This is a genomic window from Nitrospirillum pindoramense, assembly GCF_007827955.1.
GTDB classification, from domain to species: Bacteria; Pseudomonadota; Alphaproteobacteria; order Azospirillales; family Azospirillaceae; genus Nitrospirillum; species Nitrospirillum amazonense_B.
On the sequence record NZ_VITR01000007.1, the window covers coordinates 277,231 to 329,539 of the forward strand.

The following is a 52,309-nucleotide window of genomic DNA, read 5'->3' on the forward strand; positions in this document are numbered from 1 at the left end:
GGCCCTGCTGCTGCACCGGGTGTTGCTGCGCGCCCTGGCGGTCGATGCGCGCAAGACACGCGACCTCGCCCTTAGCGAGGCGCGGTACAGCGCCCTGGCGGAGATGGCCCCCGTCGGCATCTTCCATGTCGATGCCGACGGCCAGATCACCTACCGCAACCCCCGCCTGCGCGAAATTTCCGGCCTGCCGGCGGAACTGGACCCGGGGGGCAGCTGGGAATGGTGGCTGATCCACCCCGAAGACCATAAACGGGCGCAGTCCCGCTGGCTGGCCGCGACCCAGGCCGGCGAACGCTTCGCTGAGGAATTCCGCATCCGCCGGCACGATGGCCGCGTCGTCTGGGTCCTGTGCGAGGCGGTGCCGGTCACCGCCCGCGAGGGGGAGCGGATGGGCTATGTCGGCATGGCCCTGGACCTGACGGCCCAACACTTGGCGGCCGAGGCGGTGCGCCTGGAAAAGGAACGGTATGAGCTGGCCACCGCCGGCTCCGCCGTCGGCATCTGGGATTGGCACCTGGGCAACAGCAGCCTGCATCTGTCCGGCCAAGCCCTGACCCTGCTGCGCCTGCCGACGGGAGAGGTCGCCCCCCGGCGCGTGCTGGGCATGGTCCCCAAGACGGAACGGGCGCGGGCCTTTGCCCATGTGCGTGGCGCCCTGCGCCTGCGCCGCCCTTTCGACCTGGAGCTTCCCATGGTCTGCGCGGATGGCGTGACCCGGTGGTTCCATGTGCGCGGCCAGGGCGTCTGGCCCGCGGCCGTACTGGCCGAAGACCCCAGCCGGCCAATCCGGCTTCTGGGGTCGCTGATGGACATCACCACGCGCAAGGAAACGGAAGGCCAGCTGGCCCGGGCGCGGCACGACGCGGAAATGGCCAGCCGCAGCAAGACGGCCTTCCTGGCCAGCATGAGCCATGAGTTGCGCACCCCCCTTAACGCCATCATCGGCTTCAGCGAGCTGATCACCCAGCAGACCTACGGCCCGGTGGGCGATCCGCGCTATGCCGACTATGCCGAGGACATCCGGGTCAGCGGCCTGCATCTGCTGGAACTGGTGAACGACATCCTGGACGTGGCCCGCATGGAGGCCGGCCGGTTCGAGCTGGAGGACAAGGTGGTGGACATCGCGGCGGAAGTCGCGGTGGCCGTGCGTCAAATCCAGGCCGGCAACCTTCAGCGCCATCTGGACATCACCGTGGCCCCCGGCACCGAGGGGCTGCACGCCATGCTGGATCCGACCGCCCTGCGGCAGGTGCTGCTGAACCTGGTGGGCAACGCGGTGAAGTTCACGCCCGATGGCGGGCGGGTGACCGTGGCGGGGGAGATCCGGCGCGACGGCTTGGCCCTGTCGGTGACGGACACCGGCCCCGGCATCTCGCGCTATGTGCTGGAAAACCTGGGCACCCAGCCATTCCTGCAGGCCGAGCCCTCGCTGCGGCGGCGCCATGGCGGCAGCGGCCTGGGCCTGTTCATCGTCCGGCGGCTGATGGACCTGCACGGCGGCGCCCTGCACGTCGAATGCCCCGCGGACGGGGGCACCCGCGTCACCGTCGTCTTCCCACCCGACCGCCAGGTGCCGCCGGGCCCGTCGCTGGCGATATCGCCCTGATCAGGGCATGATGGGTCCACACGGTTCCCGCGAAAGGGCACACCCCAATGCCCCCCTTCAAAGCCAAAACAGCCAAACCATCCAAGACACCGCCCCCGGATGGGGAGCTACCCTCCAGCCTGGATGCGGTGCTGGCGGCCGGCGCCCGTGACAGCCTGCGGCGCGACCAGGGCTATGCCCGGTTCCGCGCCCAGGCGGACAAGGCCGCCGCCGCCGCCGACAAGGGCGACGACCGCGCCTACCGCCTGCTGGCCGAAGCCATCCGCCAATTGCTGAACGATCGCCGCTGAAAATCCCGCCTTGGCATGGCCGCCCCCTCGCTCAGACAGGACTCGGCCCCTGTCGCAGTCCGCTCCACCGCCCCATCTAGACCTGATGACCCAGACAACCGCCACCGTGACATCCGCCCCCGGCGCCCCCGAGCCCCGCCCCACCCGCCCGCAGATGGGGGAGGCCAAGGCGCTGGCCACGCTGCTGCCCTATATCTGGCCGGCGGGCGACTGGGGCACGCGCGGCCGGGTGGTCATCTCCATGCTGCTGCTGCTAGGCGCCAAGGCGGCCAGCGTCACCATCCCGGTGTTCTACAAGCACGCGGTGGACCAGTTGGGCGAGGGCATCAAGGCCAACGCCGCGGTGGTGCCGGTGCTGGCCATCCTGTCCTATGGCCTGGCCCGAGTGCTGTCGCTGGCCTTTGGCGAATTGCGCGACAGCGTGTTCGAGCGGGTGGCCCAGCGCGCCATGCGCAAGGCGGCGCTGACCGTGTTCCGCCACCTGCACGGCCTGTCGCTGCGTTTCCACCTGGAACGGCAGACGGGCGGCCTGTCCCGCTCCATCGAGCGGGGCACCAAGGCCATCGAGACCCTGCTGTCCACCGCCCTGTTCAACATCCTGCCCACGGTGCTGGAAATCCTGCTGGTCACCGGCATCCTGTGGCGCCTGTTCAATATCTGGTTCGCCCTGGTCACCTTCGCGGCGGTGGCGGGCTACATCACCTTCACCGTCATCGTCTCCAACTGGCGCACCCGCATCCGCCGCCAGATGGTGGACAGCGACACCAAGGCCAGCGCCCGCGCCATCGACACGCTGCTGAATTATGAGACGGTGAAGTACTTCGGCAATGAGGAGCATGAGGCCCAGCGCTACGACCGCGCGCTGAAGGTCTATGAGCAGGCGGCGGTGCGCACCCAGACCTCGCTATCGGTGCTGAACGTCGGGCAAAGCTTCATCATCGCCTCTGGCCTGGTGGCCGTCATGTGGATGGCGGCGGCCGGCATCCAGGCCGGCACCCTGACCCTGGGCGACTTCGTGCTGGTCAACACCTACCTGCTGCAACTGTATCAGCCGCTGAACATCTTCGGCTTCGTCTATCGCGGGGTGAAGGAAGCCCTGATCGACATGGAGAAGATGTTCGTCCTGCTGGCCGTGGACCGCGAGGTGGCGGACGCCCCCGGCGCGCGACCCCTGGCCGTCAGCGGCGGCGAGGTGCGGTTCGAGGACGTGTCCTTCGGCTATGACCCGCGCCGGCCCATCCTGAAGGGCGTCAGCTTCACCGTGCCCGCCGGCCGCACCGTGGCCATCGTCGGCCCCAGCGGCGCCGGCAAGTCCACGCTGTCACGCCTGCTGTTCCGCTTCTACGACGCCAACGGCGGCCGCATCCTGATCGACGGACAGGATATATCCCAGGTCACCCAGGCCAGCCTGCGCGCCACCATCGGCATCGTCCCGCAGGATACGGTGCTGTTCAACGACACCATCCGCTACAACGTCGCCTATGGCCGCACCAGCGCCAGTCAGGCGGAGGTGGAGCACGCGGCGGTCCTGGCCCACATTGACGGCTTTATCGCCGGGTTGCCCGACGGCTGGGAAACCATGGTGGGCGAACGTGGCCTGAAGCTGTCCGGCGGCGAGAAGCAGCGCGTGGCCATCGCCCGCACCATCCTGAAGGACCCGCCCATCCTGATGTTCGATGAGGCGACCAGCGCCCTGGACACCCATACCGAACGCGAAATCCAGCGCAACCTGCGCGAGGTCAGCCGCGGCCGCACCACCCTGGTCATCGCCCATCGCCTGTCCACCGTGGTGGAGGCGGACGAGATCATCGTGCTGGAGGAGGGCCGGGTGCGCGAGCGCGGCCGCCACGCCGACCTGCTGGCCCTGGGCGGCGCCTATGCCGAGCTGTGGGCGCGGCAGCAAACGGCGGACCCGGTGCCGGAGGGTGCTGTGGGCGCCGCTACCGTCGAACCTGTCATGGGGTGATGGCGGCGTGTTACAGTGTACATGCGCTGTAACACATGAGCTCCGCGATGACCGAAACGACCTTCACTTTCCGGGTGGACGAAACTCTGAAAGCCGCGTTCGCGGAAGCCGCCAAGGCCAATGACCGCACCGGCGCGCAATTGCTCCGGGATTACATGCGCGACTTCGTGCGAAAGCAGCAGGAAGCCACCGACTACGATGCTTGGTTCCAGGCTGAGGTCCGGGCAGGTATTGATGAAGCCAATGCCGGTGACACGGTATCGGCGGAAGAGGTAGAGGCCGAAGCGGAAGCATGGCGGGCCGAAGCCCGGCGCAAGCTGGCCGGTTTTGCCTCGTGAAGCTGATTTGGACGCGTTCCGCGACCGTCAACCGGAAGCATATTCGGGAGTATATCGCCCAGGAAAACTTGGCGGCGGCTTTGGCTTTGGACGATCTTTTCTCTAAACGGGCCATCCTCTTGGCCAAGCATCATGGCGCCGGACGGCCGGGCCGCGTCGCTGGAACTCGTGAATTGGTCATCCACTCCAATTACATCATGATCTATCAAGTGGCCGGCGACACGGTGCGGATACTGCGTCTGCTGCATGCCGCACGCCAATGGCCACCAAGGCGATAGCCAACTGATCGACCGTTTTTGACATCGGCAATCGCCCGAACCAAAGTTCTGGAGTATGGACCGTCGAAGGACCCTTTGCCTGAGGCCGGTTGCGTCATGAACGCCGACATCCCCCTGCACCCCGAGTCGCCCGCTGATCCAACTGGCTTGGCGGAACCGCTGCTGGCGGGGGATCGACGGGCCCTGGCGCGGGCCATCACCCTGATCGAATCGACCCGCGCCGATCACCGCGCCCAGGCCGACGCCCTGCTGGCCCGCCTGCTGCCCCATGCCGGGCGGTCGGTGCGGGTGGGCATCACCGGCGTGCCGGGCGTGGGCAAGTCCACCTTCATCGAGGCCTTCGGCCTGCACGTCATCGACCGCGGGCACAAGGTCGCCGTGCTGGCCATCGATCCGTCCAGCCAACGCACCGGCGGGTCCATCCTGGGTGACAAGACCCGCATGGAACAGCTGTCGCGCGACCCGGCGGCCTTCATCCGCCCCTCTCCCGCCGGCAGCACCCTGGGCGGGGTCGCCCGGCGCACGCGCGAGGCCATGCTGTTGTGCGAGGCCGCCGGCTTCGACGTCATCGTGGTGGAGACGGTGGGCGTGGGCCAGTCGGAGACGGCGGTGGCCGACATGGTGGATCTGTTCCTGCTGCTGCTGCTGCCGGCGGGCGGCGATGAACTGCAGGGACTGAAGAAAGGCATCGTGGAGCTGGCCGACCTGGTGGTGGTGAACAAGGCCGATGGCGACTTGGTGGCCCAGGCCCGCCACGCGGTGGCGGAGTACCGCCACGCCCTGGCCCTGCTGCGCCCGGCGGTGCCCGACTGGACCGTGCCGGTGCTGAGCTGCTCCGCCCTGACCAACCAGGGGGTGGACGGGGTGTGGGAAACCATCGTGCGGTTCCGCGACGCCCAGGCCGCCAGCGGCCGGCTGGACGGCCGCCGGGCCGACCAGGCGCGCGCCTGGATGTGGAATGAGATCCGCGAAAGCCTGCTGGCCGCCTTCACCGGCGATGCCGCCGTGCGCGGTCGCCTGCCCGAAGCCGAATCGGCGGTAACGGCCGGAACCCAGACACCGGCCATGGCGGCGCGCGACCTGCTGGCGCGGTTCCGGGGGAAAAATTAGGAGCGACGTCCCGAGGAAAGACGTTGCCAGGCGCCGTTGCGCATATCGAAGATGACTTTGGACAATGCCATGTTCATACCGAACCGCATCGCCATGGGCGCTTCCATGAGAACCGGAGTGCTTCTGGCTCTGGCAATGCTTGCGCTGGCAGTCGGTGCTGATGCCGCCGAGTCAAGGACAGAGGGCTATAGTCAGAAAGATCTTCTGAAAAACTGGGCGTTCAGCGCCTGCCTGGCAGCCGTCGCGAAAGATCCAGCGGATCGGGATGACGCGAACGCAACAGCCAGCGCTTACATGGAATTCGGCCACCAAGGCACCGAAGCGTATGACCAACTACGGGCGCTGGCGGAACGTTACGCCACCAGGAAATATGGCGGATCAGTTCCTAGTGATTTCAATACGATGAAGTGCATCGATCTCTTCCATAGCTCAGAGCTAGAGAACCTCGCCAGAAAATTGGCCCGTGCCCATTGAGCCATGGAGCGCACGCATTGCCGTCGAGGACCCTGCCCCCATCCCTCATAGGCGGATGGATTTTCCCCTGCATGGGCTTGACTGATGGCTGCCCCCCGCCAACCGCCGTTCGGGGTGCCCTTGACTCTCTCCGGTCCCTTCGGTTATATCGCCGCTTCCCTCCGGAGCGGTGTGCGCCGGGGTTGTCATTCTTGTTATTCCGTGAAGGTGCTCCAATGGCCCGCAAGTGCGATGTGACCGGCAAAGGTCTGCAGTTCGGCAACAACGTTAGCCATGCCAACAACAAGACCCGTCGGCGTTTCCTGCCCAACCTCCAGGAGACCTCGCTGCTGAGCGACGCGCTGGGCACCATGGTCCGTTTGCGCCTGTCCACCAAGGGCATCCGCACGATCGAGCACAAGGGCGGCCTGGACAGCGCCCTGCTGGATATGAAGGACAGCGAGCTGTCGCTGGATGCGCGCCGCGTGAAGCGCCGCATCGCCAAGGTCCTGGCCGCCAAGGCCGCCGCCTAAGCATCGCACGCCTTCCGGGAATGGGGCGGCCCCACCGGGTGCCGCCCCGATCCTTGTGACGAATGCCATCCGACAGGCCCGCCTGCGGCTTACCGGCATTCCCGCGTGACGATCGCCTTGCCCGCGGGCTGGGGCCTCACATCCATGACGCTCTCGCCTGCCGCTCTCGTCGATTTCCTGAACGGCATGCCGCCAGCCCTGTTGCTGGTAGGGCAGATGCTGTTCTGTTTCAGCGCCATTTTGGCGCTCGCCCGGCTGTTCGGACAGTCCGGTCTCTATATCTACATTATCGTCGCCATCATCGGCGCCAACGTCGAGGTGTTGAAGGCGGTTCAATTCCCCTTCTACGAACACCCCGTGGCCATGGGCACGATCCTGTTCAGCTCCACCTATCTCGCCACCGACATCCTGACCGAGCATTACGGGCGGGAGGCGGCACGGCGCGGCATCTATCTCAGCTTCGCGGGCTATCTGCTGTTCACGCTGATGATGCTGATCACCCTGGGTTTCCGCCCCATGACGGCGGACCAGGCGGGGGAGGACATGGCCTGGGCGCTGTCGACGCAAGACCATCTGTCGGCCCTGTTCCTGCCGGCCCCGGCCCTGTTCCTGTCCGGCATGGCCTCCTACCTGGCCAGCCAGCTGTGCGACGTCTGGATCTATCAGAAGATCCGGGGGGCGACGGGGCAGCGGCACCTGTGGCTGCGCAACAACGGCTCCACCATGGTGTCGGCGCTGATCGACAACACCGTCTTCAGCCTGCTGGCCTGGCGCGTGTTCGCCGAGACGCCGGTGGACTGGCACGCCCTGGTGTTCACCTACATCCTCGGCACCTATCTGATGCGGGTGGCCGCCAGCCTGCTGGACACCCCCTTCATGTACCTGTCGCGCCGGGCCCTCGCACCGCATCTGGCCCAGACCCGCGCCTGACCCCTTTTCGTTTCCTTGGCCTCAGAGTCCGTCCCCATGTCCGATCTGCCCACCGCCTACCCCGGGTTCTCGTTCGAGATCACCCACAAGGCCCCCGACAGCCGGGCGCGCCTGGGCCGGCTGACCACGCCGCACGGCACCATCTCCACCCCCAACTTCATCTTCTGCGGCACCAAGGCGTCGATCAAAGGTGTCACCCCGGCGCAGATGCGGGCGGAGAAGACGGACATCATCCTGTCCAACACCTATCACCTGATGATCCAGCCGGGCGCCGACATCGTCGCCAAGATGGGCGGCCTGCACCGCTTCATGGGCTGGGACGGCCCCATGCTGACCGACTCGGGCGGCTTCCAGATCTTCTCCATGGGCCACGGCTCGGTAGCGGATGAGATCAAGGGGCGCCGCACCCAGACGCGGGACACCACCCTGCTGAAGATCACGGAGAAGGGCGCCACCTTCCGCAGCTACATGAACGGCGAGAAGCTGTTCCTGTCGCCTGAGTTATCCATCGACATCCAGCGCAAGCTGGGCGCCGACCTGATCGTGCAGTTCGACGAGTGCACGCCCTTCCACGTCGACCGCGCCTACACCGCCAAGTCCATGGCGCTGAGCCACCGCTGGGGCGACCGGTCCTTGAAGGAGTTCGCGAAGGGCGGGGGCATGAGCTACAACGGCCTGCCCCAGGCCCTCTACGGCATCATCCAGGGCGGGGTGTACGAGGATTTGCGCAAGGAAAGCGCGACATACACGAAGGACCGTCCCTTCTTCGGCACGGCCGTGGGCGGCAGCCTGGGCGCCAACACGGCGCAGATGGATGAGGTGGTGGCGATGACCATGCCCCACACCCATCCCGACCGGCCGGTACACCTGCTGGGCATCGGCGGCATCCGCGACATCTTCGCCGGCGTGGTCCAGGGCATCGACACCTTCGACTGCGTCAGCCCCACCCGCATCGCCCGCCACGGCTGGGCCCTGGCGCCCAAGGCGAAGGGGGAGCGGTTGAACATGCGCAATTCCCGCTTCCGCGAGGATCCCAACCCCATCGACCCGGCCTGCGACTGCTACGCCTGCAGCAATTTCAGCCGCGCCTACATCCACCACCTGCTGAAGGCGGGTGAGCTGCTGGCCATGCAGCTGCTGTCCATCCACAACGTCGCCACCATGAACCGGCTGCTGCGCGACGTGCGCGAGGCCATCGCCACCGGCACCCTGGCCGAGGCGCGCCAGCGCTGGGTCTATGATCCCCAGGCGCAAGAAAATGGCGAAGGGGACCCGGTGGCGCAGGGCGGGGCCGCCTAGACCCCGGATTGACCGCTCCCCCCGCTCCCGCCTAGGGTGCCGAGCCCCGATTCGGCATCCGCAAGGCCGGGCGGGATTTTCCACATCCGAATTGACGTGAGTGACCGCGATGGCGACGGAACAGGAACTGGCACGCGAGGCGAAGGCTTGGCCGTTTGAGGAGGCGCGCAAACTGGTCGCGCGCTACGGCGACAAGGCCCCGCCCAAAGGCTATGTCCTGTTCGAGACCGGCTACGGCCCCTCTGGCCTGCCGCACATCGGCACCTTTGGCGAGGTGGCCCGCACCACCATGGTGCGCCAGGCCTTCCAGCGGCTGGCCCCGGGCGTGCCCACCCGCCTGTTCGCCTTCTCCGACGATATGGACGGCCTGCGCAAGGTGCCGGACAACATCCCCAACCGGGAGATGGTGGCGGAGCATTTGGGCAAGCCGCTGACCAAGGTGCCGGACCCCTTCGGCACGCATGAGAGCTTCGGTCACCACAACAACGCCCGCCTGCGCGCCTTCCTCGACAGCTATGGCTTCGAGTACGAGTTCCAGAGCAGCACCGACTGGTACACCTCCGGCCGGTTCGACCACGCCCTGCTGGCCGTGCTGCGCCACTATGACGAGATCATGGGCGTGATGCTGCCGACCCTGGGCGAGGAACGCCGGGCGACCTACAGCCCCTTCCTGCCCATCAGCCCCAGCACCGGCCGTGTGCTGCAGGTGCCGATGCTTGAGATCAACCCGGACGCCGGCACCGTGGTGTTCGAGGATGAGGACGGCAAGAAGGTCGAGACCCCGGTCACCGGCGGCCATGTGAAGCTGCAGTGGAAGCCCGACTGGGGCATGCGCTGGTTCGCCCTGGGCGTCGATTATGAGATGGCGGGCAAGGACCTGATCCCCTCTGTCGAGCTGGCCAGCAAGATCTGCCGCATCCTGGGCGCCCAGCCGCCCGAGGGCTTCAATTACGAGCTGTTCCTGGACGACAAGGGCCAGAAGATCAGCAAGTCCAAGGGCAACGGCCTGACGATGGAGGAGTGGCTGCGCTACGCCCCGCCGGAAAGCCTGGCGCTCTATATGTTCCAGAAGCCGCGGGCGGCCAAGAAGCTGTTCTTCGACGTCATCCCGCGCGCCGTCGACGACTATCTGACCTTCGTCGACAAGCTGAAGGGCGAGGAAGCGGCCAAGGCGCTGGAGAACCCGGCCTGGCACATCCACAACGGCCAGGTGCCGGCGTGGGCCACCGCCGCCGACCAGCTGAAGACCAACCTGTCCTTCGGCATCCTGTTGAACCTGGCGGGGGCCGCCAACGCCGAGAACGCGGACGTGATGTGGGGCTTCATCAGCCGCTACGCCCCGGCCGCCACGCCCGCCAACAGCCCCTTCCTGGACCGGCTGGTGGGCTACGCCGTCGCCTACTACCAGGACCGCGTGAAGCCCACCAAGGTCTACCGCGCCCCCACCGATGTGGAGCGGGCGGCCCTGGAGGAACTGCGGGCGGCCCTGGCGAACTGGCCGGCCGACCAGCTGACCAATGCCGAGGCCCTGCAGAACGAGGTCTATGAGATCGGCAAGCGCCATCCCTTCCCCGAGCTGCGCGCCTGGTTCCTGACCCTCTATGAGGTGCTGCTGGGCCAGAGCACCGGCCCCCGCATGGGCAGCTTCATCGCCCTCTACGGTGTCGCCGAGACCAAGGCCCTGATCGACCAGGCTCTGGGCGACGGCATCAAGTAAGAGGCCACGCACCGTCCTTATCGATGACGCCCCGGCCGCCCCACGGCCGGGGCGTTTTCATATCTGGATGGACGATTGAGCGCGTACATTCTGACTGTGGTGTTGCGAAGCCCCCTAAGGCTTTCTTAAGGTTGTAGACCCGACCAGAAGAGATCCCACAATGCTGCGCCGTACCATCAACTATCTGTTCCACGTGGATGAAATCCAGGCGCTGTATCGCCAACAAACCGGGACGCCGAAGGAAAAGATGGCGGCCGTCAAGAACAGCCCGGGCTATAAGCGCATCAGCATGATCGCCCGCTGCCGCGGACTGGTCCTTGGTGGCCTGTCATTTACGCTGATGATGGTCGCTGTAGCGGTCCAACAAGCCGAGATGCGGGGCGTCATTCAACCGCTGACGACGAAGGGTATTCCCCTGTTCGATGCCATAGCGGCCGTGATCGCATTGGCGGCAGTTTGCGTAGGTATCGGCCTTTGGCTGGGAACCCGCTGGGGTGAACGGCGGGCGGCACGATTGGCGCCAGCCGACCAGTAAGCTCTACAAACCATTGAGCCCAGCCGCCGCGCCGTCTACCCTGCCCGCCATCGCGGTTGGGCGCGGGATCGTCAGCGGGGGTGGCCTTGGATTTATCGTCGTTCGTGGCGTCGTGGCAGGAATACAGCAAGTTCATCATCGCGCTGTTCGCCATTCTGACCCCCTTCGCCGCCATTCCCATTTTCTTGGGCTTGACCGAGGGCCGCAGCGAGCGCGAGCGCAACATGATCGCCCGCCAGGCGGTGCTGACGGTGGCGACCGTGCTGATCGTCTCGGCCCTGGTGGGCGACTTGGTGCTGCGCCTGCTGGGCACCAGCCTGGACAGCTTCCGCGTGGGCGGCGGCCTGGTGTTGCTTCTGATCGCCCTGTCCATGCTGAACGCCAACGTCTCCGCCATGAAACAGACGGAGGGGGAGGCCAATGAGGCGGGGCAGCGCACCGCCATCGGCGTGGTGCCCCTGGGCCTACCCCTACTGGCCGGCCCCGGCGCCATCACCGCCGTTATCATCCAGATGCAAAAGGGTCACGGCCCCATGCATGGCGGCCTGATCATCGGCTGCATCGTCTTCGTCTGCCTGCTGCTGTGGGGCGCCCTGCGCCTGGCCGGCCCCATCGGCAACCGCCTGGGCCAGATCGGCCTGAACATCATGAGCCGCCTGTTCGGCCTGCTGCTGGCCTCGGTCGCGGTGGAAACCATCGCCACAGGCCTGCGCAACCTGTTCCCCGGCCTGGCCGGCGGCGGCTGAAGCGGCGCTTATGAGGTTTCCCTAACCCTTCGCCTAGCGCACACTGTCCAAACAAGGCCAACGGTCGGAGGCGACGCCTCGGGCCTAGGCCCCGACCGGGGCCGCCGGAGATTTCTGGGAAGCCGAAGGCGGACTGGAAATCGAGGACAAGCCAAGGCCGCGGGTGCGGCCGCCCGGCGCCTGAGGGAGCACGAGGAAACCGCAATGATTGCGCCGGATGAGGTTCCCCGCACCGCCCGCGGCACCAACCTGTACATCGCCGACATCAACCTGCAGCGCCTGCTGGAACGGCGCGCGCCAGAGGAGTTGCAGCGGCACGAGGACAGGCTGGCCGATTTCGGCGCCTGGGCCGGCGGCCCGCTGGACGAGCAGGCGGAATACACCGACCGCCACGCCAACCCGCGGCACACGCCCCAGCCCTATGGCCCCAACGGGCACCAGGGCGCCCCCATCGTCTTCAACCCCCGCTATATGGAATGCCACGCCGAGGCCTATGCCCGGGGCGCCGTCGGCCTGCCCTATCAGAAGGGCGCGTCAGGCCGGCACATGGCCTGCTTCACCATGGGTTATCTGCTGAGCCAGGCGGACGTGTCCATCCATTGCCCCGTCACCATGACGGGGGCGGTGGCGCATGTGCTGAACACCGTGGCGCCCGACGATCTGCGCCAGCGCTTCCTGCCGGACCTGACGCGCATGGACGGCCGGGCGCTGTCGGGCGGCACCTGGGCGACGGAACTGCACGGCGGCTCCGACGTGGGCGCCACCACGACACGGGCGGTGAAGACGGATGAGGGCTGGGCCCTGCACGGCCTGAAATGGTTCACCAGCAACGCCGGGTCCGGCCTGGCGCTGGCCACCGCCCGGCCGGACGGCGCGCCCGCCGACGGCAAGGGATTGGGCTGCTATCTGGTGCCCAGCCATCTGGAAGGTAGCCAGCCGAACGCCTACAGCGTCCGCCGGCTGAAGGAGAAGGTGGGCACGCGCGGCCTGGCCACGGCGGAACTGGATCTGCTGGGCGCCACCGCCTTCGAGGTGGCGGGGCCGGGTGAGGGGCTGAAGGTGATGATGGCCGCCCTGGAATACAGCCGCATCCATAACGCCGTCGCCTCAGCCGGCCTGCTGCGCCGCGCCTTCGTCGAATCGCTGGGATGGTCGGTGCATCGCCCCGCCTTCGGCCAGACCGTGGTCCATTACCCCATGGTGCAGGATCAGTTGCTGGACATACAGATGGAGCTGGAGGCGGCGGTGGCGCTGTCCTTCGAGTCGGTATTCGCCTTCGACGCCCTGGCGACCGGCGACAGCGACCCGGAGCAGGGCGGCGACTGGCTGCGGCTGGTGACGGCGCTGGCCAAGTACCGCACCGCCGACCAGGCGGTGAAAGCCTGCCGCCATGCTGTCGAGATGGTGGGCGGCAACGGCTACACCGAGGAATTCCCCACCGCGCGGCTTTACCGCGACTGCCTGGTGACGGCGGTGTGGGAGGGGCCAGCCAACATCCAGGCGCTGGAGTTGCTGCGCCTGGTGACGGGCAAACGGCCGGGCGATCAGATTTTCCTGGGCCGGGTGGGGGCCGCCCTGTCCGACCTGCCGCCCCAGGCCGGCGACACCGCCGACCTGCTGGAAGGCGCCCTGGAGGAATGCCGGGCCGCCCTGTCGCACCTGCGCCGCAACCCAGACCAGGCACCCCGCCACGGCCGCCGCCTGCTGGACCTGCTATCCGACACCCTGGCCACGGCCCTGCTGTGCGAGGAGGCGGTGGCCGACCTGAAGCTGGGCGACCGGCGCAAGCTGCTGGTGGCCAACCGCTTCGCCGCCCGCGTTCTAGCCCACCACAACCCCATCGCCACGGCGATGGAACCGGCCCTGGCCGCGTTCGAGGACGTGATCCTGTATCAGCCGGTGGAGTGAGGCGCCCCAGCCGGGCTGGCCAAGACGCCTGAGTAATCCCGAAAACTACTGCTCTTTCTTCAGCTTGTTCAGCAAATCGCCGATGGGGTCGGGCTTGCTGGCGGTGTCGGCCGGGGGGACGTCCTTGTCGTCGTCCTGGTCCTCTTCCTTCTGCACCGCCTCGGGCTTGACCTGACCGCTGGTGTCGACCGCCGGCACCCCAGGGGCGGGCGTGGCGGCGGCGGTGGGGGCGCCGTCCAGGGGCGCCGTTTCCACCGTGGGCAGGGGCGGCACGGCCGGGCCGTCGGGCGCCTGATCCTGCACGGCGGCGGGCTGCAGCGGGATCAGGTCGCGCACCGGCAGGCCTTGCTCCAGGTCGGTCATGATGGCCTTCCACAGCTTGGCCGGCAGGGTCCCGCCGGTGATGCGCTTCATCTCATCGCCGTCGTCGTTGCCCAGCCACACGCCGGTGACATAGTCGGCGGTGAAGCCCATGAACCACGCGTCGCGGTAATCCTGGGTGGTGCCGGTCTTGCCGGCGATGGGGCGGTCGGCCAGCTGCGCCGACTTGCCGGTGCCGACCTGCACCACGCCCATCATCATGCGCACCAGGTTGGCATCCTCCGCCGCGGAGATGGCATAGCCGGCACCGCTGCCCTTGCGCTGGTACAGCACGCTGTCGTCGGCGTCGCGGATTTCGGTGATGCCATAGGGGAAGACGGCGCGGCCGCCGTTGGCGATGGCGGTATAGGCGCCCGTCAGTTCCAGGGGCGTGACCTCGCTGGTGCCCAGCGCCAGCGACAGGTCGCGCCGCAGGGGCGAGGTGATGCCCAGGCGGCGGGCGGCGGCGATGGCGCGGTCGATGCCCACGCTTTCCAGCAGGCGGATGGTGGCGGTGTTGACCGAGTGCGCCAGCGCCGTGCGCAACGGAATCTCACCCATGTAGCCGGGCTCGTAGTTCTTCGGCTCCCACTTGCCGCGCTTGTAGGGGGCGTCCAGGATCAGGTCGTCCGGCGTGCGGCCGGCTTCCAGCGCCGCCAGATAGACGAAGGGCTTGAAGGAGGAGCCGGGCTGGCGCAGAGCCTGGGTCGCACGGTTGAACTGGCTTTCGTCATAGTCGCGCCCCCCAACCATGGCCTTCACCGCCCCGTCGGGCGCCATGATGACCACGGCGGCCTGGTGGACGTTGGCGGCCACGCCGGGACCGTTCAGGATTTCCGCCACATGGGCCGTGGCGGCGCGCTGCATCTTGGCATCATAGGTGGTGTGGACCACCAGGTCGCCATGGTTGGGACCGATGAAGGCGTTGACCTGGTCGGCCACCCAGGCGGCGAAGTAGCGGCCGTCGCCCTCGACCGCCGGGTTGGCGCGCGGCTGGGCCGGCTGGTTCACCACCGCCTTGGCCTGATCCACCGTGATGTAGCCGGCGTCCACCATGGTGGCCAGCACCACGGCCATGCGCTGTTCAGTGCGTTCGTTGTTGGCGCTGGGGGAGTATTTCGACGGCGCCTTCAGCAGGCCGGCGATGATCGCCGCCTCACGCAGGTTCACCTGGGTCGCCGACTTGTCGAAATAGGTGCGGGCCGCCGCGTCCACGCCATAGGTGCCGGCCCCCAGGTACACCCGGTTCAGATAGGCGCCCAGGATCTGGTCCTTGGTGTAGCGATGCTCCAGCATCAGGGCCAGCATGGCCTCCTGCACCTTGCGGCGCATGGTCTTGGCCGGCGACAGGAACAGGTTGCGCGCCAGCTGCTGGGTGATGGTGGAGGCGCCCTGGCGCATGTGCCCGGTGCGGTAATCGGTCCAGGCGGCACGGGCTATGCCAATCGGATCGACACCGAAATGACTGTAGAAGCGCCGGTCCTCCACCGCCAGGACGGCATGGACCAGGTCGGGCGAGATCTCCGACACTTCTAGCGTCTCGCCACGCATGTCGCCGAAGCGGGCCAGCTTGCTGCCGTCGGCCGCCAGCACAGTGACGGCGGGGCGGCGCTGGAACTGCGCCACCTGGCTGATTTCCGGCAGGTCGTAGGCGAAATAGGCGACGACGCCGGCGAAGACCATGACACCCCAGATGCCCAGGACGATCAGCGCCCGTCCCCACCAGGGCAGGCGGCGGCCGGGACGTCCCTTGGGCGCGCGCCTCCGGGGCGGCGGCGGGCGGCGGCGGGGCGGCTGGCCGCCGGCCCCTTCATCATCGTCCTGCGGCCGGGCCTCCTCACGCGGGCGGGGTGCAGCCTTGGGCGGCGACGGCTTGCGCCGCGGCGCCGGTTGGCTGCCCACGGGGCGGAAGGCGCGCAGCGAAGTGTCGGTATCGTCAGGGCTCAAGGCGGCGGCTCACCTGGGGCGTTGCTGGCGCGCAGGCGCCGTAACGCAGGAAAATATCAAGGCGGTTCAGGCCCTATCTAGGAGATGGCCGGGGCGGCGGAAAGCGCCGGCTGGTCAACCCTGACCCCCTGTCCCTTCGCCCTCCCCCACCCCCGGTATTACGGGGGCCCATCGGTTCCATTCCAGCGTTAGAGGCCAAAAAGGGCGTTTTCAGGGCGGCGTTTGGCCGCAGTGTTTTACGCCCCCTCAGGTGCCGGGCGGCCGCATCCACGGCCTTGGCTTGTCCTCGTTTTGCGGTCCGCCTACGGCTCCCCGTAAAACTCCGGCGGACGCGGTCGCGTCCCGGTGAAAGAAACGCGCAAAAGTGGCGCCTGTCACTCGGCGGCGCTGCGGCGGTCCAGCAGCTCGTACTTGCGCAGATATCCCCGGAACTGATGGTAGTTCAGGCCCAGATCGGCGGCGGCGCGTTTCTGGTGGAACTGGTTGCGCTCCAACGCCGCGCGCAGCAGCGCCTTCTCGAAGTCCGCCACCTGTTCCAGGAAGTTGCACGGGCCGTTCGCCGCCGCAGGGCCACCGGGCGGGAGCGGGCCGGAGGAAGCGGATGCGGCGGGTGCCGCCTCGTCGCCCGTCTCCTCCGCTGGCGCCGGGCCTGACCGGCGGTCGCCCGGCATGGGCGCGGGGCGGAAGGGGGAGTCGAAGGGGTCGAAGACGACCTCGTCGATGGGGCGCTCCGCCCCTTGCGCGCGATAGACCGCACGCTCCACCACGTTCTTCAGCTCACGGATGTTACCGGGCCAGGGATAGGCGAGCAGCTGGCTCATGGCCCTGGGCGCGAAGCCGGGGAAGAAGGGCCGCCCCAGTTCGCGCGCCATGGCGATGCCGAAGTGATCGACCAGCATGGGAATGTCGTCCGCCCGCGCCCGCAAGGGGGGGATGGTCACCACGTCGAAGGACAGGCGGTCCAGCAGATCGGCGCGGAACTTCCCGGCCGTGGCCATCCGGGGCAGGTCAGCGTTGGTGGCGCCGACCACGCGCACGTCCACCGACACCGTCTGGGTGCCACCCACGCGCTCGAACTCCCCATACTCGATGACGCGCAGGATCTTTTCCTGCACGGAGGCCGAGCTGGTGGCGATCTCATCCAGGAACAGGGTGCCGCCGTCGGCCAGCTCGAACCGGCCGACATGGCGCTTGGCGGCCCCGGTGAAGGCCCCCTGCTCATGGCCGAACAGCTCCGTCTCCAGCAGCGTTTCCGACAGGGCGGCGCAGTTCAGCTTGATGAAGGGCTTGTCCCAGCGGGATGACAGGTAGTGCAGGCGGGCGGCCACCAGTTCCTTGCCCGTGCCGCGCTCGCCAATGACCAGCGTGGGCCGGTTCAGCGGCGCGGCGCGCGACACATGCTCCATCAACTGCAGGAAGGACGCGGCCTGGCCGACCAGGGACGGCGGGGTTGCGGAGGACGCCATCGGTGATTCGCTCGCCTCAGAAGGATGGGTCTGTTTCGCGGATGATGGCACCGATTGGCGAAATCCGCCACATAATCGTCAGTTTGGATAAATGACACTCTCCGCGCCGTCCACCACCAAGCCACGTTTCTTTTTAAATCAATGACTTAGTGTTGTTTTTCCAAACTGGCACGCCCTTTGCTGATGTAGGGACACACGATCGAATGCAAGGCACTCATCGAAGGGGGATGCAGCGATGACCGACCACACGATCCATGACAAGTCCGGCGACGCCGGGTTCTTCGCCAGCCGGGCCCACAGCCATCTGGCCATGTTGGCGGACGATTTCCGCGCCGTACCGGTTGAGGCATGGATCATCCTTGCGGTCGCCACCGTGTTGAGCAACCTTTTCATCGCCCTTGCCTGAAGGAGACCTGACCCATGGGCATCTTTTCGCGCCTCAGCGACATCATCAATTCCAACCTGAACGCCATCCTGGATCGCGCCGAGGACCCGGAGAAGATCATCCGTCTGGTCATCCAGGAAATGGAAGACACGCTGGTCGAGGTTCGCTCCTCCGCGGTGAAGACCGTGGCGGAGAAGAAGGAGATCGAGCGCCGCCTGGTCGACCTGCGCCGCGAGGCGGACGAATGGCAGCGCAAGGCCGAGCTGGCCCTGTCCAAGGACCGTGAGGACCTGGCCAAGGGCGCCCTGATGGCCCGCGCCAAGATCGCCGAAGCCGCCGAGGGCCTGACCGTCGACCTGGGCCGCCTGGATGAGGCCCTGGCCAAGACTAACGACGATATTGGCCAGCTGCAGGCCAAGCTGCAGGACGCCAAGACGCGGGAACGCACCATCGTCGCCCGCCAGAAGACCGCCACGGCGCGTCTGAAGGTGAAGACCCAGCTTCATGACGACCGCATCACGGACGCCTTCTCGCGTTTCGAGCAGATCGAGCGCAATCTGGACGTCCTGGAAGGCAAGGCGGAAGTCCTGGACATGGGCCGCAAGCGCAGCCTGGCGGACGAGATCGCCGAGCTGGAGAACAACGACAAGGTCGAATCCGAGCTGCAGGCCCTGAAGGCCAAGCTGGCGACCAAGAACCAGGGGTAATCTGTCCATGGACCTGGACGCACTTGTCGCCGTCCCCATCATCTTCATGGTCATCGTGGCGCCGGTGTGGATCATCGCGCACTACGTGACGAAGTGGCGGGTCGCCAAGACCCTCTCGGTGGATGACGAGCGTATGCTGTCGGACCTGTGGCACAGCGCCACCGAAATGGACAGCCGCATCCAGCAGCTTGAGAAGATCCTGGATGCGGAGGCCCCGGGCTGGAGGGCACGGCAATGACTGGTAGAGGTTCCAACCCGCCGCCCTTCCCCGGGCGGCGGCCCCCCGGCGGGAAGCCCGGCGGGGGTCCTGGCGGCGGCCAGGGCGGGTACGGCGGCGGCAGCCGCTGGACCAACCCGGCGGCCGGTTCCGGCGGCGGGTATGGCGGCGGCTCGTTCGGCAGCCCCAACCCCCACCGCCTGTACCGCAATCCCCGCGCCGGCAAGGTGGCCGGTGTCTGCGCCGGCGTCGCCGATTACTTCAGCGTCGACGCCTGGCTGGTGCGGCTGGGCATGGTGCTGGGCCTGGTGTTCTTCTTCCCCGCCACCATCATCGCCTACATCGTCCTGGCCGTGGTGTTGAAGCCACAGCCCCAGGGCCTGTACGGCAGCAGCGAGGAAGAGGTGTTCTGGCGGTCGGTCACCACCCGCCCCGACCAGACCCTGGCCGGCCTGCGCGCCAAGTTCCGCGACCTGGACCGCGAGATCGGCGCCATGGAAAGCGCCGTCGCCTCCCGCGAGTTCGACCTGCGGCGGCAGTTCAAGGACCTGGAGAAGTAAGTATCCGGGTACGTGGCGGGGAAGCGGGCGCCCCCGAGGGCCCCTTCCCCAGGAGTGCCCCCCGGGCGATCCTCCAGGCCGTTTATTGCGGCAGCCCATCCCAATGGTTGCCAGGGGCCTGTCACCAGGCACAAAATAATCTAAGATTGCGTGGCCTGATGGGATCGGTCCGGTCCCGTCGACGCTCCAAGTTTACCCGTTACACGACCCATAGCAGGTGGCCTCTCCCATGTCGCCGATACTCGTCCCCCTCCTGGCGCTGTCTATTCCCATCGTGGCCATCGTCTTGCGGGCGGTGCAGAGGCTGCAGGACATCGAGGCCATAGCGCAGGCGCGCCGCGGCCAGCAGGACCAGCGTTTCCGCTGCTTCGACGATCTGGAACGCCGCGTTACCCAGATGGAGCGGCACGTCACCAGCCCCGAATTCGACCTCAACCGCAAGCTGAACCAGCTGGCCCAGCGCTGATAGGACGAAGCCCCATGTCTCCCCTTCTCATTCCCATCACCGCCCTGCTGATCCCCATCGTCGCCCTGGTGACCCGTTACATGATCCGCGCGCGCGAACTGCAGGCCCAGGGCCTGTCGGACAACGCCGCCGGCGACCTGCTGGCCCGCGCCGACCGGCTGGAGCAGCGGGTGCAGCAGCTGGAGCGCCTGCTGGACGTGGAGTCCCCCGGCTGGCGCGCCCGCGCCTGACAGGTCCAGGAACGACACTCCCTTCGGCCTTCCAGCACCAGGAAACCACCAACCCGTGCCGCGACCCCTCCTCGCCGGGGCTGTCCTCTTGATCGCGTCCCTGGTCACGGCCGGGGGAGGGGGTTTGTTTCCATCAGGGGCGCGCGCCGAGTCCCGCACCGTCGTTTCGCCGCCCTCGGTTTCCCGGCCCCTGGTCTTCGGCATCCTGGAAACGGAACAGCCACCGCTGGTGGAGATGCGCGATGGCGTGGTGACGGGTGGCCTGGTCAAAGCCATCGGGGATGAGATCGCCCAGCGCACCGGCTTCAAGCCGATCTACCGGCTGATGCCCCGCAATCGTTTTGAGGGCGACCTGGCCAACGGCCTGATCGACCTGGCCTGCGGCTACAGCCCCGACTGGTTGCCCAAGATCGACCCCAGCCGTTTTTCCGTGTCCCTGCTGACCAGCCGCAGCGTGCTGGTCGTCCGCGGCGAGGACGCCGATCGCCTGCGCACGTTGAGTGACCTGGCTGGGCGGCGGGTGGGCGCCATCCTGGGCTTTCACTACCCGGCGGAGGTGGAATCCGCCTTCATCGACGGCACCTGGCAGCGCGAGGACGCCCCCACCGCCGACAGCAATTTCCGCAAGCTGCGCAACCGCCGCGTGGACGCGATCCTGACCACCGATTTGGAAGCGGAGTACCGCCAGGGGGCGGGGCAATCGGATGGGGCCAATGCGCCCAGGGATGGGGCGCTGGCCGTGCTGCCGCAGCCGGTGGGCGAACACCAGGAGCGATGCGCCAACGGGCCGGCATCCCCCTTGTCCATGGACGCGCTGAATGCCGCCGTCGACGCCATGCGCGCCGATGGTACGCTGACCCGCCTGCGCCGCGAGGCAGCCCACCGCGCCGGTAGCTGATATCAGCGGCACGAGACGGTCAATCGTGCCGCAGTAGCCCGCGACGGCGGGCGCCGGAGATTTTGGGACCAAGGAAGGCCCCTGAATCGAGCGGACAAGCCAAGGCCACGGATGTGGCCACCCGGCGCTTGAGGGGGCATTTGAACGGTCACGTTCAAATGCCGCGCGTATGATACCAAACGGGCCGTCCCCCAGAAGGAGACGGCCCGTCGTGCCTTCATGCGGGACAGCCTGTCAAAGGCCGGGGGCGACCTTGAACTCGGCCTCGGTCTTCTGGCGGATTTCGTCCACCGTCACGCCGGGGGCGACCTCGGCCAGGGTCAGGCCGCTGCCGCCTTCCTTGTCGACCTGGAAGACGCCCAGGTCGGTGACGATCATGTCCACGACCCGGGTGCCGGTCAGCGGCAGGGTGCAGGCCTTCAGGATCTTGGGCTCCAGCGCGCCGGTCTTCTTGTCGACGGCGCAGTGCTCCATGACCACGACCACCTTCTTCACGCCGGCCACCAGGTCCATGGCGCCGCCCATGCCCTTGACCATCTTGCCCGGGATCATCCAGTTGGCGAGATCGCCATTGGCCGCCACCTGCATGGCGCCCAACACCGACAGGTCGATATGGCCGCCGCGGATCATGGCGAAGCTGTCGGCGGAGCTGAAGAAGCTGCTGTCCGGCAGTTCGGTGATGGTCTGCTTGCCGGCGTTGATCAGGTCCGGGTCCTCATCCCCCTCATAGGGGAAGGGGCCCATGCCCAGCATGCCGTTCTCGCTCTGCAGCGTGACGTGCACGCCATCGGGGATGTAGTTGGCCACCAGGGTCGGGATGCCGATGCCCAGGTTGACGTAGAAACCGTCGCGCAGCTCCTTCGCGGCGCGGGCGGCGATGTCCTCACGGGTCCATGCCATAGGTCAGCTCCTTCACGCGCGCGGACGGGTGGTGCGCTGCTCGATGCGCTTTTCGAACGTGGCGCCCTTGATGATGCGCTGGACGAAGATGCCGGGGGTGTGGATGTGGTCGGGGTCGAAGCTGCCCGGTTCCACCAGTTCCTCGACCTCGGCCACTGTCACCTTGCCGGCCGTGGCCATCATCGGGTTGAAGTTCCGCGCCGTCTTGCGATAGACGAGGTTGCCCGCCGTATCGCCCTTCCAGGCCTTGACGATGGACAGATCCGCGACGATGCCGCGTTCCATCACATAGGTCTCGCCGTCGAACTCGCGCAGTTCCTTGCCCTCGGCCACCAGCGTGCCCACACCGGTCTTGGTGAAGAAGGCGGGGATGCCGGCGCCGCCGGCGCGGATGCGCTCGGCCAGGGTGCCCTGCGGGTTGAATTCCAGCTCAAGCTCACCGGACAGGTACTGCTGGGCGAACAGCTTGTTCTCACCCACGTAGCTGCTGATCATCTTCTTGATCTGCTTGGTTTCCAGCAGCAGGCCCAGGCCGAAGCCATCCACGCCGGCGTTGTTGGAAACAACCGTCAGCCCGGTCACGCCCGAGAGGCGGATGGCCTCGATCAGGTTTTCCGGAATGCCGCACAGGCCGAAGCCGCCGGCCATGACGGTGATATCGTTGCGCAACAGCCCGGCCAGGGCGGTTACGGCGTCGGGGTAGACCTTCTTGCTCATCGTGTCTCCGGACGGCCCCCTAGGATGTTTGAATTATGGTGCGGCCCCTCTCCCAGGCGCAATGCACCGCAGCATTGCTTACGGCCCCCAAGGGGGGTTCGTCAACTTGAACGACTCTTCAAGTCCGGCAGGCCTGCCCCCTGGCGGCTGCGGCTTGCAGCAGGCGCCCCAACGCGCTAGACCCTGAAGGGTCTGCCGGAATGCCGGGCCGTCGCCGGCCGGACCCGGGCCCGCGCCCCTTGTGGCCTACCCCTTATCCCCTGGCCTATCCTCCCGTGCTGGACCTCATCCTCACCACCGCCGTCGCCCTGTTCGTCACCATCGACCCGGTGGGGCTTGGCCCTATGTTCGTGGCCCTGACGGCCGGCATGGACCAGCGCTATCGCCGGCGCATGGCCATCAAGGGCACGGTGATCGCGGCCCTGATCCTGTTCTTCTTCGCCTTTGCCGGCGACCTGTTGCTGCGGGCGCTGGGCATCGGTTTCGCCGCCTTCCGCATCGCCGGCGGCGTGCTGCTGATGCTGGTGGCCATCGACATGGTGTTCGCCCGCGAAAGCGGCGTGCGCACCGCCACGGCGGATGAGCGGGAAGAGGCGCGCCACCGCGCCGACATTTCCGTCTTTCCCCTGGCCATCCCGCTGATCAGCGGCCCCGGCACCATGACCACCATCGTGCTGTTCATGGGCCGCACCCAGGGCGATTTCGCCAAGCAGGCCGTGGTGCTGGGCGTCCTAGCCGGCATCCTGGCCCTGACCCTGTTCGTGCTGATCTTCGCCACCAAGGTCAGCCGCATCCTGGGCCGTACCGGCATCACCGTGCTGAACCGCGTGCTGGGCATCCTGCTGTCCGCCCTGGCCTGCCAGTTCGTGATTGACGGGATCTTAGCCAGCGGGCTGATCCCGGGGAAAGGTTAGCACCACCCACTACAGCACCGGCTATAACCGATACCGGATTGCGCGCCTGCTTTCATTTTGTGGGATTGCATGCATCTCAAGCGCTATTATTAAGGTGCTATCATGCCATCCATCACCGTGAGAAACGGGCCAGAAGAGGTCCACCGCGCCCTACGGGTGCGCGCGGCGCAGCATGGCCGCAGCGCCGAAGCGGAAATCCGCGACATTCTGGAGCGTGCCGTTAAGCCGGAAAAGCGCCTGCACCTGGGGGACGCGCTGGCGGCGCTCAGCCGGGAAGCGGGCCTTAGTAATGAGGACTTCGCTATCTTTGAGGATATGCGGGATAGAACACCGGCTGAGCCGATGACGTTCGAATGATCGTCCTGGATACCAACGTCGTTTCAGAGGCGATGAAGCCGGAACCCAACCCGGCCGTACGCGCCTGGCTGAATAACCAGGCCGCCGAAACGCTTTACCTCAGCAGTGTGACACTGGCGGAACTGTGGTTCGGCATTGAGGCGCTGCCGGAAGGCCAGCGCAAGATCGCACTTGCCCAAACCTTGGACGGGCTGTTGGCCCTGTTCGAGGGACGGGTGCTGTCCTTTGATGTCAGCGCCGCCTGCCATTATGCAACGCTTGCAGCCGCAGATCGAAAGCGTGGCTTGGGCTTTCCGACGCCGGATGGATATATCGCCGCGGTCGCCGTCTCACGCGGCTTTATCGTCGCCTCACGTGATACTGCCCCTTACGAGGCGGGCGGCGTGAAAGTGATCAATCCCTGGCAAGAGCCGGCCTGATCAGCTGCAGCCGCCGCCACCCGAGCCGCAGCTGGGGCCGTGGCGGTGGGGGGCGGTGTCGCGGTCCAGGCCCTGGGCCGCCAGCTCGGACAGATACCGGGCCCAGCGCTCCTCATACTCCATGCCCAGCTCGTACAGGTACTTCCAGGAGAAGATGCCGGTGTCGTGGCCGTCGTCGAAGATCAGGCGGACGGCGTAGTTGCCGATGGGCTCCAGCTCCGCCACCGCGACGGCGCGCTTGCCGGGCACCGTCTGCTTCTGGTCGGGGCTGTGGCCCTGCACCTCGGCCGACGGGCTTTCCACCCGCAGGTACTCGGCCGGCAGGGTGGCGCGGGCGCCGTTGTCGAAGGTGATGACCAACTCGCGCTCCGCCCGCTTGTAGCGGATCTCGGTCGGCCAGTGCTGGGTGCCGTGGGCGTCGGTGGCGAAGGTTTCCTGGGTCATGACGGTCGGCCTCAGTCGTCCAGCGACCGGGCCTCATCCACCAGCATGATGGGGATGCCGTCGCGGATGGGGTAGGCCAGGCGCGCCTGCTGGCTGATCAGCTCCTGGCGCTGGGCGTCGTAGCTGAGCGGCCCCTTCGTCAGGGGGCAGACCAGGATTTCCAGCAGCTTGGGATCGACCTTGGCGGTATCGGACATGGGACAGGGTCCTTCGGGAAGAAAATTCAGTGGCGCGCGACGTCGCCGTCCGCCGATTCATGCACCGCCATCTGCACCAACGCCAGCAGCATCGACGCACGGCTGATGAAATCCGGCGCCTCGAGCAGGGCCTGCTTCTCAGCCGGCGTGAAGGGACACAGCATGGCGATGGTGGCGATCAGCTGCTCATCCGACGCCGCCTCCAGCGCCTGCCAGTTCACCGTCAGCGAACGGCGGGCGAAGTAGGTCTTCAGCGCCGCCATCAGCACGGCGCGGTCGAACTGCCCGTCGGCGGGCAGCACGAAGTCGTCGGCGAAGGGCGACCAGTCGGCCATGACGCGGCGATAGCCGCGCATGGTCGACACCTCCTCCCGGATGCGGAAACGGCACAGGCCGCTGAGCGTGATGAGGTAGCGCCCGTCATCGGTTTCGGCGAAGGCGGTGAGCCGGCCACAGCAGCCGACACCGGCCAGCGGCGGCTCCACGCCGCCTGCCGCCTCCGCCCCCGGTTCCATGGGCTGGATCATCCCGATCAGCCGGTCACCGGCCAGGCTGTCCTGCACCATGGCGAGGTAGCGCGGCTCGAAGATGTTGAGCGGCAGCCGCGCGCGCGGCAGGACCAACGCCCCCGTCAGGGGGAAGACGGGGATGCTGGCCGGCAGCCGGTCGAAGCTGGGGGTGAAGGGGCTCATCACGCCGCCCACCGGCTCAGGCGAACAGGATGGACGACAGCTTGCGCCGGCCGGCGATGGCCAGCGGATGCTTGAAGCCCAGCGCCTCGAAGAACTTCACCAGCTGCTTGCGGGCCGCCTGTTCGTTCCATTCACGGTCGCGCTTCACGATGTCCAGCAGGTGATCCACCGCCACCTCCTGCTGGCCGGCGGCGTACAGCGCCAGCGCCAGGTCGTAGCGCGCCTGGTGGTTGTCGGGATCGGCCGCCAGGGCGCGCTCCAGGTCACCCACCGGGCCCATGTCCGCCGCCTGGCGGGCCAGGTCCATCTGGGTGCGCAGGGCCACGATCTCCGGCGCCTTGGCCAGGGCGGCGGGCGCCTGGTCCAGCATCTCCTGCGCGGTGTCCGCCTGGTCGGCGGCCAGCAGGCAGCGAATCAGGCCGGCATAGGCGGCGGCGTTCTCCGGCTCCTCGCCCAGCACCTCGTTATAGAGGGCGGCGGCGGTCTGGGCGTCGCCCGACTCCAGCAGCTGGCCGGCCTCCTCCAGCACGGCGGCGATGTCGGCGGCACCGGGCACGCCACCCGCTGCCTGCACCAGGCGGTCGATGAACTGCTTCACCTGGCTTTCCGGCAGGGCGCCGGTGAAGCCATCCACCGGGCGGCCCTGGAAGAAGGCGTAGACGGCGGGGATGGACTGGATGCGCAGCTGTCCGGCGATGGCCGGGTTCTGGTCGGTATCGATCTTGACCAGCTTCACCGCCCCCTTGGCGGCCAGCACGGCCTTTTCGATGATCGGGCCCAGGGTCTTGCAGGGGCCGCACCAGGGCGCCCAGAAGTCCACGATCACCGGCACCTCGCGCGAGGCCTCGATGACATCGGCCATGAAGGTGCGGTCGCTGCCGTCCTTAATCAGGTTGGACTTGTCCACCGGGGCGTTGCCGCCGGGGGCGGCGCTGGTCGGAAACTGCATGGCCTCGTCATCCCTTCTGAGCCGCAGGCGCCGCCGCCCCCCTTGGGCACGGCACGGGAGCCCGCGCATAGGTCACTGAAATGAGCCCGCCTGGCCGCCGCCGCAAGGGGCATATGGGCCCCGGACGCCAGCGGGGCGGGTGACCGGTCCCTTATAGCCGTCCCGGCACGGGGAAAAAAGCCACCCGATTTTTCCCTGAAAAAAGCGCTTGCATTCGATCGACACCTGCATATTATCCGCGCTCACCGCCGGGGGGCACTGACCGCAAGGGCAGAGCCGAACGTCGGGATGGGGTGCGGGCGTAGCTCAGGGGTAGAGCACAACCTTGCCAAGGTTGGGGTCGAGGGTTCGAATCCCTTCGCCCGCTCCAGTCTTCCTTGATAGGAAGATCAAGCGAGAAAAGGCCGGGCCGGCTGGTTCGGCCTTTCGCTTTTAGATGAGCCTTCGATGAAGGCGGAGAGTTGGATACGCGGGCGTAGCTCAGGGGTAGAGCACAACCTTGCCAAGGTTGGGGTCGAGGGTTCGAATCCCTTCGCCCGCTCCAGTCTCTCAAAAGTCGCACCAAGGCGTCCGTTCGGGCGCCTTTTGCTTTTTCAGCCCCCCTCTCATCGTCCTCCTCCCCATTCGAAAGCCCGGCCTGCCCACCTTGGGCGGACCCAGCCCACCTTGAGCGGACAATGCGCCGCCTTTGGCCGTTCCCCGCAAAGCAGAAGGTCTGCGTATAAGGCTCAATTTAAAAACCGACCAGATGGTTTGTATTTTGAGAATCGAGCTGCTATGGTTGGCGTCAGCAAGCGGAATCCTCCCCGCAGTGCGGTCCCAACACAGGAGCACCGGCCCGATGACCCACCGTTCCCGTCCTGCCGCGCAGACATGCGCCTATCGCCTGAGCCGCCTGGGCCGCGTCGCCCTGGTCCTGGCCGCCGCCGGCGCTGTAAGTGGGTGCAGCGGCCTGGTGGCGCTGCCCGTCCGCACCGCCAGCGCCGTGGTCAAGGTGGTGCCGGTGGCCGGCGACATCGCCGCCAAGCCCCTGGACGCCGCCGCCGATGCCATTGACTGACCCCACCCCACCGGCAGTGGCCGTGTGCGAGGGCTGTGGCGTGGTGCTGACGGGGGGCCCGTCACCGCATACCCCCCGGTGCCCGCGGTGCGAAAAGGCCATCGGCCCCCGGCCTCTGGCCGACGCGCTGTTCCTGGTCGCGCTGGCGGTGGGCGGCACCCTGTTGGTGACGGCGGCGACCTTCACCATGACGGAGGTTTCGGCGGAACCGCCCCACGGCGCCCTGATGGGCGCCTGGCGCCGGCCCGCCACGCCGTAAGCTCCCGTCCTTAGAACAGCCGCCGCCAGTGCAGCACCACCAGGGACGCCACGATGGTGAAGATCATGACGCCGCAAACCCAAAGGAAGCCGGCGTCGTGGCCGCTCCACGGCAGGCCGCCCACATTCATGCCGAAGATGCCGGTGATCAGGTTCACCGGCAGCAGGATGGTGGTGACGATGGACAGGACATAGAGGTTGCGGTTGGTGGCCTCGCTGAAGCGGTTGGACAGTTCGTCCTGCAACAGGCGGGCGCGTTCCTGCACCAGGTCCAGGTCCTGGCCGACACCGTCCAGCCGATCGATGCCCTGGCGCAAACGGGCCTGATCCTCCACCCCGCACCAGCCGGGCAGGCGGCCCAGCGCCACGTTCAGCGCCGTGCGCTGCGGGCCCAGATGGCGGCGCAGGCGGGCGGCGGTGCGGCGGATGCGGCCCAGCTTCTCCCCCTCATCCTCCAGCCGGTCGGCCAGCAGGGCGTCCTCGACATCGTCCACGTCATTGGCCAGTTCGCTGACCTCCGCCGCCACGGTGTCGGTCAGGTGGAACATGAGGTGGGCGATGAGGTCGATGGCCCCGGTGGGCGCCAGGCCCTGGGCGACGGCGCGGCGCAACTGGTCCACCGCCATCAGCGGCTGGCGCCGCGCGGTGATGACCAGGCGCGAATCCATGTACAGGCGCAGCTGCCCCAGGCCGCCGGCCGGATCGTCGAAACGGTGGTGCAGGTCGGCCAGCACGCCGGTCAATCCCTCGCCCACCGGTTCCAGGCGGAAGTGGCTGTCCTGGCCCAGCAGCGCCTGGCGGGCGCCGCGCGGCAGGGTGGGCATGGCCTCGATCCACTGCCGCGCCCGCACATCCACCAGGTTGAAGTGCAACCAGACCAAGCCATCGGGTTCCGCCAGCGCGTCGGCGATGCGGGGCCAGGGCACCGGGGTCACCACGCCGCTGCGGACCAGGAAGCCGCAAATCAGCCCATGTTCCTCGCTGATGTCCGACGCCGCGCGCGTGCCCATCCATGGTCCTTTCGGAAGCGGGACGGCCCGCCGCCGCCCGTCTCCTGTGATGCAGGGTGGGGACGGCCAGCGTCAATGGCCTGGAATCTGACGACTTTGTGACAACAGGACCGTCCACCCCGCGACGGAGTGGCCCGCGTCGCTTCATCGCGGCTCAGAATGGCTTGCCGATCACCAGGAACAGGATGCCGACCACCGACAGAACGATCAAGGCGGGGATGAAGCGGCCGAACCCGGTACGCCGGTGCTGTTGCCCATTGGTCAGCCGGCGCAGCGCCCCGGCCTGGGCGCCGTGCAGGCCGGAGAGCGCCGTGACCAGGGCCAGCTTGGCCCACAGCCAGCCGGCGGAAGGCAGCCAGCCGCCCTTGACCGCCAGGGTCAGGCCCAGGCCCCAGACCAGCAGGATGGCCGGCCCCGTCACCCAGCGGTGCCAGGCCCGCGCCGCGCGCCAGAAGGCGGGCGACAGCGCATCGGCGCTGGGCACGAAGGCCAGCAACAGGGCTGCCGCCAGCAAACCCGCCACGAAGGTGACGGCGGCGGCGGCATGCAGCGATTCCAGCCAGAGATAGGGCATGGGTCCGGGTTCCCGATCTGAAGTTCGTCCCCTTGATACACCAGCCGCCGCCCCGCCGGAGGGGCCAGTTTGACCAAGGCGAACAGCCCCGGGGTCGCCCCGGGGCCGCACCGCACTTCTCGGGATTTAGGCCGGCGACTTGCCGACCTGGGCCGGTCAGGCCCGTAAGCCAAGCCACCGGATGGTGGCGCCCGGCGCCTGAGGAAGGGCATTTGAGCGATCAAGATCAAATGCCCTGCGCATCAGACTTGCGCCAGGCCGCCATCGGCGAACAGCTCGGCGCCGGCGACGAAGCTGCTGTCGCTGGAGGCCAGGAACAGGGCGGCCTTGGCGATCTCCTCCGGCTCGCCCACGCGGCCCAGGGGCACTTGGCTGGCCATGTAGTCCAGCAGGCCCTGCTGCTGGGCGGCGTCGGGCCCGGCCAGCTCCACCAGGCCCGGCGTGCGGATGGGGCCGGGGCTGAGGACGTTCACGCGGATGCCGCGGCCCTTCAGGTCCAGGGTCCAGCCGCGGGCCAGGCTGCGCACCGCCGCCTTGCTGGCGCTGTAGACGCTGAAGGCCGGCGTGCCGGTGCTGCCGGCGGTGGAGCCGGTGAGAATGACCGAGGCGCCATCCACCAGCAGGGGCAGGGCCTTTTGCACCGTGAACAGCACAGCCTTCACGTTGCGGCCGAAGATGTCGTCGTAATGCTCTTCCGTGATCTGGCCCAGGGGCAGCATGGTGCCGCCGCCGGCATTGGCGAACAGCACGTCGATACGGCCGGCCTGGGCCTTCACCTGTTCATAGAGGCGGTTCAAATCCTCCGCCTTGGCGCTGTCGGCCTGGACGCCGATGGCGTTGGGGCCGATGGCCGCCACCGCCGCCTGCAGTTCCGGCGCGCGGCGGCCGGTGATGAAGACGCGGGCGCCTTCGGCGGCGAACGCCTTGGCGGTGGCGAGGCCGATGCCGCTGGTGCCACCGGTGACGACCGCGACCTTACCGTCGAGTTTGCGAGCCATTTTCTATGTCCTTTCAGTCTCTTGTCCAACATCACCCTGTTGTGGGCGGCTGATGGGCAAAAGATGTCGCCAAACCCGTATTTCCAAAATAGAAAGGATTGAAAACTATCATTGCAGGTTTGACGTTATGACCAAGGTGCCGGATTTTGAAGGCCTGGCCATGTTCGCCAAGGTGGCCGAGGAGCGGTCCTACGCCGCCGCGGCCCGGGCCATGGGCGTATCGGTCGCCACCGTGTCGCGCGGCGTCAGCCGGCTGGAGGACAGGCTGGGCGCCCGCCTGTTCAACCGCACCTCGCGCCGCCTGGCCCTGACCGACGTGGGCGCCGCCCTGGCCGCGCGGGCGTCCCAGTTGTATGCCGAGGCCGAAGCGGTGGAGGATGCGGCGCGCGAACTGTCCAGCCGCCCGCGCGGCACCGTCCGCCTGGCCGTGCCCATGAGCTTCGGCGTGCGCTGGGTGGCGCCGCTGCTCCCCGCCTTCCTGCGCGCCTATCCCGAGATCACCGTCGATCTGCATTTGAGCGATGCCGTGGTGGATTTGATCGGCGACGGGTTCGATGCCGCCCTGCGCATCGCCGTGTTGCCCGACAGCTCGCTGGTGGCGCGCCAGTTGTGCCCCATCGCCCGGCACATCGTGGCGGCGCCGGCCTACATCGCCCGCTATGGCCGCCCCCGGCATCCCGGCGAACTGGCGGCCCATCACTGCCTGGGCTACGCCTACCGCGCCCGTCAGGACGTCTGGCGCTTGGTCAACGCCGAGGGGTCGGAGGTGGCCGTGACGCCCACCGGGCCCCTGCGCGTCACCAACGGGGAAGCGCTGCTGCCCACCGTGCTGGACGGCCTGGCCATCGCCGAGTTGCCGGAGTTCCTGGCGGCGGAATACCTGGCCGACGGCCGGCTGGTGGATCTGCTGGACGGCTGGTCGCTGCCCCTGGGCGGGCTGTACCTGGTGACCCCCACCACCCGCGCCCGCCCCGCCAAGGTGGAGGCGCTGGCCGACTTCTTCATCGAGACCCTGTCCCATCCCGCCTGGCGGTCGCCGCCGCGCCGATAGCTGCCGTCGCAAAGTCGCTCTACAGCCCAAGGCCATCCGGCATTAGGGTCGCGTCCCCAGAAGGACCGAGCCACCATGACGCCCCGCCTGTATCTGACCTTTCCCCTGCTGGCCGTGCTGATCTGGACCGGCAACAACCTGGTGACCAAGGCCTCGGCCGGCGCCATCCCGCCCAGCGTCATCGCCTTTGACCGCTGGTTCGTGGCCTTCGTGCTGCTGACGCCCTTCTGCCTGCGCGGCGCCTGGGCGCGACGGGCCACCCTGCGCCAGCACCTGCCCCAAATCGTCGTCCTGGGCCTGCTGGGCATGGCGCTGTACCAGGGGCTGGCCTATTACGCGGCGGCCAGTACCAGCGCCACCAACATCGGCATCTTTGTCGCTCTGGTGCCGCTGCTGACCCTGGCGATCAGCGCCGTGTGGCTGCGGCAGAAGCACGGGCCCCTGGCCCTGGCGGGCGGCCTAGTGTCGCTGGCCGGCATCCTGTTCGTGCTGGGCCAGGGCGATTATGGTCGCCTGCTGTCGCACGGCGTGGGCCGGGGGGATGCCTTCATGCTGGGCGCCTGCGTCGCCTATGCCGCCTATGGCGTCTGCCTGAAGCGCTGGCCCCTGCCCTTGCCGGTGTGGACCTCGCTTTACGCCCAGGTGGCGGCGGGCCTGGTCTTCCTGCTGCCGGGCTATCTGCTGGCGCCATCGGCCCCGGCCACGCCGGCCACCATCGCCATGATCGCCTATGCCGGCATCCCGACATCCATCCTGGCGCCGGTGCTGTGGATGCAGGGGGTGAAGCACCTGGGGCCGGGCCGCACCGCCATCTTCATGAACCTGCTGCCCATCACCACCGCGGTGCTGGCGGCCCTGCTGCTGGGCGAGGTGCTGCACCCCTATCACCTGGTGGGCGGCGGCTTGGTGGTGCTGGGCATCGTGCTGGCCCAGCGCCCCGCGCGCCCGCGGCCGCAACCGGCCGCCGCCCACCCCTGAGCGGCTTCAGCGGCCGGTATAAAGGCGGATGAGGGCGGAGACGTTCTCCCCGCCATGGCCGGCCTCCCGCGCGCGCTCCAGGACCGCGAGGGTCGCGTCCGCCACGGGGGTGTCGGCCTTCAGCCCGTCCGCCGCCTGGGTGCCATAGCGGAAGTCCTTGGTCATCAGGTCGATGGGGAAGCGCACGGCGAAGTCGCCGGCCTGCATCAGGCGGGCGTAGGTGGCCGCGGCGGGGCTGGCCACCGGCAGGGTGGTCAGGACGTCCAGGGCGGCGGCGGCGTCGAAGCCGGCCTTGCCCAGGAAGCCCAGCATCTCCGCCCAGGCGGCCAGCTGGATGCCCAGCAGGCCGTTGACCGCCAGCTTCATCACCGCCCCCCGGCCGACCGGACCGACATGGTGGATGGCCGCCGCCAGGGGCGCCAGCGCCGGCCGCGCCGTCTCAAAGGTCGCAACCTCACCGCCGGCCAGGACGATCAGCTTGCCGTCCTGCGCCTGGGGCAGGGTGCCCACCACCGGCGCCTCCAGGAAGCCCGCCCCGGTGGCCGTGACCGCCGCCGCCAGCTGGGCGGCCCAGGCGGGGGAAAGGGTGCTGCACTCGATGGCGACGGCCTCCGGGTCCAGGCCCGCCAGGGCGCCGGTCTTGTCGTCCAGCCACACGGCCCGGGAGGCCGTGTCATCGGCCACCATGGCGATGACGAAATCCGCCCCGGCGGCCGCCGCGCGCGGGCTGGGGGCGGCGGCGGCGCCCAGCGCCGTCAGGTCGGCCGTGGCGGCGGGGGAGCGGTTCCACACCGTGACGGCGTGCCCCGCCTTGACCAGGTTCGCGGCCATGCGGGCGCCCATGGCGCCCAGGCCCAGGAAGGCGACCTTGCTCATGCTGTGATGCTCCTTGAAGGGGGCTTACCAGGGGATCGTGGCGCCCTGGTAATCCAGGTACTGCAGGCCGGGCTTGCCGGCCTGGGCCGTCACCACGTCGACCACGCGGGGAATGCTTTCCGACACATCCAGGCTGGCGGCCGGCCCGCCCATGTCGGTGCGGACCCAGCCGGGGGCGATGACCAGCAGGGTGCGGCCATGGGCCGGCTGCCGCGCCGCGTAGGAACGCATGAGGGTGTTCAGCGCCGCCTTGCTGGCCCGGTACACCTCCCACCCGCCGCTGAGGTTTTTGGCCACGCTGCCCAGGATGGAGGACATGACGGCGATGGTGCCCTTGGGCGTCACCAGGTCGCCCAGCACCTCGACACAGCGCATGGGCGACAGGGCGTTGGTGACCTGCACCCGCACGAATTCCTCGGTCGACACCTGGCCGATGGTTTCGCTGGGGTCATTGGTGACGCCGGCGTTGACGAACAGCACGTCGACACGGGTACCCGCCAGGCGCTGACGCAGGCTGGATATCTGGTCGGCATGGACGATGTCGACCAGCTCCACCGTCAGGCGGCCCTGGGCCTCGCCGGCCAATTCATGCAGGGGGCCGGGCTCGGTGCCGGGACGGACGGTGCCGATGACTTGCCAGCCCCGCGACAGGTATTCCTGGGCCAGGGCCAAGCCCAAGCCACGGGAGGCGCCGACGATGAAGGCGGTGGGGGAAGCGGACATAGGGGGAGACCCTTTCTGCTAGGGGCACCGGCCGCCCCGGTTGGCGCCGGAGGTCGGGCCAGAGGGACGGCAGATGCCTGATATGGGGCGGCCCCGGCAAAAGTCAGGGGCCGATGATCGACAACAGGGCCACGCCCGGCCTTGACCTTATTTTACCCGGATATTATATCGAGACCCAATATCACCCGGGTAAAATAGGATCGCACCATGCAAGCCCAGGACAGGAAGGCGGCCATCGCCGACTACAAGAAGCGGGAGGATGAGCCCGGCATCTACGCGCTGCGCTGTGCCGCCCTGCCGGACACCGTGTGGGTGGGGCCCACGCCGACCCTGGACACCATCCAGAACCGGCTGTGGTTCAGTCTGCGCCACGGCGGCCACACCCACCGGGGCCTGCAAGCCGCCTGGACCGCCCACGGCGCCGACGCGTTCACCTTCGAGGTGCTGGAACGGCTGGAGCCGGAGGAAAGCCCCTACCTCGCCCGCGCCCAACTGAAGGACCGCGCCGCCCATTGGCGGGCGGCGCTGAAGGCGGAGGCGATTTAACTCACCCCAGCCGCTTCGGGATATCCAGTCCCCGCTGCACCGCCGGCCGCGCCAGGCCGCGTTCCAGCCAGGCGGGAACGTGGGTGAGGCTGCCGTAGTCGACCAGCTCACCCGCGCCGTAGAAGCCCACCAGATTGCGCACCCAGCCCAGGCAGGCGATGTCGGCGATGGTGTACTCTTCGCCCATGATCCAGGGGCGGTCGGCCAAACGGCCCTCCAGCACGCCCAGCAGGCGCTTGGATTCATCGGCGTAGCGCTTCAGGGGGCGCTTGTCCTCATAGTCCTTGCCGGCGAATTTGTGGAAGAAGCCCACCTGGCCGAACATCGGGCCGATGGCGGCCATCTGGAAGAACACCCATTGCAGGGTCTCGTAGCGGGCGGTCGCGCCGGCGGGCAGGAACTTGCCCGTCTTTTCCGCCAGATAGACCAGGATGGCGCCGGACTCGAACAGGGCGATGGGCGTGCCCTCCGGCCCGTTGGGGTCGATGATGGCCGGGATCTTGCCGTTGGGGTTCAGCGACAGGAATTCCGGCGTCCAGCTCTCGTTCTGCATGATGTTGACGAGATGCGGCTCATACGGAAGCCCGGTTTCCTCCAGCATGATGGAAACCTTCACCCCGTTGGGCGTCGGCAGCCCATAGAGCTGGATGCGGTCGGGATGCTGGGCCGGCCAGCGGCGGGTGATGGGGAAGGCGGACAGGTCGGTCATCGGGCTTCTCATCAGTCGGCGGGAGGAACGGCATTGAACTGCCAATCCACTGCCGCTTCAACGACCGTGGTCACAACCTAAAAGAAAAGGGTGGCCTTGCCTGACCGCCCTTTTCCATGAACTTCTACCAGCGGCACGAGAGGGCGCCTCGTGCCGCTGTAGCCCGCGACCGCAGGCGCCGGAGATTTCTGGGGAGCCGAAGGCGAACTGGAAATCGAGGAGAAGCCAAGCCAGCGGATTCTGGCGCCCGGCGCCTGAGGGGCGGCAGCTGATCGGTCACGATCAACTGCCGCACGTATTGGATACGGGCCGCTTACTGGGCCTGCACAACCTCCACCACCTTGGCGTCGGGCTCGCTCCAGCCCTTGGCGCCGGTGTGGCCCAGGCTGTGGCTGGCCTCGGTCCAGGTAAGCTCGGTGACCTTGCCGCCGCCCTGCTCATAGGCGTAGGTGAAGCCGTCGTCCTGGAACAGAGTGAAGCGGCCGTCGGCCCCCGGATAGACCTTCACCTTCGCGATGGTCTGCGTCTGGTGCGTGTTCTCGATGGGGGAGCCCAGGGGCAGGATGGACCCCGCCTTCACGAACACCGGGATGCGGTCGATGGGAGCCGCCACCGTCACCGTCTGGCCGCCGGTGTAGCGCTTGTCCGTCCAGAAGTCGTACCAGTCGGCCCCGGCAGGCAGGTACACCTGCTTGGTCGTCGCCCCCTGCTCCGTCACCGGGGCCACCAGCAGGGCGGGGCCGAACATGTACTCGTCCCGCATGTCGGTCACGGCCGGGTCGTTGGGGAAGTCCAGCGGCAGGGCCCGCAGGAAGGGCGCGCCCGTCTTATAGGTCTTGTAGCCCAGGGAATAGATGTACGGGATCAGCTGGTAGCGCAGCTTCACGTACTTTTCCAAAATGGCCTGGGCGTCGGGCCCATAGGACCAGATCTCGTTGGCCGGGCGGCTGCCGTGGGTGCGCAGCACCGGCAGGAAGGTCGCATACTGGAACCAGCGGGTGTACAGCTCGGGATAATCGTCATAGCCGCCGACCACGCCGCGCGCCGGCGTCGGGTCCAGCAGCGGCGCCTTGGCGGGCTTATGCTCCTCCGGCAGGTACTGCCAGCCGCCGGTGTCGTTGCTCCAGTAGGTGATGCCAGACGCGGCGAAGTCCAGGCCGGTGGGCACCTGGCGCTTGAAGGCGTCCCAGGTGGGGGTGATGTCGGACGACCAGACGATGGCGCCGTTGCGCTGCACGCCCAGATAGGCGTCGCGCGACAGGATGACGGTGCGCTTGTCCTTGAAGTCGCGGCGGAAGCCGTCATACAGCGCGCTGGTGTGGAACAGCGGGTAGACGTTGAAGTACTTCGTGCCCGGCCCGATGTGGTAGTAGCTGCCGTTGGGCGGCAAATCCGGCTCCGTCTCATCCGACCACAGGCTGTCGAAGCCCTGGCTCAGGATGTTGTCGCGGATGGTGTTCCAGTACCACTTGGCGGCGTCGGGGTTGGTGGTGTCGATGTCCGACCCAGCCTTGTCATAGGGCAGGCCGGTGGTGGGCGTGCCGTCCGCCTGGCTCAGGAACCAGCCGTTCTTCTTCAGCAGGTCGTAATAACGGCCGTCGGACGTGAAGCGCGGCCACACGCTGATCATGGTCTCGAAGCCCATGTCGTGCAGCTGCTTGTTCATCGCCTTCGGGTTGGGCCACAGCTCCGGCACGAAATCGAACTGGCCCATGATGGTGTAGTAGAACCAGTCGACCACCAGCACGTCGGCCGGAATGTGCCGCTCACGATAGCCCTTGGCCACGTCCAGCACTTCCTGCTGCGAACGGTAGCGCTGCTTGGACTGGATGTAGCCGTAGGCCGACTTGGGCAGCATGGGAGTGACGCCCGTCAGCTGGCGGTAGCCCGCGTAGATCTCATCCGGCGTCTTGCCCGCGATGACGAAGAAGGAGACGCGGTCGCCGACCTCGGACGTCCAGCGGGTGACCTCGTTGAAGCCCGGCTCGATCGTCGTCTTCGACGGGTTGTCCCACAGCAGGCCGTAGCCGTAGTTGGTGATCATGAAGGGCACGCAGGTGCTCTGCCCACCCGGCGCGTTGTAGTCGTTCCAGCAGCGCACGACATGGCCGCGATGGTCCAGGAAGCCCTCCTGGTTCTGGCCCAGGCCGTAGTAATGCTCATCCGCCGGTGCGGCGAAGACGCCGTTCACGGTATAGAATTGGTCGTCCGTGGGCCGGCGGTCGTGCAGCAGCTGGCTGTTGCCGTCCTTGAAATTGGGGATGCCCATGGACCAGCCGGTGAAGTCCAGGATGGTCTTGCCCGACGCGTCCTTGAAGGTGATGTGGGCGCCATTGGTGGTGCCACCGAAATAGCGGCTGATGTCCACGGCGGTCTGCTGCGGCGGCACGGCGTGCGGCGGCGGGTGCCAGCCGACGATGGTGGCCGACATCTGGCCGGACTTCAGCACGGTGTCGCCGCGCTCATCCTTGCCTTGCGTCCAGCCGGCGGTGTTGACGCCGGGGATGACGCCGTAGCCGGGCCCGGCCAGCGCCGCGTCCTTTTTCAGGCTGAGGGTGACGCGGATGATGTTGGGGCCATAGGGCTCCAGCACCAAGGTCTGTTCCTGGGTCTTGCTGGACTGATCCACCACCACCGGGGCGGCCACGCCGCTGTCGGCCGCCCAGGCGGACGCGGTGGAGGCGGAGGCCGCCAGGGCCACGGCCGCGACACTCAGGCGGCTGGCAAGGGCCAGGCCGCGCCAGGATGGGCGCATGGATTTCGGTGTGGCGCCCCGCATGGGCTGCCCGCGCGTCTTCATGGTCCGTATTCCCCCTGGAGGTTATTATTAAGGCAGGTGTTATAAATCATATGATAGCGCTAACATCTGTCAGGCGCGGGCTCCGGTCAACCCGAAATGTCCCGTTGGGGTGGAAGGCTCATCGTTCCGGCAGGGCAACGGTCCGTGCCGTCCGCGCTCCCTATCGCCCCATCGCACCACGGCTTAAAGTGAGGCCGACGATGGCGCGGGCACACCGCGCCCCCTTTGATATTGCCCGGCAAGGGTGGCCCGATGAGCACGCTTAAGACCCTGAAACGCCTGCACGCCGCCTATCGCGACGACATCGCGGACCTGACGACGCGCCGCCCCTTGCCGGGCCCCGACCTGCCACAGCTCAGCCCCTTCCTGTTCCTGAACCACCACGGCCCCCAGGTCTACCCGCCCAACAACAGCGGCCTGCCCTTCGGCCCCCACCCCCACCGGGGCTTTGAGACGGTGACCTTCATCCTGGAGGGGGAGCTGACGCACGCCGACAGCGCCGGCCATGAAAGCGTTATCAAGGCCGGCGGCGTGCAGTGGATGACGGCCGGGCGCGGCGTGGTGCATTCGGAACTGTCACCGGCGGACTTCCGCCGCCGGGGCGGGCCGCTGGAGATATTGCAGTTGTGGGTGAATCTGCCCGCCCGGCTGAAGTTCGCCGAGCCGGGCTACACCGGCCTGCAGCGCGACGCCATCCCCGCCCTGCCCACGCCGGATGGGCGCGGCACCGTCAACCTGATTTCCGGCAGCTGGGGCGGTGCTGCCGGCCCCATCACCTCCCTGACCGGCGTGTTCATGAGCACGGTGACCTTAAGCGCCGGCGGCTCCGCGCGCTTTGACGGCGCCGCCGGCCGCACCGTTTTCCTCTACGTCGTGCGCGGCGCCCTTTCCGTGGGCGGCGGCACCGCCCCCGCCCACAGGCTGGTGGAATTGAGCCTGGAGGGCGACGCGGTGGAGATCACCGCGCAACAGGACGCCGTGCTGCTGTTCGGCCATGGCGAGCCCATCGCCGAACCGGTGGTGGCCTATGGCCCCTTCGTCATGAACACCCGTGAGGAAATCATCGCCGCCATCCGCGATTACCAGGCGGGATTGTTTGAATAACTCCCTCAAACGCCGGGCGCGGCCATCCGGCCGCTTGCCTAGTCCTCGATTCCCAGTCCGCCTTCGGCGCCCCGGAAATCTCCGGCGGCCCCGGTCGGGGCCTACACCGGCATGAGTCAAAATCTCATGCCGGTGGTGTCAGGTCAGGTACTGGCCGGTGGGGATTGGTGAAAATCGCCTCCACCGGCAGGCCAAACAGCGCGGCGATGCGATAGGCCAGGTCCAGCGACGGGTCGTGCTTCTCCGTCTCCAGGGCATTGACCGCCTGGCGGGACACGCCCAGCCGCTCCCCCAGGTCGTTCTGCGTCCAGCCCCGTTCCGCCCGTAGGACTTTCAGGGTGTTCCGCATCAGCGCGTCGTCCGAATAAAGGGAGAGACCAAGCAAAAGGCGACCCAGAACACGGCATAGACCATGAAGCCCGGCACATGCGGCATATTCAGGAACACTTCGAGGAAGCCCCAGGTCGAGGCGACGATGAAGGACAGCGCGGCGGCGACGATGAAACGCTTGGCCGTCAGCGCCCGCATGAACTCGTCCACCCGACCCATGAAACGCAGGGTCAGCCAGAGCTGGACGGCGATGCTGGCGGGCGGCACCAGGACCGCCAGAACCAGCAGCGGCCCTTGGATATTGAGGCCGGACCAGTTGATCACGGCGATGGACAGGCAATAGACGAACATGGAGGCGGCGCTGCCGATGCGATACTGCCGGCAGGCGGCATCCGACGAATTGACGGTGGGGAAGCCCGTGGCGATGTCTGCGCTCATGTCATGGTCTCCTGACATTTTGTCAGGTAAACATGACTCCATTTTCGTGTCAGGTCAACCTGACTTTTGTTAGATTCCGCGAGGCACCGCCGCTGTCACCGAGTCGCGGCGGCGCGGCCGGCCCGGCGCAGCCTATCCACGCCTTTTGAACAGGGGGCCAGGTAAGAAAGCCTTAAGGAAAGGCCCCTAGTATCCGCATGCCAGTCGCACAACAGGCTCAGGCTTTACTTTCGTACAGCCGTGCTAGACTAAATTTTGCGCCTGGTTTTCGCTCTTGAACCGTTGCGCCAAACGAACGCGCAGAACCGATGCCGCCCCGGCGGTCACCCAAGCCAGACCGATTGCAGGTCCCAGGATTCCACCCGCGATGATCCGCCCCGCCCAACGCCTGCCCCGTGAGCGCCGCCTCGGCCGCCTGCGCGCGCTGTTGGCCGGCGCCTTGCTGGCGCTGACGGCGGCCCTGCCGCACGCGGCCATGGCGGGCGAGGGCGGTGGCGGCCAAAAGTCGGAAGACCCGGAGGTGATGCGCAAGATCAAGATGAGCCCCATGCTGCTGCCGGGCCGGGACCGTTTTTCCTACGTCCGTCTGCAAGTGATGTTGGTCGTGCGCATGAGCAAGCATCTGAACGAGGACGTGGACCTGGTCACCAACCTCAAGCCCCGCATCAACGGGGAGCTGACCGAGGCCCTGACCGTCGACCATGTGGCCCGCAACCGCCTGAATACCGCCGACATCCAGGCCCTGAAGGGCCGCATCATGCAGGTGGCCAACGAGGCCGTGGGCAAGCCCCTGGTGGATGAGGTTCTGATCGTCAGCCTGCTGGTGGGCTGAGCCGATCCCGGCACCCGTGCCTTGCGCGCCCCGGGGCTGTGCAAGTCGCCCAAACCTGCTATAAACCGCCCCGGCGTCTCCGTAGCTCAGCAGGATAGAGCACAGGATTCCTAATCCTGGGGCCGTGGGTTCGAATCCCGCCGGGGACACCATTAATCCCAGCCTCCCGCAGAACTCCTAAGTTATTGACCAGCTTGAATCTCCCGCGCTAGACCGCTGGGACTTTCGCTGGGATTCTGCTGGGATTTTCTGGGTACATGACCAAAGCCGCAGACAAGTATCTGACCCGGGACAAGCGGGGTTGGTGGCGCTATGAGCGTCCGATTCCCCGCGAGCTACGCACGGCATTTGGTGGCCAGCGTTTATGGCGCCGCAGCCTGGGCACCGATAGCCGTACAGAAGCTTTCAGACTCAAGCGGCAGTTGGACGCCGATACGGATACGCTATTTGATCAGGCGCGAAACGCGCTGGCGATGCAGACAGCGTTGCAGACTGAGGGGCCGCTGATCCGCAAAACCTTAGGCGAGATGTTGCCGGGGTTTGACGTTACCAGCGACCTAGTGAACACGCTGGAAGGCTTGAAGACCCTCAAGGCGGACTTGGAGAAGGCACAAAAAGCCGCCCGCCTGGCGGTGGCCGTGACTGACGGCGACCTTGCCGAGGAAACGCTACAGCTACCCGAGGATGACCCTGCTGTCGCGTCGGAGCGGCGCAATGGTCTGGCCAGGATTGAGGCACCGCTAGGCTATGTGAAAACCGTTATAGCCCGCCTGGACCCCAGCGAAGCGCCCCAAAGCACCGTCAGCGGCTTGCTGGCGCTGGTGGAGGCATGGGCTGCTGAGACGCGCCCGGTGCAGAAAACGGCCAATGAAACCCGAGGCTATGCCCAGCGCATGCTAGACATCTGCTGGGCAGGTGTGGACCGCGAGCCGGGGCGGGTGACGCGCGAGGACGTGGCCAAGTTTCGCACCGAACTGTTCAAGGTGCCTTCGCGCATGCCCCGCCACCTGAGGACCGCGCCAGTCACCCAAGCTATCGCCTGGGCCGACCAGGAAGCCGCAGCGGGCCGCACGATGCCCAGGCTCAGCCCGGCGTCGGTCCAAAAGCACCTGGGGCTGATCGGCAGCATCTTCAGCTACGCGGTGAAGGCCGGGACCCTCGACCAGGACCCCACGACGGGCGTAGGCGTGCCCAAGAGCGCCGTCACACGCGCCAAGATAGACCGGGAGCCGTTCGAGCGGGACGAACTGCGGCGCATTCGGGCTGCCCTAATTCCCCTGAGGGACGGCGACACGCGGGACCGTTGGCGCTACTGGCTAACCTGGCTGGCCCTGCTGACGGGGGCGCGGGGGTCTGAGATTGGCCAGTTGACGGCAGCCGACGTGCGCCAAGAGGACGGCGTATGGTTTCTGGACATGAGGCCCGACGCGGACACCAAGCGGACCCTGAAGACCGCAGAAAGCAAGCGCCGTGTCCCGGTGCCGAAGCGTGCACTGGACGAGGGATTTATAGCTTGGGTGACCAGCAGACAGACAGCGCCTGGGTTGTTCTCTGACAACGCGGACAGGCTGAATGGCTTTCACCCTGTCGGCATGTGGTTTGGGCGCTTGCTGACCGAACTTGAAATGGAGACTCGTGGCAAGGTGTTTCACAGCTTCAGACACGGCATGAAGGATGAGATGCGCGCCGTAGGGTTGGACGAAGAACTTAGAGACGGCCTGGTGGGGCACGCGCCCAGCAGCGTGGGGCGTTCGTATGGCCGGGGATTCACCCTGCAGGCCATGAGGGACGCCATAGATAAGTGTTGGACTTGGCTTTACCCCTAAACAATGAGGGATTTTATGAGGACGACTGAACAGGCACTTGTAATTGCCTTGGAATGCCTGAAAGAGTTCATGTACGGTGACGGACTATCCGAAGCAAACCAACTGCGTGCCTTGGATTTATTCATGGAGTTCCTACCCCATGAATACGCTGCTGAAGATGTGTCGGAATGGCGAACCACCGGGCCTTACTGGCCTGGGACTGAGCCTGCCGTTGGCTCCGAATTAAGGTAACCGCCTTGCGCACAGGCATATCCCTGAACACGCATTTATAGATATCCTGATAATCCCATCTTAGCAGGCGGGAAACCAATAGGCATTCATCGACACCCGTGAGCTTGGCGAAAGTGCCCCACTTAGTGGGAGGCAGCTTGCTCCGTCCATTTTCCCAATTCGATACGCCGCACCCGCTAGTATAGCCCAAGGCTTCTCCCAGTTCACGGGTCGTTAAGTCGGCATTCTCACGGCAAAATGCGAGGTAGCGACCACTGGTCATCTTTTGACGCCTGATGCTGCTTTCCTTGATTATCGTCATCTTGAATGCAATCCACTACAGCTTAGCCATAGACTACATATCTTAGAGTGGGAAAATTCGGACGCAAGCTAGGGGCAAACGATTCCCAGCAGGATGCTCGCCATGGCCATAAACGCCTTGCCGCGAGCGGCCTGACGAGAATGCGCTAATCCCCGTTCCAATCAGCAGGCCAAACCGACACGTCCAAATTTCCCGCCTATTGAGGAAAAGCCTTCGCGGCCTCCGTCACCGTCAAACTGCCGTCCGCCTGGACGATCCGGTCATGAACCTCAACCTTGGGCAGGGCCGCCGCCAGTTCGGCTTTCTGGCGATCCACGGTTGCCTGAAGGACCGTCAAGGCCCTTAGTGCCAACTGTTCCGGGGTTTCCTCGGGCGCCGCGACCATGTACCCACCGGTCTTGCGGATCGCGGGGAGGACTTCGCCGGTGACCCACTTCTTGAACCGGCGGGCGGCGGGCTTGCGGCTGGTCAGCACCAGGCTGTACAGGCCACTTTCGTTGATGATGGTCATTTCCTGGGCGCCACCGGGGGTGCGGATACTATCCGTACCCCTTTCGTCGTCGTCTAGGCGCCGCACTGCGTCGTCTGTTCGGCCAATTTCAAGAACCTTGGCGATGTCGGCGGCAACAAACCAGGGCTCCCCGGCGCGCTTGATCACGCGAACCGGGTTATCCTCAAAAGAGAAGGGTATCAGGTCAGACATTACTTACCTAGAGCAGATTTTATAAGTGGAAGGTTGACTAAATGGGGTGTCCCCAATAAAATAATTTCATTTAAATCCGGGGGGTAAAAATGTCGGCCGAAGGTTGGATTTTTTTGGGTGTTTGGGTACTTATTATAGTAATAGGTCTTTATAATAAAAAAAATGGGTACTCGTCCGGTCGAATCGATATGGACGACAGCACAAATCCTTTGTCTCTATCAATAAGAAATACTCGTCGGCATTAATTTATTGCGTCTAGAAATTGGTTGAAAACGCCACTGAATCTAATCGGTGGCGTTTTCTTTCTCCTACTCCTGGATAGTGCCCCGTTCAGCTTAGAAGGGCACCTCAGGTCACGCCGCGAACACGCCCTCGGTCCACTCGACGTTCACCACGCTGCGGGCCACGACTGGCCAGGCGCCCATATAGGCCCGGCGGTGGGCTTCCCCGGTGTCCCGGTGGGCGGACATGGCGCCGTTGCTGTAGATGTTGAGGTAGACTTTGCGGCGGCCCTTCGCGGCCTCAGGCACATTCACCAAGTCGTCCGGGCTGTCGCATTCCTGGCCCACGAAGTCCGTGCCCTCGCGGGTCCACTGGTCCACGCGCTTGGTGCCGTCGCGCTCCGTGACGATCCCCGCCAAGGGGTATTCGCCGGACACGTCGCGGCATACGAGTTCCACGGCGCGACCGTCACGGGTCTGCACGGGCTTGCTAGGATCAAACATTCAGGCTTTCCTTTTAGGTTTCTTGGGGTTGGTCACCCGGTCCCTGCTGAGCAATGTTCTTGGGTCGAGGGTTTGCCAAACAAAGGGTGGCCAGGGAAACGCCGGGCCACCCAACAGCCCTATTCACCTCAGGGTGACCCGCAGGACAGCCACCTGTCGCCGCTGTAGGCGCAGGGGCAGGGGTGATGTCGGACGGGATATCCCTGCGGTACAGGCCGCTTGCTATTCTTGAGGGGCTATCTAGGTAGCTCTACAGGTTTGCAGTTGGTTCCCTGGCACTAGGGGGAAGCATCGTGTTGGACACGGCCCACACCGCTGAAGACGCGGAGTTAGACCAGGCCCTCAGGGAGGGCATTCATGAAGTGGTCAGGGATGCCACGGGGCATCCTGCCGACCGCATGAGTTTCCCCGTGGGCCGCGTGCCAGCGGGGCAGACGCTGGAACAGTTCTGGCACGTCGATTTCCCCTACGCCCATTGGGTGGGCGGGGGGCTGGATTACAGCCATTTCGAGGTGAGGGCGTTGATGACGGACATGCTTTCCGTCCGGCGGCTAAGCCCGGCCCTGCTGCAAGCCCTGCTGACACGGATCAAGGATCGCCTGACGGCTGCCTTTGGTCCGCAGCAGGGCGGCATGATGGCGGCGGTGCTGATAGCGCGGTGTCAGCAGGCGGTAACACAGCCCGAAGACTTCCCCGGATTGCTTAGCGATGACGAGTTGATCGCGGTCTATCGCTTGGACAGCGGACTAGCAAAGGATTTTGGGGCGTTTGGCGGTGGCGCACAGACGGTAAATAGAGCAATAGACTTCAGAAAGAAGGTAGCAGCTAGGGCTTGGCTGCCTCGGTGGATACGCCGACTAGCTGCCTTGGCAGAAGTTGGAAAGCGTGCGAAGCCGTCAGTTCTCGGATGGTCACTAACCTGGGCTCAAACGATGATGGGCGTGGGTTACGCCCACTTTAGTGGCCGCGCCAGCGCCTGCAAAGACGAGCTAAACCGCCGAAATCTTCCGATTCCGCAATGAGCACCCAGATGAAACTTAAGTCACCGTTGGTAAGCACAAAAGTAACTATTGCGCTATTTTTGGTGGCTATCACCTGTCTGGCGCTGTCTATCCACAATTCGGATAGGCTTTCGCGTGATTCCCGTAATATATATATATTACTGATGTTCGTGGGAATGATTTGCTCGCAAATTCCAGACAAATGGCGCAGCCTTGGAACGCTTCTTTGGACGCTGGTTTGTGTCGCTATGCTGGTACTAACCTACGTTGGATGAGAGCGAGGCGCCTGTCGGGCGACCTTCAGGGACAGCCTGTAGGCGCCTCGGCAACGGCGTAGTGGGCCATGTGGGGAACGCGGATGGTTCCCCGCCCGCCGCACACAGGGCACCCCACTACGCCACTCAACCCCGCACCCAATCAAGGGCCGGATCATATGGCTTGGGGTCTTCCTTCAGGGCTTCCGCCGCGACATGCAACGGCACCACTTTGATTTCCGGGAGCGGACAGGGCGGGTTGCCCCCGTAAGCCCACAGCATGGCGTCGGCCTTCGCCAGGGCCACCAGACGGGCACCGAAGAACTCCACCTTTTCCGCATCATAGAGGTAGGTGTTGCCGGGCTTGCCGTTGCCCAGGCGGGCCGCCGCAGAATGCCAGATGGCCTTGAAGGGGCTTAGCTCCCTTCAAGAACCCTTGGCAAGGGCACCCGGCCCACAGGACCACATGACGATTCCCCCACACGTTCAGCGAGTTCTAGGGAACGGCGCAGGGCATTGGCAGCGGTGTGCAGGTGCCCCATGAGCTTGTCAGTGCGCGGCACCCATTGAAACTGAGTATGCACGTCACCCCGCGTCTGCGCGGTGCCGAGGTTGTCGGTATAAACGATAATGGGACGCTGACCGGCATAGCGTCTGTTGGTCCGCCTGAGTGCGGCCTTTATTCCCCACCATTCCACCGCCGAGGTTGATGGGCCACCCCCAACCCGCGTTCCATAGATCAGTCGTGGCTTGGCCGTGCCATCGACAACCAGCGCAACGTAAGCCGCCCGCGAGTTGTCGCTAGAACTGTCGATGATGATCTTGACCGGTGGCGTCAGAGTGGGGATGCCGTCGCTCCGGCGCTCATTGACCATCTAGCTATCCGTTTTGTGCCTCAGACGTTAAGGCCGTTGCGGGGGTGGTGTGGGCCATCTGGAATGGTGGACGGAGGGACACCCAAAAGTCCAGTTTTCTCAATGAGATGAGCATGATGCTTCCAAATTCGGGCGGTATCGGAGGACTTGCCGGGTCAACCTGACGGAGCACCGGCTTATCTCGACGGCCTTAGTGCGTCCTTTTGGTTGTATTTGAAACGGAATAATACACGACAGAGGGCATAAGCGGTCCCATAAATGCTCCCTCGGAAATCGTGAGTGTTTTCAGTGGACTGGCGGGATGTTGCCCAATTCCCGCGCTATAGGAGGAAGAGCCGCCCCCGGGCAGCGTCTTCGGACTGCCCCAGAAGCGGCAGGGTGCTCCAACCCTTGCGAACGAAAGTCCCCAACGCGCACCATACAGGACCCGGGCATGGCCCCCCCCCTGGGGTAGGGCGTCCTTGTTTTCGCACCATTGAGGAACTGACCGGGCGTTAACCACGCCACGCGGCCAAATAACAACAAAAACAACAAGCTCCGAAGTAGGTTTGAAAGGCTCTCTTTGCAAACCCCCTGGGGGTCCGTTTTAGATTTCAGCGGGGTCACGCGGCGGCCAGGTTGCGAAGCACGATCTGAAGCTGTGAGGTCTGCCATTCACCACCACGGGGGGCGGGCCAGCCCCGTGCATTCAAGGCTTTGGCCAAGCCCCGTGCGCTGGTTATGCCGCTGGCTTGTAGCTCCCTGATGATAGGGGCCAGGTCCCGGGCGCGCTGCAAGGCCTTGGCCCGGCGCTTCTCTAGGGCGATCACACGGCCTTGGGCGCTGACGGAGGCAAGGTGGCCACGGTCGCCCCCCAGGACCACGCCACGGGCCTTGGCGGCGGCAAGAGCTTCCTTGGTGCGGGCGCTGATCATCTCCCGCTCAGCTTCAGCCACCACAGCCATGATACCGACCGTGAGGCGGTTGGCGTTGGGCATGTCAGCGGCCACGAAGTCCACACCAGCGTCCCTCAGGGACAGCAGGAACGCCGCGTTGCGGGATAGTCGGTCCAGCTTGGCAATGACCAGGGTGGCACTGTGCAGGCGACACGCGGCTAAAGCGGCCTGAAGCTGGGGGCGAGTGTTCACCTTGCCTGATTCAATCTCGGTGAACTCAGCCACCAGGCCCCCACAGGTCCCTTTGAGATAACCCAAGACCGCCGCCTGCTGCGCTTCAAGGCCCAAGCCGCTTTGGCCTTGCCTCTTAGTGGATACGCGGTAGTACGCAACGATCTTGGCTGCGGCCATGACGACCCCCAGTTACGTTTTGAACGACTGACCTTGTTAGGAACGTAACTGGCCTAGGGACGTGCGTGGTGAGTCATCTAGGAATCCCTATGATTCCCAAAGTGCATGGCTGCAAAGGCGCGCGGTTCAGCAGGGTGTTGCGGATTCTACCGCCTATAGGGGGAGGACCCGCAGGCCTCACCTTCTTCTCTCTATTTTTTGCCGCCACATCAAAATTGGGGCCCCTCACGGCCCCCGCATATACCCCGAAATAGTACCGAAACGGGACTATTTGGCCACACTTGGAATGGAGAAAAACACCCATGAAATCGGAAAAACTCACCCGGGAATACGTTCCGCAGACGCTGAAGCGCCTCACGTTGCGGCTGGACGCGGACACCAAGGCCAAATGGGAACGCCTCAGGGGCACCCTGGGGACCAAGCGGGGCCGCCCCATGGCCGGAACGAAGGCATTCAAGGAAGTCGTTAACCACCTAGACACCCAGATACATGGGAGCATGACGCATGTCGGCTGAAAACATCAAAAAAGCCAAGCCGAAGACCACGATGATCCGTGAGGCTACCACAGGTGATTTCCCTGAAATGGTCGCAGGCGCTGAACGATTCAACTGCGCTGCGGGTACGGGAATTGATATAGACCCCGCAAGTCTACTTCGTAGCTTCCACCATCTTCTGGAAAGCCCAGACGGCATCCTGCTGGTCCTGGTATCTGACGTGGGCCACGTCGTGGGTGGTGCAGGCGCTATCCTTTATCCGCATCCTTTCAATGCTCACCATCGGATGGCCCAGGAAGCGTTCGTATGGATTGACCCCGCGTATCGTGGACAAGGTGTTGCTCTGTTCCGCACCCTGGAGGCTGCCGCGAAGGCTCAAGGCGCCAAACATGTGATCATGGGGGCTACTGCTGCGCTTCGGCCCGATGCTGTGGGGTTGCTCTTCAAGCGGATGGGGTATCGACCAATGGGGACAAATTACAGCAAGCAAGTTGGGCCGCGAGCGGACACGAGGAATGTGACGGATGCTGGCTGATTTCACGACTCAGGTCAGCCCGCATGAAACCCTAGAGAAGGTCGCACAAGCCCGGACTAAATGAGAAGGAAGGTTAGTCAGTAGCGTATGAGTATTGAGCAAGAAAGGTTGGCGGCCATCCCCTGGGCTCGTCAGGGAAACAGAAGAGCCAGGGATAGCGAGGTTAACCATGCCCTAGAATTGACGAACAATGGCGCCTATGGGCTCCTTAACATCTATCTTGACCAATTCGATCAACAGATTCGCTTTGATAAGGATATCACAGTTGATGGCGTGACCTGGGATGCACAGGCCGTCGTTGACGATGGCTTTGTGGGCCACGTTATGACCACCATGCGGACCAATGGTTGGGACAGGGTACGAGATAGCGTCATCTGGAACGTGGTCCGCAGCCAAGCCCTGAGGAACCGCAGAAATCCCTTCAGGGAGTGGTTGACTGGCCTGACCTGGGATGGCGTGCCTCGACTAGACTCATGGCTGCCCAGGTGGGCCGGAGCGGCGGACACGGCGTATGTGCGTGCCGTAGGGGCCAAATGGCTGTGTGCCGCCGTGGGACGGGTCATGGAACCCGGCCTGAAGTTTGACAGCGTGCTTGTGCTTCACGGGCGCAAGGGAGGTGGCAAAAGCAGTGTGCTACGGGCCCTAGGCGGCGCTCACTTTGCCGAAGTACGGCACCTGGGCCTGAAGGGATCGCGGGGCAACCATCCGATGATCGGCAAATGGCTTGGGGAAGTCCCCGAGATTGACCGTTTAATCAGCGGTGATGGGGACGCTGCCGAGTTCAAGTCGTGGATCAGCTTGCGGGCGGATCGCGTTCTCAAGCCTTACGCCAGGGTTCACGAGGATATCCCTAGGGCGTGGGTACTGGCCGGGACGACTAATGAAGTCGGCTGGATCAGGGACACTCAGAACGAGCGGCGTTGGTGGGTCGTCACAGTCGGGGACACGCTGGACGTTCAAGGGCTGGCGAAAGTCCGTGAGCAATTGCTGGCGGAAGCCGTGACGCGCTGGCCAACTGAACCCCTGTACATGGAAACTGAGGAACTTCGGCGGGCCTTGAAGGAAGCCCTTGAAAGTTTCGCAGCGGAGAACCCGCTAGAGGTCAAGGTGGGCCGCTGGGTGGCCGAAGAAACCGCCCCGGCATTGCGATTAGGTGGGCTCAGCGGGATCGCCCTGAACGTCGATGACCTACCCGACTGTGACGTGACGAACCCAAGGCGCCGTGGGGAAATTCGGGCGGCACTGACGGCCCTGGGGATGACCTCAAAGCGTCCTCGCGTAAACGGCAGGCGTGCCCCCGAGGTCTGGGGATGGATCAGCCAGGAGGCCGCACAGGCTTGTGTCGCGGCCTACGGGCAGGACTACGAAAGCGAGTTTTAGGCGGTAAAGGAATTTTTGTTGTCCGGGAACCCTGTCCACCCTGTCCGGGGGCGGGAACCCGCAGAAACCCTTGAGAAATGGCGCAGGGTTCACGGGCGCGAGCCCTGACCACCCCTGTCCACACACTGTCCAACTGAACGCCTTCCCTGGGGAAACCTGGGGGAGGCGTTTCGCATTTATGAGGAACACCATGGAACAAGATTACAGCGTTGTTGCCGGTCGGCGTCGCCTGGTCGGCGGCGTGACAATCACTGAAACACCCTATGGCGGTCGGGTTTATCGGTCCAAGCATGAAGCCGCCACCGCCGCCGCGCTGGTCGAAGCGGGCCTTTCAGATGTCCGCTATGAAGCCGAACGCCTCCCGTATGCGGTGGGCGTGTATGTGCCGGACTTCACCCTAGGCGATGGCCTAACTATCGTGGAAGCCAAGGGGTGGCTTAGCGATGATGCGCAACGCAAGCTAATCATGGTCCGCGATGCTCACCCTGAGCGGCACATCGTTCTTTGCCTGCAAAACCCACACAATCGGCTGAAGAAGGGCCGCAAACTGACGGGGGCGCAGTGGGCCAAGCGTGAAGGCTTCGACTGGGCAACCGTTGATGCGCTGGCGGATCACCTGCGGGCTATCGGCGTGGAGGACGACTGGAACCCGGACTATCACCCCTACGTGGCCGCCAGGAATATGGACCTGGCGGCGGCAGCAGAGCGCATGCGGGCAGCGGCGGAGGGGGGCAATGAGCCAAACTGCGCTTGAATTTTACAGGAAATCTATGGAGAAGAATCTAACCAAGCTACTAGCCAAGGACGACCGGGCCATGTCGCCAACCGCAGTGGGGGCACTTGTTGCCGCCCTCAGGGGGCTACTGCCACCCGATAGCAGCCTTGTGACTGCCTAAGACGTAAGGAAATTGGTGCGCCCCCGCTGGGAATTTGACGGGACATCCGCCAGGACATGGCCACCATAAGCCATTGATATTCAATGGTATATGGCCGCCGAAAATCCATCCCGCCGGGGACACCATTAATCCCAGCCTCCCGCAGAACCCCCAAGTTATTGACCCACCGGCGCCCCCGGCCCTGGTCCCTCTGGGACTTTGCTGGGAATTTTCGGGCGCATGACCGAGGTCGCTTGACGTTTGACCATCGCCATCTAATTGACCGTCGACGCTGAAAGCCCAAAAGGAACTTCGCGGCATGGCAACGGACGGGGCGCGGGGTGCGCTGGTGGGGATGATCATGGCCTGGGTCGCGAGCCTGGCCACGGGCGGTGCAGCGGCGGCGGACGGGTACGACAGCTACACCAACTCACGCTTCGATTACACGATCTGTTATCCCCGCGCCTTCACACCTCAGCGGGAGGCGGACAATGGCGACGGCCGGGCGTTCAAGGCTGCCGGGGGCGCGGAACTGCTGGCTTTCGGCGCATACAACGTCAGGAGCGTGACAGCCCGGCAAGGACTGGACGAGGCGGTGGCCGATCTTAAAAAGGATGGTTTCGACGTCCGCTACACCGCACTGAAACAGACCTGGTTCGTCGTATCCGGCGCCGGTACCGTGGGCAAGGATGCGGATCGCATCGTCTATCAGCGTACACTGTTCAAGGGCGACACGGTCGTCACCGCGCGACTGACCTACCCCGCCCCCCAGGCGGCCGCCTACGCCCCGTTCATCAAGGAACTAGGCCGGTGCCTGCGCTGGTGGGGCGGCTAACTGCTCAAGGGATGCAGCCCATGACGCCCCGGAAGGTCGCTGAGAAGGCGTGGACCTATATCCTGTATGAAACCGGCACCGGCCATGTGCTGTCGGTGCTGTGCGGCGGCATCGGCATATATGAACTGAACATTCCGCTGACGACGGCAGAGGCGGCGCGGGCCCTA

The 52,309-nt window shown here is 65.9% G+C and carries 62 protein-coding genes and 3 tRNA genes (2 of these 65 running past the window's edge); 42 read left to right on the top strand and 23 right to left on the bottom strand.

Annotated features, from left to right (window positions below; translation table 11 throughout):
• The 14 genes from FBZ90_RS14015 to FBZ90_RS14080 all read left to right on the top strand — a co-directional run.
• A protein-coding gene (locus tag FBZ90_RS14015) for a sensor histidine kinase (protein WP_145733010.1) crosses the window boundary here: on the top strand, positions 1-1,606 show its 3' portion. The gene continues 155 nt to the left of window position 1, outside the view; only the last 1,606 of its 1,761 coding nucleotides appear in the window; the start codon falls outside the window, past its left edge; its stop codon occupies positions 1,604-1,606.
• Positions 1,607-1,653: 47 nt separating this feature from the next.
• Positions 1,654-1,896 carry a hypothetical protein gene (locus FBZ90_RS14020; protein ID WP_145733012.1) on the top strand — a complete coding sequence of 81 codons (243 nt, stop codon included), beginning with the start codon at positions 1,654-1,656 and terminating at the stop codon, positions 1,894-1,896.
• 85 nt (positions 1,897-1,981) lie between these two features.
• Positions 1,982-3,862, top strand: coding sequence for an ABCB family ABC transporter ATP-binding protein/permease (locus FBZ90_RS14025; protein ID WP_145733013.1), 1,881 nt, complete (start codon positions 1,982-1,984; stop codon positions 3,860-3,862).
• 47 nt (positions 3,863-3,909) lie between these two features.
• Positions 3,910-4,200 (top strand): CopG family ribbon-helix-helix protein, encoded by a 291-nt coding sequence (locus FBZ90_RS14030; RefSeq protein ID WP_145733014.1) that lies wholly within the window; start codon positions 3,910-3,912, stop codon positions 4,198-4,200.
• On the top strand, positions 4,197-4,478 hold the full coding sequence (locus tag FBZ90_RS14035; RefSeq protein WP_246130405.1) for a type II toxin-antitoxin system RelE/ParE family toxin: 282 nt from the start codon (positions 4,197-4,199) through the stop codon (positions 4,476-4,478). The genes FBZ90_RS14030 and FBZ90_RS14035 overlap by 4 nt, the downstream gene beginning before the upstream one ends.
• Before the next feature lie 96 nt (positions 4,479-4,574).
• Positions 4,575-5,588 (top strand): methylmalonyl Co-A mutase-associated GTPase MeaB, encoded by a 1,014-nt coding sequence (gene meaB / locus FBZ90_RS14040; RefSeq protein WP_145733016.1) that lies wholly within the window; start codon positions 4,575-4,577, stop codon positions 5,586-5,588.
• A gap of 51 nt (positions 5,589-5,639) precedes the next feature.
• Positions 5,640-6,062, top strand: coding sequence for a T6SS amidase immunity protein Tai4 family protein (locus FBZ90_RS14045; RefSeq protein WP_211102026.1), 423 nt, complete (start codon positions 5,640-5,642; stop codon positions 6,060-6,062).
• Between the two features lie 215 nt (positions 6,063-6,277).
• Positions 6,278-6,574, top strand: coding sequence for a 50S ribosomal protein L28 (gene rpmB, locus FBZ90_RS14050; protein ID WP_145610695.1), 297 nt, complete (start codon positions 6,278-6,280; stop codon positions 6,572-6,574).
• Positions 6,575-6,718: 144 nt separating this feature from the next.
• On the top strand, positions 6,719-7,504 hold the full coding sequence (locus tag FBZ90_RS14055; RefSeq protein ID WP_145733018.1) for a queuosine precursor transporter: 786 nt from the start codon (positions 6,719-6,721) through the stop codon (positions 7,502-7,504).
• A 36-nt stretch (positions 7,505-7,540) separates the two neighbouring features.
• Complete coding sequence (tgt, locus tag FBZ90_RS14060; protein WP_145733020.1) at positions 7,541-8,803, top strand: tRNA guanosine(34) transglycosylase Tgt; 1,263 nt, start codon at positions 7,541-7,543, stop codon at positions 8,801-8,803.
• A 109-nt stretch (positions 8,804-8,912) separates the two neighbouring features.
• Positions 8,913-10,520 (top strand): lysine--tRNA ligase, encoded by a 1,608-nt coding sequence (locus FBZ90_RS14065; RefSeq protein ID WP_145733022.1) that lies wholly within the window; start codon positions 8,913-8,915, stop codon positions 10,518-10,520.
• 160 nt (positions 10,521-10,680) lie between these two features.
• Positions 10,681-11,055 carry a hypothetical protein gene (locus FBZ90_RS14070; protein ID WP_145733024.1) on the top strand — a complete coding sequence of 125 codons (375 nt, stop codon included), beginning with the start codon at positions 10,681-10,683 and terminating at the stop codon, positions 11,053-11,055.
• A gap of 86 nt (positions 11,056-11,141) precedes the next feature.
• A complete protein-coding gene (locus tag FBZ90_RS14075) occupies positions 11,142-11,801 on the top strand; it encodes a MarC family protein (protein ID WP_186455804.1) in 660 nt (219 codons plus the stop codon).
• 204 nt (positions 11,802-12,005) lie between these two features.
• Positions 12,006-13,709: an acyl-CoA dehydrogenase family protein gene (locus FBZ90_RS14080; protein WP_145733028.1), complete on the top strand. Its 1,704-nt coding sequence runs from the start codon at positions 12,006-12,008 to the stop codon at positions 13,707-13,709.
• A 45-nt stretch (positions 13,710-13,754) separates the two neighbouring features.
• On the opposite strand, the gene FBZ90_RS14085 is transcribed toward FBZ90_RS14080, so the two are convergent.
• Entirely contained in the window at positions 13,755-16,016 is a 2,262-nt protein-coding gene (locus FBZ90_RS14085; RefSeq protein WP_246130406.1) for a transglycosylase domain-containing protein, read from the bottom strand.
• Between the two features lie 374 nt (positions 16,017-16,390).
• Positions 16,391-17,482 carry a phage shock protein operon transcriptional activator gene (gene pspF / locus FBZ90_RS14090; RefSeq protein ID WP_145733030.1) on the bottom strand — a complete coding sequence of 364 codons (1,092 nt, stop codon included), beginning with the start codon at positions 17,480-17,482 and terminating at the stop codon, positions 16,391-16,393.
• Positions 17,483-17,717: 235 nt separating this feature from the next.
• Here pspF and FBZ90_RS27840 point away from each other — a divergent pair, with 235 nt between their 5' ends.
• From FBZ90_RS27840 to FBZ90_RS14120, 7 genes are all read left to right on the top strand, one after another.
• Positions 17,718-17,888 carry a hypothetical protein gene (locus tag FBZ90_RS27840; protein WP_186455805.1) on the top strand — a complete coding sequence of 57 codons (171 nt, stop codon included), beginning with the start codon at positions 17,718-17,720 and terminating at the stop codon, positions 17,886-17,888.
• A gap of 14 nt (positions 17,889-17,902) precedes the next feature.
• Positions 17,903-18,574, top strand: coding sequence for a phage shock protein PspA (pspA, locus tag FBZ90_RS14095; RefSeq protein ID WP_145733032.1), 672 nt, complete (start codon positions 17,903-17,905; stop codon positions 18,572-18,574).
• Between the two features lie 7 nt (positions 18,575-18,581).
• Positions 18,582-18,812, top strand: coding sequence for an envelope stress response membrane protein PspB (gene pspB / locus FBZ90_RS14100; protein ID WP_040845458.1), 231 nt, complete (start codon positions 18,582-18,584; stop codon positions 18,810-18,812).
• Positions 18,809-19,351 (top strand): envelope stress response membrane protein PspC, encoded by a 543-nt coding sequence (pspC, locus tag FBZ90_RS14105; RefSeq protein WP_145733034.1) that lies wholly within the window; start codon positions 18,809-18,811, stop codon positions 19,349-19,351. The genes pspB and pspC overlap by 4 nt, the downstream gene beginning before the upstream one ends.
• Positions 19,352-19,580: 229 nt before the next feature.
• On the top strand, positions 19,581-19,817 hold the full coding sequence (locus FBZ90_RS14110; RefSeq protein ID WP_145733036.1) for a hypothetical protein: 237 nt from the start codon (positions 19,581-19,583) through the stop codon (positions 19,815-19,817).
• Between the two features lie 14 nt (positions 19,818-19,831).
• A complete protein-coding gene (locus tag FBZ90_RS14115) occupies positions 19,832-20,047 on the top strand; it encodes a phage shock protein B (protein WP_145733038.1) in 216 nt (71 codons plus the stop codon).
• Positions 20,048-20,171: 124 nt separating this feature from the next.
• Positions 20,172-20,945: a substrate-binding periplasmic protein gene (locus tag FBZ90_RS14120; RefSeq protein WP_145733040.1), complete on the top strand. Its 774-nt coding sequence runs from the start codon at positions 20,172-20,174 to the stop codon at positions 20,943-20,945.
• A gap of 234 nt (positions 20,946-21,179) precedes the next feature.
• Here FBZ90_RS14120 and FBZ90_RS14125 read toward each other — a convergent pair whose 3' ends face one another.
• Positions 21,180-21,845, bottom strand: a complete 666-nt coding sequence (locus tag FBZ90_RS14125) for a 3-oxoacid CoA-transferase subunit B (RefSeq protein ID WP_145733042.1) — start codon at positions 21,843-21,845, stop codon at positions 21,180-21,182.
• A 12-nt stretch (positions 21,846-21,857) separates the two neighbouring features.
• Positions 21,858-22,562, bottom strand: a complete 705-nt coding sequence (locus FBZ90_RS14130) for a CoA transferase subunit A (protein ID WP_145733043.1) — start codon at positions 22,560-22,562, stop codon at positions 21,858-21,860.
• A gap of 200 nt (positions 22,563-22,762) precedes the next feature.
• Between FBZ90_RS14130 and FBZ90_RS14135 the strand changes: the two genes are divergently transcribed.
• The 3 genes from FBZ90_RS14135 (at position 22,763) to FBZ90_RS14145 (ending at position 24,252) form a co-directional block, all read left to right on the top strand.
• The gene (locus FBZ90_RS14135) at positions 22,763-23,476 is read left to right on the top strand and encodes a MarC family protein (RefSeq protein WP_145733045.1); all 714 of its coding nucleotides are present in this window, start codon (positions 22,763-22,765) and stop codon (positions 23,474-23,476) included.
• Between the two features lie 102 nt (positions 23,477-23,578).
• The gene (locus FBZ90_RS14140) at positions 23,579-23,833 is read left to right on the top strand and encodes a FitA-like ribbon-helix-helix domain-containing protein (protein WP_145733047.1); all 255 of its coding nucleotides are present in this window, start codon (positions 23,579-23,581) and stop codon (positions 23,831-23,833) included.
• On the top strand, positions 23,830-24,252 hold the full coding sequence (locus FBZ90_RS14145; protein ID WP_145733049.1) for a type II toxin-antitoxin system VapC family toxin: 423 nt from the start codon (positions 23,830-23,832) through the stop codon (positions 24,250-24,252). Before FBZ90_RS14140 ends, FBZ90_RS14145 begins: the two co-directional genes overlap by 4 nt.
• On the opposite strand, the gene FBZ90_RS14150 is transcribed toward FBZ90_RS14145, so the two are convergent.
• Genes FBZ90_RS14150 through FBZ90_RS14165 form a run of 4 tightly spaced genes read right to left on the bottom strand, consistent with a single transcriptional unit; the run spans position 24,253 to position 26,534 of the window.
• Positions 24,253-24,696 carry a gamma-butyrobetaine hydroxylase family protein gene (locus FBZ90_RS14150; protein ID WP_145733051.1) on the bottom strand — a complete coding sequence of 148 codons (444 nt, stop codon included), beginning with the start codon at positions 24,694-24,696 and terminating at the stop codon, positions 24,253-24,255.
• An 11-nt stretch (positions 24,697-24,707) separates the two neighbouring features.
• Complete coding sequence (locus FBZ90_RS14155) at positions 24,708-24,893, bottom strand: Trm112 family protein (RefSeq protein WP_145733052.1); 186 nt, start codon at positions 24,891-24,893, stop codon at positions 24,708-24,710.
• Between the two features lie 26 nt (positions 24,894-24,919).
• On the bottom strand, positions 24,920-25,585 hold the full coding sequence (locus tag FBZ90_RS14160) for an LON peptidase substrate-binding domain-containing protein (RefSeq protein WP_145733054.1): 666 nt from the start codon (positions 25,583-25,585) through the stop codon (positions 24,920-24,922).
• A 16-nt stretch (positions 25,586-25,601) separates the two neighbouring features.
• Positions 25,602-26,534, bottom strand: coding sequence for a thioredoxin family protein (locus tag FBZ90_RS14165; RefSeq protein WP_145733056.1), 933 nt, complete (start codon positions 26,532-26,534; stop codon positions 25,602-25,604).
• A gap of 295 nt (positions 26,535-26,829) precedes the next feature.
• Here FBZ90_RS14165 and FBZ90_RS14170 point away from each other — a divergent pair.
• The 4 genes from FBZ90_RS14170 to FBZ90_RS14185 all read left to right on the top strand — a co-directional run bounded on the left by FBZ90_RS14170 (position 26,830) and on the right by FBZ90_RS14185 (position 27,853).
• A tRNA-Gly gene (locus FBZ90_RS14170) sits at positions 26,830-26,904 on the top strand.
• A gap of 99 nt (positions 26,905-27,003) precedes the next feature.
• Positions 27,004-27,078: transfer RNA gene (locus FBZ90_RS14175), tRNA-Gly, on the top strand.
• Between the two features lie 297 nt (positions 27,079-27,375).
• Positions 27,376-27,594 (top strand): DUF6726 family protein, encoded by a 219-nt coding sequence (locus FBZ90_RS14180; RefSeq protein WP_145733058.1) that lies wholly within the window; start codon positions 27,376-27,378, stop codon positions 27,592-27,594.
• The gene (locus FBZ90_RS14185; RefSeq protein WP_145733060.1) at positions 27,581-27,853 is read left to right on the top strand and encodes a hypothetical protein; all 273 of its coding nucleotides are present in this window, start codon (positions 27,581-27,583) and stop codon (positions 27,851-27,853) included. The genes FBZ90_RS14180 and FBZ90_RS14185 overlap by 14 nt, the downstream gene beginning before the upstream one ends.
• Positions 27,854-27,863: 10 nt before the next feature.
• On the opposite strand, the gene FBZ90_RS14190 is transcribed toward FBZ90_RS14185, so the two are convergent.
• The 3 genes from FBZ90_RS14190 to FBZ90_RS14200 all read right to left on the bottom strand — a co-directional run bounded on the left by FBZ90_RS14190 (position 27,864) and on the right by FBZ90_RS14200 (position 30,434).
• Positions 27,864-28,862: a transporter gene (locus FBZ90_RS14190; protein ID WP_145733062.1), complete on the bottom strand. Its 999-nt coding sequence runs from the start codon at positions 28,860-28,862 to the stop codon at positions 27,864-27,866.
• A gap of 154 nt (positions 28,863-29,016) precedes the next feature.
• Positions 29,017-29,436: a CopD family protein gene (locus FBZ90_RS14195; protein ID WP_145733064.1), complete on the bottom strand. Its 420-nt coding sequence runs from the start codon at positions 29,434-29,436 to the stop codon at positions 29,017-29,019.
• A 242-nt stretch (positions 29,437-29,678) separates the two neighbouring features.
• Positions 29,679-30,434: an SDR family oxidoreductase gene (locus FBZ90_RS14200; RefSeq protein WP_145733066.1), complete on the bottom strand. Its 756-nt coding sequence runs from the start codon at positions 30,432-30,434 to the stop codon at positions 29,679-29,681.
• A 127-nt stretch (positions 30,435-30,561) separates the two neighbouring features.
• On the opposite strand from FBZ90_RS14200, the gene FBZ90_RS14205 reads away from it, so the two are divergent.
• Both FBZ90_RS14205 and FBZ90_RS14210 read left to right on the top strand, forming a co-directional pair.
• The gene (locus FBZ90_RS14205) at positions 30,562-31,485 is read left to right on the top strand and encodes a LysR family transcriptional regulator (protein ID WP_145733068.1); all 924 of its coding nucleotides are present in this window, start codon (positions 30,562-30,564) and stop codon (positions 31,483-31,485) included.
• A 75-nt stretch (positions 31,486-31,560) separates the two neighbouring features.
• Positions 31,561-32,463, top strand: a complete 903-nt coding sequence (locus FBZ90_RS14210; RefSeq protein ID WP_145733070.1) for a DMT family transporter — start codon at positions 31,561-31,563, stop codon at positions 32,461-32,463.
• 6 nt (positions 32,464-32,469) lie between these two features.
• On the opposite strand, the gene FBZ90_RS14215 is transcribed toward FBZ90_RS14210, so the two are convergent.
• Positions 32,470-33,339: an NAD(P)-dependent oxidoreductase gene (locus tag FBZ90_RS14215; RefSeq protein WP_145733072.1), complete on the bottom strand. Its 870-nt coding sequence runs from the start codon at positions 33,337-33,339 to the stop codon at positions 32,470-32,472.
• 24 nt (positions 33,340-33,363) lie between these two features.
• A complete protein-coding gene (locus FBZ90_RS14220) occupies positions 33,364-34,062 on the bottom strand; it encodes an SDR family NAD(P)-dependent oxidoreductase (RefSeq protein ID WP_145733074.1) in 699 nt (232 codons plus the stop codon).
• 207 nt (positions 34,063-34,269) lie between these two features.
• Between FBZ90_RS14220 and FBZ90_RS14225 the strand changes: the two genes are divergently transcribed.
• Positions 34,270-34,608 carry a GIY-YIG nuclease family protein gene (locus FBZ90_RS14225; protein WP_145733076.1) on the top strand — a complete coding sequence of 113 codons (339 nt, stop codon included), beginning with the start codon at positions 34,270-34,272 and terminating at the stop codon, positions 34,606-34,608.
• 1 nt (position 34,609) lies between these two features.
• On the opposite strand, the gene FBZ90_RS14230 is transcribed toward FBZ90_RS14225, so the two are convergent.
• Positions 34,610-35,317, bottom strand: a complete 708-nt coding sequence (locus FBZ90_RS14230; protein WP_145733078.1) for a glutathione S-transferase N-terminal domain-containing protein — start codon at positions 35,315-35,317, stop codon at positions 34,610-34,612.
• 313 nt (positions 35,318-35,630) lie between these two features.
• Positions 35,631-38,117, bottom strand: coding sequence for a glycoside hydrolase family 31 protein (locus tag FBZ90_RS14235; protein WP_145733080.1), 2,487 nt, complete (start codon positions 38,115-38,117; stop codon positions 35,631-35,633).
• A 252-nt stretch (positions 38,118-38,369) separates the two neighbouring features.
• On the opposite strand from FBZ90_RS14235, the gene FBZ90_RS14240 reads away from it, so the two are divergent.
• A complete protein-coding gene (locus tag FBZ90_RS14240; RefSeq protein ID WP_145733082.1) occupies positions 38,370-39,221 on the top strand; it encodes a pirin family protein in 852 nt (283 codons plus the stop codon).
• Positions 39,222-39,345: 124 nt separating this feature from the next.
• On the opposite strand, the gene FBZ90_RS14245 is transcribed toward FBZ90_RS14240, so the two are convergent.
• Both FBZ90_RS14245 and FBZ90_RS14250 read right to left on the bottom strand, forming a co-directional pair.
• Positions 39,346-39,570, bottom strand: a complete 225-nt coding sequence (locus FBZ90_RS14245; protein WP_145733084.1) for a helix-turn-helix transcriptional regulator — start codon at positions 39,568-39,570, stop codon at positions 39,346-39,348.
• Complete coding sequence (locus tag FBZ90_RS14250; protein ID WP_145733087.1) at positions 39,570-39,989, bottom strand: hypothetical protein; 420 nt, start codon at positions 39,987-39,989, stop codon at positions 39,570-39,572. The genes FBZ90_RS14245 and FBZ90_RS14250 overlap by 1 nt, the downstream gene beginning before the upstream one ends.
• Positions 39,990-40,356: 367 nt before the next feature.
• Here FBZ90_RS14250 and FBZ90_RS14255 point away from each other — a divergent pair, with 367 nt between their 5' ends.
• The 3 genes from FBZ90_RS14255 (at position 40,357) to FBZ90_RS14265 (ending at position 42,647) form a co-directional block, all read left to right on the top strand.
• Positions 40,357-40,821: a hypothetical protein gene (locus FBZ90_RS14255; protein WP_145733089.1), complete on the top strand. Its 465-nt coding sequence runs from the start codon at positions 40,357-40,359 to the stop codon at positions 40,819-40,821.
• 75 nt (positions 40,822-40,896) lie between these two features.
• Positions 40,897-40,973: transfer RNA gene (locus FBZ90_RS14260), tRNA-Arg, on the top strand.
• Positions 40,974-41,078: 105 nt separating this feature from the next.
• Positions 41,079-42,647, top strand: a complete 1,569-nt coding sequence (locus FBZ90_RS14265; protein WP_145733091.1) for a site-specific integrase — start codon at positions 41,079-41,081, stop codon at positions 42,645-42,647.
• Positions 42,648-42,768: 121 nt separating this feature from the next.
• On the opposite strand, the gene FBZ90_RS14270 is transcribed toward FBZ90_RS14265, so the two are convergent.
• From FBZ90_RS14270 to FBZ90_RS14280, 3 genes are all read right to left on the bottom strand, one after another.
• Positions 42,769-43,179, bottom strand: a complete 411-nt coding sequence (locus tag FBZ90_RS14270; protein ID WP_145733093.1) for a helix-turn-helix domain-containing protein — start codon at positions 43,177-43,179, stop codon at positions 42,769-42,771.
• A 196-nt stretch (positions 43,180-43,375) separates the two neighbouring features.
• Positions 43,376-43,882, bottom strand: a complete 507-nt coding sequence (locus FBZ90_RS14275; RefSeq protein WP_145733095.1) for a BRO family protein — start codon at positions 43,880-43,882, stop codon at positions 43,376-43,378.
• Between the two features lie 353 nt (positions 43,883-44,235).
• Positions 44,236-44,607 (bottom strand): hypothetical protein, encoded by a 372-nt coding sequence (locus tag FBZ90_RS14280; RefSeq protein WP_145733097.1) that lies wholly within the window; start codon positions 44,605-44,607, stop codon positions 44,236-44,238.
• A 293-nt stretch (positions 44,608-44,900) separates the two neighbouring features.
• Here FBZ90_RS14280 and FBZ90_RS14285 point away from each other — a divergent pair, with 293 nt between their 5' ends.
• Positions 44,901-45,629, top strand: coding sequence for a hypothetical protein (locus FBZ90_RS14285; protein ID WP_145733099.1), 729 nt, complete (start codon positions 44,901-44,903; stop codon positions 45,627-45,629).
• Positions 45,630-46,009: 380 nt separating this feature from the next.
• Here the strand turns inward: FBZ90_RS14285 and FBZ90_RS14290 are convergent, their stop codons facing one another.
• From FBZ90_RS14290 to FBZ90_RS14300, 3 genes are all read right to left on the bottom strand, one after another.
• Positions 46,010-46,192 carry a hypothetical protein gene (locus tag FBZ90_RS14290; protein WP_145733101.1) on the bottom strand — a complete coding sequence of 61 codons (183 nt, stop codon included), beginning with the start codon at positions 46,190-46,192 and terminating at the stop codon, positions 46,010-46,012.
• Positions 46,193-46,278: 86 nt separating this feature from the next.
• A complete protein-coding gene (locus tag FBZ90_RS14295; RefSeq protein ID WP_145733103.1) occupies positions 46,279-46,737 on the bottom strand; it encodes a hypothetical protein in 459 nt (152 codons plus the stop codon).
• A gap of 602 nt (positions 46,738-47,339) precedes the next feature.
• On the bottom strand, positions 47,340-48,023 hold the full coding sequence (locus tag FBZ90_RS14300) for a recombinase family protein (protein WP_145733105.1): 684 nt from the start codon (positions 48,021-48,023) through the stop codon (positions 47,340-47,342).
• Between the two features lie 302 nt (positions 48,024-48,325).
• Between FBZ90_RS14300 and FBZ90_RS14305 the strand changes: the two genes are divergently transcribed.
• The 6 genes from FBZ90_RS14305 to FBZ90_RS14330 form a co-directional block, all read left to right on the top strand.
• A complete protein-coding gene (locus FBZ90_RS14305; RefSeq protein ID WP_145733108.1) occupies positions 48,326-48,538 on the top strand; it encodes a hypothetical protein in 213 nt (70 codons plus the stop codon).
• A complete protein-coding gene (locus FBZ90_RS14310; protein WP_145733110.1) occupies positions 48,528-49,052 on the top strand; it encodes a GNAT family N-acetyltransferase in 525 nt (174 codons plus the stop codon). The genes FBZ90_RS14305 and FBZ90_RS14310 overlap by 11 nt, the downstream gene beginning before the upstream one ends.
• Before the next feature lie 87 nt (positions 49,053-49,139).
• Entirely contained in the window at positions 49,140-50,432 is a 1,293-nt protein-coding gene (locus FBZ90_RS14315; RefSeq protein WP_145733112.1) for a VapE domain-containing protein, read from the top strand.
• A 190-nt stretch (positions 50,433-50,622) separates the two neighbouring features.
• Entirely contained in the window at positions 50,623-51,186 is a 564-nt protein-coding gene (locus FBZ90_RS14320) for a PDDEXK family nuclease (protein ID WP_186455806.1), read from the top strand.
• Positions 51,187-51,626: 440 nt separating this feature from the next.
• Positions 51,627-52,142 carry a hypothetical protein gene (locus FBZ90_RS14325; protein ID WP_145733116.1) on the top strand — a complete coding sequence of 172 codons (516 nt, stop codon included), beginning with the start codon at positions 51,627-51,629 and terminating at the stop codon, positions 52,140-52,142.
• 20 nt (positions 52,143-52,162) lie between these two features.
• A protein-coding gene (locus tag FBZ90_RS14330; protein WP_145733118.1) for a hypothetical protein crosses the window boundary here: on the top strand, positions 52,163-52,309 show its 5' portion. Its footprint extends 84 nt past the window's final position; the window shows 147 of its 231 coding nt (coding positions 1-147); the start codon lies at positions 52,163-52,165; its stop codon lies off the right edge, out of view.

What these genes read in the sequence shown, in the direction of transcription:
- pspB (WP_040845458.1), top strand. Translation starts at nt 18,582, where the DNA reads ATGGACCTGGACGCACTTGTCGCCGTCCCCATCATCTTCATGGTCATC.
- FBZ90_RS14155 (WP_145733052.1), bottom strand. Translation starts at nt 24,893, where the DNA reads ATGTCCGATACCGCCAAGGTCGATCCCAAGCTGCTGGAAATCCTGGTC.
- pspC (WP_145733034.1), top strand. Translation starts at nt 18,809, where the DNA reads ATGACTGGTAGAGGTTCCAACCCGCCGCCCTTCCCCGGGCGGCGGCCC.
- meaB (WP_145733016.1), top strand. Translation starts at nt 4,575, where the DNA reads ATGAACGCCGACATCCCCCTGCACCCCGAGTCGCCCGCTGATCCAACT.
- FBZ90_RS14125 (WP_145733042.1), bottom strand. Translation starts at nt 21,845, where the DNA reads ATGGCATGGACCCGTGAGGACATCGCCGCCCGCGCCGCGAAGGAGCTG.
- FBZ90_RS14310 (WP_145733110.1), top strand. Translation starts at nt 48,528, where the DNA reads ATGTCGGCTGAAAACATCAAAAAAGCCAAGCCGAAGACCACGATGATC.
- FBZ90_RS14150 (WP_145733051.1), bottom strand. Translation starts at nt 24,696, where the DNA reads ATGACCCAGGAAACCTTCGCCACCGACGCCCACGGCACCCAGCACTGG.
- FBZ90_RS14190 (WP_145733062.1), bottom strand. Translation starts at nt 28,862, where the DNA reads ATGGGCACGCGCGCGGCGTCGGACATCAGCGAGGAACATGGGCTGATT.
- FBZ90_RS14270 (WP_145733093.1), bottom strand. Translation starts at nt 43,179, where the DNA reads ATGACGATAATCAAGGAAAGCAGCATCAGGCGTCAAAAGATGACCAGT.
- FBZ90_RS14240 (WP_145733082.1), top strand. Translation starts at nt 38,370, where the DNA reads ATGAGCACGCTTAAGACCCTGAAACGCCTGCACGCCGCCTATCGCGAC.
- FBZ90_RS14135 (WP_145733045.1), top strand. Translation starts at nt 22,763, where the DNA reads ATGCCGGGCCGTCGCCGGCCGGACCCGGGCCCGCGCCCCTTGTGGCCT.
- FBZ90_RS14225 (WP_145733076.1), top strand. Translation starts at nt 34,270, where the DNA reads ATGCAAGCCCAGGACAGGAAGGCGGCCATCGCCGACTACAAGAAGCGG.
- FBZ90_RS14320 (WP_186455806.1), top strand. Translation starts at nt 50,623, where the DNA reads ATGGAACAAGATTACAGCGTTGTTGCCGGTCGGCGTCGCCTGGTCGGC.
- FBZ90_RS14200 (WP_145733066.1), bottom strand. Translation starts at nt 30,434, where the DNA reads ATGGCTCGCAAACTCGACGGTAAGGTCGCGGTCGTCACCGGTGGCACC.
- FBZ90_RS14210 (WP_145733070.1), top strand. Translation starts at nt 31,561, where the DNA reads ATGACGCCCCGCCTGTATCTGACCTTTCCCCTGCTGGCCGTGCTGATC.
- FBZ90_RS14145 (WP_145733049.1), top strand. Translation starts at nt 23,830, where the DNA reads ATGATCGTCCTGGATACCAACGTCGTTTCAGAGGCGATGAAGCCGGAA.
- FBZ90_RS14065 (WP_145733022.1), top strand. Translation starts at nt 8,913, where the DNA reads ATGGCGACGGAACAGGAACTGGCACGCGAGGCGAAGGCTTGGCCGTTT.
- FBZ90_RS14325 (WP_145733116.1), top strand. Translation starts at nt 51,627, where the DNA reads ATGGCAACGGACGGGGCGCGGGGTGCGCTGGTGGGGATGATCATGGCC.
- FBZ90_RS14080 (WP_145733028.1), top strand. Translation starts at nt 12,006, where the DNA reads ATGATTGCGCCGGATGAGGTTCCCCGCACCGCCCGCGGCACCAACCTG.
- FBZ90_RS14245 (WP_145733084.1), bottom strand. Translation starts at nt 39,570, where the DNA reads ATGCGGAACACCCTGAAAGTCCTACGGGCGGAACGGGGCTGGACGCAG.
- FBZ90_RS14265 (WP_145733091.1), top strand. Translation starts at nt 41,079, where the DNA reads ATGACCAAAGCCGCAGACAAGTATCTGACCCGGGACAAGCGGGGTTGG.
- FBZ90_RS14275 (WP_145733095.1), bottom strand. Translation starts at nt 43,882, where the DNA reads ATGTCTGACCTGATACCCTTCTCTTTTGAGGATAACCCGGTTCGCGTG.
- FBZ90_RS14140 (WP_145733047.1), top strand. Translation starts at nt 23,579, where the DNA reads ATGCCATCCATCACCGTGAGAAACGGGCCAGAAGAGGTCCACCGCGCC.
- FBZ90_RS14055 (WP_145733018.1), top strand. Translation starts at nt 6,719, where the DNA reads ATGACGCTCTCGCCTGCCGCTCTCGTCGATTTCCTGAACGGCATGCCG.
- FBZ90_RS14030 (WP_145733014.1), top strand. Translation starts at nt 3,910, where the DNA reads ATGACCGAAACGACCTTCACTTTCCGGGTGGACGAAACTCTGAAAGCC.
- FBZ90_RS14220 (WP_145733074.1), bottom strand. Translation starts at nt 34,062, where the DNA reads ATGTCCGCTTCCCCCACCGCCTTCATCGTCGGCGCCTCCCGTGGCTTG.
- FBZ90_RS14025 (WP_145733013.1), top strand. Translation starts at nt 1,982, where the DNA reads ATGACCCAGACAACCGCCACCGTGACATCCGCCCCCGGCGCCCCCGAG.
- FBZ90_RS14180 (WP_145733058.1), top strand. Translation starts at nt 27,376, where the DNA reads ATGACCCACCGTTCCCGTCCTGCCGCGCAGACATGCGCCTATCGCCTG.
- pspA (WP_145733032.1), top strand. Translation starts at nt 17,903, where the DNA reads ATGGGCATCTTTTCGCGCCTCAGCGACATCATCAATTCCAACCTGAAC.
- tgt (WP_145733020.1), top strand. Translation starts at nt 7,541, where the DNA reads ATGTCCGATCTGCCCACCGCCTACCCCGGGTTCTCGTTCGAGATCACC.
- FBZ90_RS14305 (WP_145733108.1), top strand. Translation starts at nt 48,326, where the DNA reads ATGAAATCGGAAAAACTCACCCGGGAATACGTTCCGCAGACGCTGAAG.
- FBZ90_RS14250 (WP_145733087.1), bottom strand. Translation starts at nt 39,989, where the DNA reads ATGAGCGCAGACATCGCCACGGGCTTCCCCACCGTCAATTCGTCGGAT.
- FBZ90_RS14315 (WP_145733112.1), top strand. Translation starts at nt 49,140, where the DNA reads ATGAGTATTGAGCAAGAAAGGTTGGCGGCCATCCCCTGGGCTCGTCAG.
- FBZ90_RS14070 (WP_145733024.1), top strand. Translation starts at nt 10,681, where the DNA reads ATGCTGCGCCGTACCATCAACTATCTGTTCCACGTGGATGAAATCCAG.
- FBZ90_RS14230 (WP_145733078.1), bottom strand. Translation starts at nt 35,317, where the DNA reads ATGACCGACCTGTCCGCCTTCCCCATCACCCGCCGCTGGCCGGCCCAG.
- FBZ90_RS27840 (WP_186455805.1), top strand. Translation starts at nt 17,718, where the DNA reads ATGACCGACCACACGATCCATGACAAGTCCGGCGACGCCGGGTTCTTC.
- FBZ90_RS14295 (WP_145733103.1), bottom strand. Translation starts at nt 46,737, where the DNA reads ATGGTCAATGAGCGCCGGAGCGACGGCATCCCCACTCTGACGCCACCG.
- FBZ90_RS14045 (WP_211102026.1), top strand. Translation starts at nt 5,640, where the DNA reads ATGACTTTGGACAATGCCATGTTCATACCGAACCGCATCGCCATGGGC.
- FBZ90_RS14300 (WP_145733105.1), bottom strand. Translation starts at nt 48,023, where the DNA reads ATGGCCGCAGCCAAGATCGTTGCGTACTACCGCGTATCCACTAAGAGG.
- FBZ90_RS14195 (WP_145733064.1), bottom strand. Translation starts at nt 29,436, where the DNA reads ATGCCCTATCTCTGGCTGGAATCGCTGCATGCCGCCGCCGCCGTCACC.
- FBZ90_RS14235 (WP_145733080.1), bottom strand. Translation starts at nt 38,117, where the DNA reads ATGAAGACGCGCGGGCAGCCCATGCGGGGCGCCACACCGAAATCCATG.
- FBZ90_RS14115 (WP_145733038.1), top strand. Translation starts at nt 19,832, where the DNA reads ATGTCTCCCCTTCTCATTCCCATCACCGCCCTGCTGATCCCCATCGTC.
- FBZ90_RS14110 (WP_145733036.1), top strand. Translation starts at nt 19,581, where the DNA reads ATGTCGCCGATACTCGTCCCCCTCCTGGCGCTGTCTATTCCCATCGTG.
- rpmB (WP_145610695.1), top strand. Translation starts at nt 6,278, where the DNA reads ATGGCCCGCAAGTGCGATGTGACCGGCAAAGGTCTGCAGTTCGGCAAC.
- FBZ90_RS14255 (WP_145733089.1), top strand. Translation starts at nt 40,357, where the DNA reads ATGATCCGCCCCGCCCAACGCCTGCCCCGTGAGCGCCGCCTCGGCCGC.
- FBZ90_RS14280 (WP_145733097.1), bottom strand. Translation starts at nt 44,607, where the DNA reads ATGTTTGATCCTAGCAAGCCCGTGCAGACCCGTGACGGTCGCGCCGTG.
- FBZ90_RS14165 (WP_145733056.1), bottom strand. Translation starts at nt 26,534, where the DNA reads ATGCAGTTTCCGACCAGCGCCGCCCCCGGCGGCAACGCCCCGGTGGAC.
- FBZ90_RS14130 (WP_145733043.1), bottom strand. Translation starts at nt 22,562, where the DNA reads ATGAGCAAGAAGGTCTACCCCGACGCCGTAACCGCCCTGGCCGGGCTG.
- FBZ90_RS14020 (WP_145733012.1), top strand. Translation starts at nt 1,654, where the DNA reads ATGCCCCCCTTCAAAGCCAAAACAGCCAAACCATCCAAGACACCGCCC.
- FBZ90_RS14160 (WP_145733054.1), bottom strand. Translation starts at nt 25,585, where the DNA reads ATGAGCCCCTTCACCCCCAGCTTCGACCGGCTGCCGGCCAGCATCCCC.
- pspF (WP_145733030.1), bottom strand. Translation starts at nt 17,482, where the DNA reads ATGGCGTCCTCCGCAACCCCGCCGTCCCTGGTCGGCCAGGCCGCGTCC.
- FBZ90_RS14215 (WP_145733072.1), bottom strand. Translation starts at nt 33,339, where the DNA reads ATGAGCAAGGTCGCCTTCCTGGGCCTGGGCGCCATGGGCGCCCGCATG.
- FBZ90_RS14205 (WP_145733068.1), top strand. Translation starts at nt 30,562, where the DNA reads ATGACCAAGGTGCCGGATTTTGAAGGCCTGGCCATGTTCGCCAAGGTG.
- FBZ90_RS14185 (WP_145733060.1), top strand. Translation starts at nt 27,581, where the DNA reads ATGCCATTGACTGACCCCACCCCACCGGCAGTGGCCGTGTGCGAGGGC.